This is a genomic window from Selenomonas sp. oral taxon 149 str. 67H29BP, from assembly GCF_000146365.1.
Taxonomy (GTDB): Bacteria; Bacillota; Negativicutes; order Selenomonadales; family Selenomonadaceae; genus Centipeda; species Centipeda felix.
Genome location: NZ_GL397087.1, coordinates 312428 through 369279 on the forward strand (window position 1 = coordinate 312428; position 56852 = coordinate 369279).

General features: G+C 57.7%; 60 protein-coding genes, 1 tRNA gene and 1 pseudogene (1 of these 62 cut by a window edge). 5 read left to right on the forward strand and 57 right to left on the reverse strand.

Annotated features, from left to right (window positions below; all coding sequences use genetic code 11):
* Positions 1–9: 9 nt before the first annotated feature.
* Positions 10–885 carry an Eco57I restriction-modification methylase domain-containing protein gene (locus HMPREF9166_RS01480; protein ID WP_050749685.1) on the reverse strand — a complete coding sequence of 292 codons (876 nt, stop codon included), beginning with the start codon at positions 883–885 and terminating at the stop codon, positions 10–12.
* On the opposite strand from HMPREF9166_RS01480, the gene HMPREF9166_RS12835 reads away from it, so the two are divergent.
* Positions 861–1316 (forward strand): hypothetical protein, encoded by a 456-nt coding sequence (locus HMPREF9166_RS12835; protein ID WP_254654999.1) that lies wholly within the window; start codon positions 861–863, stop codon positions 1314–1316. The two genes, HMPREF9166_RS01480 and HMPREF9166_RS12835, sit on opposite strands and share 25 nt — an antisense overlap.
* Positions 1317–1520: 204 nt before the next feature.
* Here the strand turns inward: HMPREF9166_RS12835 and HMPREF9166_RS01485 are convergent, their stop codons facing one another.
* From HMPREF9166_RS01485 to tgt, 7 genes are all read right to left on the reverse strand, one after another.
* The gene (locus HMPREF9166_RS01485; RefSeq protein ID WP_009442272.1) at positions 1521–3740 is read right to left on the reverse strand and encodes a bifunctional (p)ppGpp synthetase/guanosine-3',5'-bis(diphosphate) 3'-pyrophosphohydrolase; all 2220 of its coding nucleotides are present in this window, start codon (positions 3738–3740) and stop codon (positions 1521–1523) included.
* Positions 3730–5718 carry a single-stranded-DNA-specific exonuclease RecJ gene (gene recJ / locus HMPREF9166_RS01490; protein WP_175279220.1) on the reverse strand — a complete coding sequence of 663 codons (1989 nt, stop codon included), beginning with the start codon at positions 5716–5718 and terminating at the stop codon, positions 3730–3732. The genes HMPREF9166_RS01485 and recJ overlap by 11 nt, the downstream gene beginning before the upstream one ends.
* Positions 5719–5791: 73 nt before the next feature.
* On the reverse strand, positions 5792–6709 hold the full coding sequence (secF, locus tag HMPREF9166_RS01495) for a protein translocase subunit SecF (protein WP_009442274.1): 918 nt from the start codon (positions 6707–6709) through the stop codon (positions 5792–5794).
* Positions 6702–7931, reverse strand: a complete 1230-nt coding sequence (gene secD / locus HMPREF9166_RS01500; RefSeq protein ID WP_009442275.1) for a protein translocase subunit SecD — start codon at positions 7929–7931, stop codon at positions 6702–6704. The genes secF and secD overlap by 8 nt, the downstream gene beginning before the upstream one ends.
* 33 nt (positions 7932–7964) lie before the next feature.
* Positions 7965–8561: a 5-formyltetrahydrofolate cyclo-ligase gene (locus HMPREF9166_RS01505; protein ID WP_006691248.1), complete on the reverse strand. Its 597-nt coding sequence runs from the start codon at positions 8559–8561 to the stop codon at positions 7965–7967.
* 10 nt (positions 8562–8571) lie between these two features.
* Entirely contained in the window at positions 8572–8853 is a 282-nt protein-coding gene (gene yajC, locus HMPREF9166_RS01510; RefSeq protein ID WP_006691249.1) for a preprotein translocase subunit YajC, read from the reverse strand.
* Positions 8854–8866: 13 nt separating this feature from the next.
* Complete coding sequence (tgt, locus tag HMPREF9166_RS01515; RefSeq protein WP_009442276.1) at positions 8867–9991, reverse strand: tRNA guanosine(34) transglycosylase Tgt; 1125 nt, start codon at positions 9989–9991, stop codon at positions 8867–8869.
* A 238-nt stretch (positions 9992–10229) separates the two neighbouring features.
* On the opposite strand from tgt, the gene trkA reads away from it, so the two are divergent.
* The 3 genes from trkA to HMPREF9166_RS01530 are packed head-to-tail and all read left to right on the forward strand — an operon-like array spanning position 10230 to position 14473.
* On the forward strand, positions 10230–11579 hold the full coding sequence (trkA, locus tag HMPREF9166_RS01520) for a Trk system potassium transporter TrkA (protein WP_009442277.1): 1350 nt from the start codon (positions 10230–10232) through the stop codon (positions 11577–11579).
* On the forward strand, positions 11579–13018 hold the full coding sequence (locus tag HMPREF9166_RS01525; protein ID WP_009442278.1) for a TrkH family potassium uptake protein: 1440 nt from the start codon (positions 11579–11581) through the stop codon (positions 13016–13018). Before trkA ends, HMPREF9166_RS01525 begins: the two co-directional genes overlap by 1 nt.
* Positions 13019–13024: 6 nt before the next feature.
* Positions 13025–14473, forward strand: a complete 1449-nt coding sequence (locus HMPREF9166_RS01530; protein ID WP_009442279.1) for a TrkH family potassium uptake protein — start codon at positions 13025–13027, stop codon at positions 14471–14473.
* A 41-nt stretch (positions 14474–14514) separates the two neighbouring features.
* Here the strand turns inward: HMPREF9166_RS01530 and HMPREF9166_RS01535 are convergent, their stop codons facing one another.
* The 18 genes from HMPREF9166_RS01535 to HMPREF9166_RS01620 form a co-directional block, all read right to left on the reverse strand.
* On the reverse strand, positions 14515–15048 hold the full coding sequence (locus HMPREF9166_RS01535; protein ID WP_009442280.1) for an NYN domain-containing protein: 534 nt from the start codon (positions 15046–15048) through the stop codon (positions 14515–14517).
* Position 15049: 1 nt separating this feature from the next.
* Positions 15050–15847: a 23S rRNA (guanosine(2251)-2'-O)-methyltransferase RlmB gene (gene rlmB / locus HMPREF9166_RS01540; RefSeq protein ID WP_039981511.1), complete on the reverse strand. Its 798-nt coding sequence runs from the start codon at positions 15845–15847 to the stop codon at positions 15050–15052.
* A gap of 20 nt (positions 15848–15867) precedes the next feature.
* On the reverse strand, positions 15868–16506 hold the full coding sequence (gene thyX, locus HMPREF9166_RS01545) for an FAD-dependent thymidylate synthase (RefSeq protein WP_009442282.1): 639 nt from the start codon (positions 16504–16506) through the stop codon (positions 15868–15870).
* Complete coding sequence (locus tag HMPREF9166_RS01550) at positions 16496–16996, reverse strand: Mini-ribonuclease 3 (RefSeq protein WP_009442284.1); 501 nt, start codon at positions 16994–16996, stop codon at positions 16496–16498. Before HMPREF9166_RS01550 ends, thyX begins: the two co-directional genes overlap by 11 nt.
* A 7-nt stretch (positions 16997–17003) precedes the next feature.
* On the reverse strand, positions 17004–18434 hold the full coding sequence (gene cysS / locus HMPREF9166_RS01555; protein ID WP_009442285.1) for a cysteine--tRNA ligase: 1431 nt from the start codon (positions 18432–18434) through the stop codon (positions 17004–17006).
* 9 nt (positions 18435–18443) lie between these two features.
* The gene (gene cysE / locus HMPREF9166_RS01560; RefSeq protein ID WP_039980823.1) at positions 18444–19166 is read right to left on the reverse strand and encodes a serine O-acetyltransferase; all 723 of its coding nucleotides are present in this window, start codon (positions 19164–19166) and stop codon (positions 18444–18446) included.
* 161 nt (positions 19167–19327) lie between these two features.
* Entirely contained in the window at positions 19328–19621 is a 294-nt protein-coding gene (locus HMPREF9166_RS01565) for a late competence development ComFB family protein (RefSeq protein WP_009442287.1), read from the reverse strand.
* A gap of 25 nt (positions 19622–19646) precedes the next feature.
* Positions 19647–22304 (reverse strand): hypothetical protein, encoded by a 2658-nt coding sequence (locus HMPREF9166_RS01570; protein ID WP_009442288.1) that lies wholly within the window; start codon positions 22302–22304, stop codon positions 19647–19649.
* A 121-nt stretch (positions 22305–22425) separates the two neighbouring features.
* Positions 22426–22500: transfer RNA gene (locus HMPREF9166_RS01575), tRNA-Arg, on the reverse strand.
* 32 nt (positions 22501–22532) lie between these two features.
* Complete coding sequence (locus HMPREF9166_RS01580) at positions 22533–23234, reverse strand: hypothetical protein (protein ID WP_009442289.1); 702 nt, start codon at positions 23232–23234, stop codon at positions 22533–22535.
* On the reverse strand, positions 23228–23944 hold the full coding sequence (locus tag HMPREF9166_RS01585; RefSeq protein WP_039980826.1) for a Crp/Fnr family transcriptional regulator: 717 nt from the start codon (positions 23942–23944) through the stop codon (positions 23228–23230). The genes HMPREF9166_RS01580 and HMPREF9166_RS01585 overlap by 7 nt, the downstream gene beginning before the upstream one ends.
* Before the next feature lie 37 nt (positions 23945–23981).
* Positions 23982–24836: an NAD(P)/FAD-dependent oxidoreductase gene (locus HMPREF9166_RS01590; RefSeq protein ID WP_009442291.1), complete on the reverse strand. Its 855-nt coding sequence runs from the start codon at positions 24834–24836 to the stop codon at positions 23982–23984.
* Positions 24837–24972: 136 nt separating this feature from the next.
* Entirely contained in the window at positions 24973–25926 is a 954-nt protein-coding gene (locus tag HMPREF9166_RS01595) for a ribose-phosphate pyrophosphokinase (RefSeq protein ID WP_009442292.1), read from the reverse strand.
* Between the two features lie 119 nt (positions 25927–26045).
* The gene (gene glmU / locus HMPREF9166_RS01600) at positions 26046–27410 is read right to left on the reverse strand and encodes a bifunctional UDP-N-acetylglucosamine diphosphorylase/glucosamine-1-phosphate N-acetyltransferase GlmU (protein ID WP_039980827.1); all 1365 of its coding nucleotides are present in this window, start codon (positions 27408–27410) and stop codon (positions 26046–26048) included.
* Positions 27411–27437: 27 nt separating this feature from the next.
* The gene (locus HMPREF9166_RS01605) at positions 27438–28175 is read right to left on the reverse strand and encodes a GntR family transcriptional regulator (protein ID WP_009442294.1); all 738 of its coding nucleotides are present in this window, start codon (positions 28173–28175) and stop codon (positions 27438–27440) included.
* Between the two features lie 30 nt (positions 28176–28205).
* Positions 28206–29063: a 4-(cytidine 5'-diphospho)-2-C-methyl-D-erythritol kinase gene (ispE, locus tag HMPREF9166_RS01610; RefSeq protein ID WP_039980828.1), complete on the reverse strand. Its 858-nt coding sequence runs from the start codon at positions 29061–29063 to the stop codon at positions 28206–28208.
* 105 nt (positions 29064–29168) lie between these two features.
* The gene (gene priA, locus HMPREF9166_RS01615; protein WP_009442296.1) at positions 29169–31583 is read right to left on the reverse strand and encodes a primosomal protein N'; all 2415 of its coding nucleotides are present in this window, start codon (positions 31581–31583) and stop codon (positions 29169–29171) included.
* 78 nt (positions 31584–31661) lie between these two features.
* Positions 31662–32015 carry a hypothetical protein gene (locus tag HMPREF9166_RS01620; RefSeq protein ID WP_039980830.1) on the reverse strand — a complete coding sequence of 118 codons (354 nt, stop codon included), beginning with the start codon at positions 32013–32015 and terminating at the stop codon, positions 31662–31664.
* A 205-nt stretch (positions 32016–32220) separates the two neighbouring features.
* Between HMPREF9166_RS01620 and HMPREF9166_RS01625 the strand changes: the two genes are divergently transcribed.
* Positions 32221–32565 (forward strand): cupin domain-containing protein, encoded by a 345-nt coding sequence (locus HMPREF9166_RS01625; protein ID WP_039980832.1) that lies wholly within the window; start codon positions 32221–32223, stop codon positions 32563–32565.
* Here HMPREF9166_RS01625 and HMPREF9166_RS12840 read toward each other — a convergent pair.
* From HMPREF9166_RS12840 to HMPREF9166_RS01765, 31 genes and pseudogenes are all read right to left on the reverse strand, one after another.
* Positions 32562–32711, reverse strand: a complete 150-nt coding sequence (locus tag HMPREF9166_RS12840) for a secretion protein HlyD (protein WP_071586067.1) — start codon at positions 32709–32711, stop codon at positions 32562–32564. The genes HMPREF9166_RS01625 and HMPREF9166_RS12840 overlap by 4 nt on opposite strands.
* 65 nt (positions 32712–32776) lie before the next feature.
* The gene (locus HMPREF9166_RS01630; RefSeq protein ID WP_009442300.1) at positions 32777–33541 is read right to left on the reverse strand and encodes a response regulator; all 765 of its coding nucleotides are present in this window, start codon (positions 33539–33541) and stop codon (positions 32777–32779) included.
* Entirely contained in the window at positions 33513–35243 is a 1731-nt protein-coding gene (locus tag HMPREF9166_RS01635) for a sensor histidine kinase (RefSeq protein WP_039980834.1), read from the reverse strand. The genes HMPREF9166_RS01630 and HMPREF9166_RS01635 overlap by 29 nt, the downstream gene beginning before the upstream one ends.
* A gap of 31 nt (positions 35244–35274) precedes the next feature.
* A pseudogene (locus HMPREF9166_RS13270) lies at positions 35275–35403 on the reverse strand (secretion protein HlyD); the annotation flags it as partial.
* 124 nt (positions 35404–35527) lie between these two features.
* Complete coding sequence (locus HMPREF9166_RS01640) at positions 35528–36568, reverse strand: ABC transporter substrate-binding protein (RefSeq protein WP_009442302.1); 1041 nt, start codon at positions 36566–36568, stop codon at positions 35528–35530.
* A gap of 68 nt (positions 36569–36636) precedes the next feature.
* Positions 36637–38292: an iron ABC transporter permease gene (locus HMPREF9166_RS01645; protein ID WP_009442303.1), complete on the reverse strand. Its 1656-nt coding sequence runs from the start codon at positions 38290–38292 to the stop codon at positions 36637–36639.
* Entirely contained in the window at positions 38285–39403 is a 1119-nt protein-coding gene (locus tag HMPREF9166_RS01650) for an ABC transporter ATP-binding protein (protein WP_009442304.1), read from the reverse strand. Before HMPREF9166_RS01650 ends, HMPREF9166_RS01645 begins: the two co-directional genes overlap by 8 nt.
* 174 nt (positions 39404–39577) lie before the next feature.
* Positions 39578–39847, reverse strand: coding sequence for a hypothetical protein (locus tag HMPREF9166_RS11825; protein ID WP_009442305.1), 270 nt, complete (start codon positions 39845–39847; stop codon positions 39578–39580).
* A gap of 21 nt (positions 39848–39868) precedes the next feature.
* Positions 39869–41107, reverse strand: coding sequence for a methionine gamma-lyase family protein (locus HMPREF9166_RS01655; protein ID WP_009442306.1), 1239 nt, complete (start codon positions 41105–41107; stop codon positions 39869–39871).
* 18 nt (positions 41108–41125) lie between these two features.
* The gene (locus HMPREF9166_RS01660; protein WP_009442307.1) at positions 41126–41827 is read right to left on the reverse strand and encodes a hypothetical protein; all 702 of its coding nucleotides are present in this window, start codon (positions 41825–41827) and stop codon (positions 41126–41128) included.
* Between the two features lie 12 nt (positions 41828–41839).
* Positions 41840–42415: an orotate phosphoribosyltransferase gene (pyrE, locus tag HMPREF9166_RS01665; RefSeq protein WP_039980835.1), complete on the reverse strand. Its 576-nt coding sequence runs from the start codon at positions 42413–42415 to the stop codon at positions 41840–41842.
* The gene (gene pyrF / locus HMPREF9166_RS01670; protein ID WP_039981513.1) at positions 42415–43128 is read right to left on the reverse strand and encodes an orotidine-5'-phosphate decarboxylase; all 714 of its coding nucleotides are present in this window, start codon (positions 43126–43128) and stop codon (positions 42415–42417) included. The genes pyrE and pyrF overlap by 1 nt, the downstream gene beginning before the upstream one ends.
* Before the next feature lie 4 nt (positions 43129–43132).
* Positions 43133–44056: a phenylacetate--CoA ligase gene (locus HMPREF9166_RS01675; protein ID WP_009442310.1), complete on the reverse strand. Its 924-nt coding sequence runs from the start codon at positions 44054–44056 to the stop codon at positions 43133–43135.
* Positions 44053–44841 carry a protein-glutamate O-methyltransferase CheR gene (locus tag HMPREF9166_RS01680; protein ID WP_009442311.1) on the reverse strand — a complete coding sequence of 263 codons (789 nt, stop codon included), beginning with the start codon at positions 44839–44841 and terminating at the stop codon, positions 44053–44055. The genes HMPREF9166_RS01675 and HMPREF9166_RS01680 overlap by 4 nt, the downstream gene beginning before the upstream one ends.
* 43 nt (positions 44842–44884) lie before the next feature.
* The gene (locus tag HMPREF9166_RS01685) at positions 44885–45331 is read right to left on the reverse strand and encodes an Hsp20/alpha crystallin family protein (RefSeq protein WP_039980837.1); all 447 of its coding nucleotides are present in this window, start codon (positions 45329–45331) and stop codon (positions 44885–44887) included.
* 246 nt (positions 45332–45577) lie between these two features.
* Complete coding sequence (gene rpsA, locus HMPREF9166_RS01690; RefSeq protein ID WP_050749687.1) at positions 45578–46693, reverse strand: 30S ribosomal protein S1; 1116 nt, start codon at positions 46691–46693, stop codon at positions 45578–45580.
* Positions 46690–47523, reverse strand: coding sequence for a 4-hydroxy-3-methylbut-2-enyl diphosphate reductase (gene ispH, locus HMPREF9166_RS01695; RefSeq protein ID WP_009442315.1), 834 nt, complete (start codon positions 47521–47523; stop codon positions 46690–46692). Before ispH ends, rpsA begins: the two co-directional genes overlap by 4 nt.
* 133 nt (positions 47524–47656) lie before the next feature.
* Positions 47657–48172, reverse strand: a complete 516-nt coding sequence (locus HMPREF9166_RS01700) for a DUF4367 domain-containing protein (RefSeq protein WP_009442316.1) — start codon at positions 48170–48172, stop codon at positions 47657–47659.
* Positions 48172–49893, reverse strand: coding sequence for a DNA repair protein RecN (gene recN / locus HMPREF9166_RS01705; protein ID WP_039980839.1), 1722 nt, complete (start codon positions 49891–49893; stop codon positions 48172–48174). Before recN ends, HMPREF9166_RS01700 begins: the two co-directional genes overlap by 1 nt.
* Before the next feature lie 15 nt (positions 49894–49908).
* Entirely contained in the window at positions 49909–50361 is a 453-nt protein-coding gene (argR, locus tag HMPREF9166_RS01710; protein WP_009442318.1) for an arginine repressor, read from the reverse strand.
* A gap of 11 nt (positions 50362–50372) precedes the next feature.
* Positions 50373–51227 (reverse strand): NAD(+)/NADH kinase, encoded by an 855-nt coding sequence (locus HMPREF9166_RS01715; RefSeq protein WP_009442319.1) that lies wholly within the window; start codon positions 51225–51227, stop codon positions 50373–50375.
* Between the two features lie 15 nt (positions 51228–51242).
* The gene (locus HMPREF9166_RS01720) at positions 51243–52049 is read right to left on the reverse strand and encodes a TlyA family RNA methyltransferase (RefSeq protein ID WP_009442320.1); all 807 of its coding nucleotides are present in this window, start codon (positions 52047–52049) and stop codon (positions 51243–51245) included.
* Between the two features lie 9 nt (positions 52050–52058).
* Complete coding sequence (locus HMPREF9166_RS01725; RefSeq protein ID WP_009442321.1) at positions 52059–52934, reverse strand: polyprenyl synthetase family protein; 876 nt, start codon at positions 52932–52934, stop codon at positions 52059–52061.
* 1 nt (position 52935) lies between these two features.
* On the reverse strand, positions 52936–53172 hold the full coding sequence (gene xseB, locus HMPREF9166_RS01730; protein WP_006689503.1) for an exodeoxyribonuclease VII small subunit: 237 nt from the start codon (positions 53170–53172) through the stop codon (positions 52936–52938).
* Entirely contained in the window at positions 53162–54370 is a 1209-nt protein-coding gene (xseA, locus tag HMPREF9166_RS01735) for an exodeoxyribonuclease VII large subunit (RefSeq protein WP_009442322.1), read from the reverse strand. The genes xseB and xseA overlap by 11 nt, the downstream gene beginning before the upstream one ends.
* Positions 54371–54441: 71 nt before the next feature.
* The gene (nusB, locus tag HMPREF9166_RS01740; RefSeq protein ID WP_009442323.1) at positions 54442–54855 is read right to left on the reverse strand and encodes a transcription antitermination factor NusB; all 414 of its coding nucleotides are present in this window, start codon (positions 54853–54855) and stop codon (positions 54442–54444) included.
* The gene (locus HMPREF9166_RS01745) at positions 54852–55094 is read right to left on the reverse strand and encodes a DUF2273 domain-containing protein (RefSeq protein WP_009442324.1); all 243 of its coding nucleotides are present in this window, start codon (positions 55092–55094) and stop codon (positions 54852–54854) included. The genes nusB and HMPREF9166_RS01745 overlap by 4 nt, the downstream gene beginning before the upstream one ends.
* 12 nt (positions 55095–55106) lie before the next feature.
* Complete coding sequence (gene amaP, locus HMPREF9166_RS01750) at positions 55107–55682, reverse strand: alkaline shock response membrane anchor protein AmaP (protein ID WP_009442325.1); 576 nt, start codon at positions 55680–55682, stop codon at positions 55107–55109.
* Between the two features lie 22 nt (positions 55683–55704).
* Entirely contained in the window at positions 55705–56106 is a 402-nt protein-coding gene (locus tag HMPREF9166_RS01755; protein WP_170950760.1) for an Asp23/Gls24 family envelope stress response protein, read from the reverse strand.
* A 32-nt stretch (positions 56107–56138) separates the two neighbouring features.
* Positions 56139–56696 carry an elongation factor P gene (gene efp / locus HMPREF9166_RS01760; RefSeq protein ID WP_009442326.1) on the reverse strand — a complete coding sequence of 186 codons (558 nt, stop codon included), beginning with the start codon at positions 56694–56696 and terminating at the stop codon, positions 56139–56141.
* 48 nt (positions 56697–56744) lie between these two features.
* A protein-coding gene (locus tag HMPREF9166_RS01765; RefSeq protein ID WP_009442327.1) for a Xaa-Pro peptidase family protein crosses the window boundary here: on the reverse strand, positions 56745–56852 show its end. Its footprint extends 969 nt past the window's final position; the window shows 108 of its 1077 coding nt (coding positions 970–1077); its start codon lies beyond the right edge, outside the window; the stop codon is at positions 56745–56747.

The window sequence follows — 56852 nt, forward strand, 5'->3', positions numbered from 1 at the left end:
GGTCCGATTTCATTTTACAATGAACCCATATTTCTTTTTCTCATCTCGATAAGTGATTACAATACCGCCTTTGATTGGTGTGGACAAATTTGGGAAAACTTTGTCACTGTCTTCCTCATATTCCAACACTTTGAAATGTGGATCTTGCAACATCTTTTCGTTCCACGCCTTCGGCGTCGACCCTGCATTAAACAGAAACCTTGCAGGATGTATAAGTTCAACTTTATCAGCAACTTTATATGCTTCATAAAGAAATAAATGATAAATCGGAGGAGCATAATTACGCAAATCTCCATTAGATTCATCCTGATACGGCGGATTTCCAATCACAAAATCAAACTTCATTGTTCTTCCCCCCGTATTCACCCTACGATACTCCAGTCCGCTCTTCCGCCGCCAGTCATAGATGCGCACAGGCGGCATCTCTCCCGTATGCGCGGGGAACAGTCGGAGTTCCTCGATCTCCTCGGGCAGATCAAAGAGCATCAGCTCCATCGGCTCACTCTCCTCGGCATAGGGAATCGACCCACGTATCCCGTCCATCTGCCAGAGATTCCACACTATCGTGCGGATGATGGCGCGGTACTCCTGTGCTGTCGGCTTTCGCCGCCAGCGTGCACGCAGATACTTCTCGAACGTCATGAGGAGATTGTCCCCTTGGAACTCGTAGCCATACGTCGCCTGATAGGCGCGCACTGTCCACCGCATCCATTCCGTTTCATCCGCGGTATTCTCGCACACGATGCGCAGTTTACGGTCAAGAACGCCCTGCCGCTCCGCGAGTGGTACGCCCTCCATCGTCGCGACATCATAGCGGTGCACGAGATAGGGTACCTCGCCGCAGGTGATCTCAAGCCGCCGTGCATCGCGACATAGTGCTGCCACTTTCTTCGGCGCGGGAAACTGACGCGCGCGGACGGTACACCGTCTGCCATGAATGGATCCGCTCCACCGAAGTACGCGGCATCCACATCACCGATCATCTGCCGACAGACGGCAAGCGGGGTAAACACCTCAGCATGACGGCGCGTGCGCTCCGACTGCTGTTCCATCTCCTTGCGCGCCCGCGTCTTGATCACATCCGAGTGCTCTCCCGTAATCAGGGCAGATCGGATCTCCTGTGTCCGCTCGTACGGAAAACCGAGGGAACGGTAGGCGTCCGTCGCCCAAATGATATTCCGTTTGGTCGTCTTATCCGCGAGAAACGGGGCAAGGAGGCCCTTCGCGTGCAGCCGCAGAATCTCATCCTGTATTCCGACGAGCAAGATACACCTCTTTTTCCCATTCTCTCTCGTATGATCTGCTATTCGATATGATACTTCTCATAGAGCCGATGTCGCGCCTCACGATCCATCTGGTGGCTGTTTAATTGCAGGATCCATGATCGCTAGCTCCTTTCTTTCGTTCATTTCCTTTTATTTTATCAGACATCACGTATTTCTTCCAGTAGGCACATTGTTTTCTCAACAAAGAGCACCCCCATATATCGAATGCTCTTCCGACATACGGGGGTGCTTCCGTTACCCCTCTCCGCTGCCTGCACCTAGGGTGCGTGTGACGCGGTAGACGTCCTTGAGCTGGCGGACACGCGTCATGACTCGCTCGATCTGGTCGATGTTGCTGACGCTGAGTCCGAGCTGGACGGTGGAGGTTTTATTGCGGCGGTTCGGTGTGGCGTTGATGGTCTGGATGTTGATCTTCATCTCAGACGGCACGGCGAGGATCTCCGAGAGCATCCCGTTGCGGTCGTTGCAGATGATCTCGATGCCGACGGTGTACTCCTTGTCCAGACCGATGTCCCAGCTCACCTCGATCATGCGCGTAAACTCGGTGTCGTTGAGGACGTTCGGGCAGTCGGAGCGGTGCACGGAGACGCCCCGTCCGCGCGTGATGTAGCCCGTGATTGGGTCGCCCGGGACAGGGTTGCAGCAGCGCGCGAGGCGCACGAGGTAGCCGCCCTCCCCTTCGACGAGGACGCCATGACTTGCCTTTTTCCGCTTGCCACGGCGTGGCGCCTTGAGCTCCGAGAGCATCTGCGAGACCTCTGGCGGTGTGCTGTCCTTGATTGCCTGCTGATAGAGCTCAATCAGCTTCGTCATCGCTCCGCGCAGGCTGACACCGCCGTAGCCGAGTGCGGCGAGCAGATCGTCCTCGCTCTGCACATTGAGCTTTTCCGCGACCTTGGCAAGTCGCCCATCCGTCATGAGATCCTTTGCCGCATAGCCAAGACGCTTTGCCTCATCGCGAATGAGGGTCATGCCGCGCTCGATGTTTGCCTCGCGGTTCTCCCGTTTGAACCATGCGCGTATCTTCCCGCGCGTCGCCGAGGAGGCAACGGTGTTCAGCCAGTCGGGGCTCGGTCCGCTGCTCGCCTTGTTCGTGACGATGGAGACGATGTCGCCGTTCTTCAGCTTGTATTCGAGCGGCACGATCTTCCCGTTGACCTTGGCGCCGACGCAGTGATGCCCGATCTCCGTGTGGATGTGATAGGCAAAGTCGATGGGGTTCGAGCCTTTCGGCAGATCAATGACATCACCGCGCGGCGTAAAGACAAAGACCTCGTCGGAGAACACGTCGAGCTTCAGCGCCTCAAAGAATTCCTTCGGATCGTCGTATTCCTTCTGGAGGCTGACCATCTGACGCAGCCACGACATCTTTTGATCGTTCTCATCGCCCGCGCCGACGCTCCGCCCCGCCTCCTTGTACTTCCAGTGCGCCGCAATACCGAACTCGGAGATCTGGTGCATCGCCTTGGTGCGGATCTGGATCTCGAGCGGATCCCCCTCCGTCATGACGGTCGTATGCAGGGACTGATAGCCGTTGGACTTCGGCATGGCAATATAGTCCTTGAACCGCCCCGGGATCGGCTTCCACATCGCGTGGATGACGCCGAGCACACCGTAGCAGTCCTTGACCGTCGAGACGAGGACGCGCACCGCTGAGAGGTCGTAGATCTCATTGATGCTCTTGTTATCCCGCTTCATCTTGCGATAGATGCTGTAAAAATGCTTCGCGCGGCCCTTGATCTCTGCCTCGATTCCCGCCGTCTCAAGCTGGGCACGGATTTTTTGAACGGCATCCTGAATAAATTCCTGCCGCTCACGCCGCTTCTGCTTAACCTCTTCCACGAGCGTATAGTATGCCTCGGGTTCCAAATACCGCAGGCAAAGATCCTCGAGCTCCGCCTTGATGCCGGAGATGCCGAGACGATTCGCGAGCGGCGCATAGACTTCGAGTGTCTCCCGCGCGATGCGCTGGCGTTTGTCCTCGCGCATATACTTCAGCGTGCGCATGTTGTGCAGACGGTCGGCAAGCTTAATCATGATGACGCGGATGTCCTTCGCCATGGCGAGAAACATCTTGCGGTAGTTCTCGAGTTTGACATCCTCCTTGGACATGGACTCAATGCGCCCGAGTTTCGTCACGCCGTCAATGAGCGTCATGACGTTTTTTCCGAATACCGCCTCGATCTCCTCGAGGGTGGTCTGTGTGTCCTCCACCACGTCGTGCAGAAATGCGGCGCATATCGTCTCATCGTCAAGATGGAGCGTTGTAAGGATATAGGCGACGTGCATGGGATGGACGATATATGGCTCACCCGAGACACGTTCCTGTCCCCGATGAGCGTTTGCCGCAAATTCGTAGGCGCGTATAATTTTGTTGATATCCGCGTTTGGCTGATATGCGGCAATTTCCTCCAGGATCATATCGAGTGTCACAGGTTTCAGTTCATCCGACATTTTTTGTCGCCTCCTTTCTCTCCTGATGCTGACGATAGGTCGGCGCATCCATCAGCTCCATTGTACCCCGCGGCGGAACAAAATTCCACCCCTCAGACGATACATTCAGCACGCCGAGCTCCAAAAAGATCTGCAGGGCGCAGTCCATCGTGTAATGTGAGATATGTTCCATCGTATATGAAAAGCGGTGAGTAAGCACAGGTGCACTCCCTCGTATCGTCCCATCCTCCGCCGCAAGAGAACGCAGGAAGGCATAGATCCTGCGAAGCAGTTCCCGCTCCGGAAAGATGCGTTCGTGTGCGGCGGGCGTGACCGTATCCACCATGCACTGCACGGAGCGTTCGCCCTGCCACTCGTTGATGCCCGGCGTATAGGCGAGGTCGCTGTCCTCCTCCGTCAGCACTGTCGCGAGATCGCCCGCATTCCAGTAAAGTGCCGTGATGTGATGCTCCCGCGTGCCGATGTCCATGCGCAGATGCTTTCCCTCCGCACCGATAGACGATGCCTTCTGCGGACGGACGTTCCGCACGCCGAAGATCGGGCGCGGATTTCCCATCCCATACGGCTCCAGCAGAGCCAGTTCCTCCACTGTCTCGACGGTCCAGTCCGCAGGAGCGGCAAGAGCAGAAACGGCGACCTTCGGGATAAAGTCCTGCGCGGTCAGTCTGGTGCGCACCACCTCCGAAAAGGCACGGCGAAAGTCCGAGAGACGTTCACAGGAAAGTGTCAGTCCTGCCGCCATAGCATGTCCGCCGAACTGGATGAGGGTGTCACGACAGGCGGAAAGTGACTCATAGAGATGCAGTCCCGCGATGCTGCGGCATGAGCCCTTATAGACATCGTCCAGACGCGTGAGGACAATGCTCGGTCGATAATATTTTTCGACCAGGCGAGATGCCACGATGCCGATTACGCCTGCGTTCCATTCCTCTCCTGCCACGACAATGGCAGGAACATCGGGAGTGAAATCCGCCAGCTGCCGCTCCGCCTCCGCCAAGATGTCCTGCTCCAGATCACGCCGCTCCGTATTGAGTGCATTCAGCTCTCCTGCCATGCGGGAGGCACACGCCGTATCCTCGGTCAGAAGGAGCTCTGCCCCATGACGTGCTGTCTCAAGACGGCCTGCCGCATTGAGACGCGGGGCAAGCTGGAATCCGACCTGTCCCGTGTTGATGCTCTTGTCCGCAAGCCCCGCGACCTCGATGAGGGCGCGGATGCCAACACAGGGGTGCTCTGCCATCTGCCGCAGTCCCATCTGCACAATTTTTCGGTTCTCGCCGACGAGCGGCACAAGATCGGCGACCGTGCCGAGTGCCGCGATGTCCAGATACTCTGCAAAGGACTCCTTTCTCTCCATCTGCCAAAGTGCCTGAACGAGCTTAAACGCGACACCAACACCTGCGAGATTCTTCTCCGGATAGGCGCAGTCTGCACGATGCGGGTTCATCACGGCATAGGCAGGCGGGAGCATCTGCCCCGGCAGATGATGATCCGTGATGACGATGTCCATGCCGCCCGCCGCCTCTGCCACAGTATCCACCGAGGCAATGCCGCAGTCCACCGTCACAAGAAGGCGGCAACCCTCCCCCGCGATCTGCTGCAGGGCATCGGCGTTCAGCCCATAGCCCTCCGTGAAACGGTTCGGGATATAGTAGGAGACATTGCCGCCAAGCGTGCGGATACTCCGCATCAGGAGGGCGGTTGCCGTCATGCCGTCCACGTCGTAGTCCCCGTAGATCACGATCGGCTCGTCACGGCGGACGGCACACAGGACGCGCTCTGCCCCGCGCTCCATATCCGCCATGAGAAAGGGATCATGAAACGGCGTATCCGCGGGGTGGAGAAAAGCTCGCGCTTCCTCTGCCGTGCGGATGCCGCGCTGCCAGAGGAGCTGTCCGATGATGGACGTGACGCCGATCTCTGCGGCGAGCGCGTCCCCCTCGTCTGTATGCTGTGCGACGATCCATTCTTTCAGCACGTTTTTCTCCTCCTCTTCCCACCTCATCAAAAGAGCCTGCTCAGCGACCCAAGCAGGCTCTTTCCCTATGAAATCACTCCGCCGCTGCAGGTTTTACCGCGGGGCGGCGATGCTCCGTCCGATTGCGCAGCTCAATCCAGAGCTGGCTCGCAATGAAGATGGAGGAATAGCAGCCGACCGCAAAACCGATGAGCAGTGCAAAGGCAAAGTCCTTCGTCGTCTCGCCGCCGAACCAATACAGGGCGAACGTCGTGAACAGCACCGTGAACACCGTATAGAGCGAGCGGGTCAGCGTCTGATAGATGGAACGGTTGACCAGCTCGTTCACATCCCCGCCGCGGCGGAAATGCAGTTTCAGATTCTCACGGATACGGTCAAAGATAACGATGGTATCGTTGATGGAGTATCCGACAATCGTCAGCAGAGCGGCGATAAACGAAGAGTCAATCTGCCGCTGCGTGAACGAAAAGACTGCCATGACGATGATGATGTCATGGATGAGCGCGAGCACGGCCGACACACCAAAACGCCACTCAAAGCGATACGCGACATAGAGGATGATGAGTGCCCATGAGATCACGAGTGCAAGCACGGCATTCGTGATCAGCTCGCCGCCGATGGTCGCACCGACCTTTTCCTCGCGCAGCACCGTATAGGGACCGACATCCTGCGTGAGTGATGCCATGACCTCTTTGCGCTGGTTCTCCTCGAGGTCGATCGTGCGGATCATCACGTTCTCAGAGGCATCAATTCCCGCCTCTGCACCTGCAAACTGGATCGTGCTGCCGTCCAGATCGTACTTTGCGAGGCTGCTGCGCACCCCCTGCAAGGTCACAGGCTGCTCAAAGCGCAGATCCATGATCGTGCCGCCCGTGAAGTCGATGCCGAAGTTGAAGCCGCGCACGCACATACAGATAATCCCCGGGATAATGACGAGCAGCGAGATCAGAAACCATATTTTGCGATGTCCTGCGATATCGAACTTAGGCATTCTTCTCAGCCCCCTTCTTTCCTCCGAGCATGAAGCCCGTCGCACCATAGAGGCGCGGATTCTCTGACAGTTTCGAGTTGATCATCAGCTTGAGCATGAACTGCGTCAGCGTGATCGCCGTGAACATGGAGAGAATTGTGCCGACGCCGAGCGTGATGGCAAAGCCGCGTATCGTCCCCGTTCCGAGGAAGAAGAGTACGCCCGCTGCGATCAGCGTCGTGACATTCGAGTCAAAGATCGTTGTAAATGCACGCTTGAACCCCGCGTCCATGGCAAGGCGCAGGGACTTCCCATTGATCTGATACTCCTCTTTGAAGTGCTCAAAGATGAGCACGTTCGCATCCACCGCCATGCCGATGGAGAGGATGATGCCCGCAACGCCCGGGAGAGTCAGGGTTGCATCCATCAGGTAGAGGATACCGAGCAGCATGATCGTATATGCCATCAGTGCCACGTCGGCAATGAACCCCGAGAAATGATAGAAGAAAACCATGAAGAAGACGACCGCACCAAGACCAACCGCAAAGGCGAACTGAGACTTGTCCTTCGAGTCCTGTCCGAGAGTCGGACCGACCGTGCGTGTCTCGATGATCTCGACCTTCACGGGCAGTGCGCCGCTGCGCAGGACGACGGCGAGGTTCTGTGCCTCCTCGAGCGTCTTCTGTCCCGTGATCTCCGCACGCCCGCCGAGGATCGGCTCGCGTACGTTCGGCGCGGTGAGCACCTCTCCGTCAAGCAGGATCGCAATCGTACGCCCGACGTTCTTCATCGTCAGGTCGGCGAATTTCTGTGCGCCCTCATCCGAGAACTCGAGGTTGACGACGTTCTGCCCCGTCTGCGGATTCGTCGATGCCTGTGCATCTTTCAGATCGGTACCGGTCAGGACGGTATTTCCTTCCTCATCACGGAACTCGAGCATCGCCGTCTTTCCGATGGTCTTGATTGCCGCATCAGGATCCTTGACGCCCGGCAGCTCGATGATGACGCGCCGCTCACCCTCGCGCTGGATGATCGGCTCGGTGAGGCCAAGTGCATTGACGCGCTTCTCCATGATCGCCACCACGCGGTTCATCGCATCGTCGTTGACCTGTGCCTGCTCCGTATCGACCGCCTCCAGGACGACGTGTGTACCGCCCTGCAGGTCAAGCCCCTGTCGTATGGAGCTCGCAAGCGGCCGAACGCACACAAAAAAAGCTGCGATGATGACGGCGACCGTAATCACCAGCTTTAACAGACTATGTTGTCTCAACAGCCTTTACCCCTCTTTCACTCTGCCGTTTCGGCAGTCCATGCTGCGCCGCTCGGTTAGAATCCGATCGACGCGTGCATCCCACGCCGCCATTGGAACGGCAGGAACGATCTGAAAATCAAATGCCAGAACGAGACGTTCCGCATGCACCGCACGCGGCAGGAAGCGGTCATAATATCCGCCGCCCAGTCCCAGCCGTCCGCCGTCTGCATCAAACGCCGCACCGGGGACGATGACGACATCGATCTCCTCGGGCGGAATCTGCGCCCCACGTGCAGGATCAGGTGTCGGTATATCAAATGCACCATCGATCAGAGCATCCATGGCAGCCAGTTCCCGTGCCTCCATTGTGCCGCGCCCCGTGATCTCGGGCAAAGCGATGCGTTTCCCCGCAGAGATCAGCTTCTCCATCAGCGGAAAGAGATCAATCTCCTCCGGCATGGATGCATAGAGCATGACTGTTCCTGCCCGCTTCAGTTCCGGCAGGACCTGCGCCGTAATGATGCCGCCCGCGTGCGTCCGCTGCTCCGGTGAAACTGCACGGCGGCGGCTCAGCATCTCCCGCCGCAGGGCCTTTTTCTCAGCACGTATATCCTCTGCCATCACAGCGGATTTACTCCTGTCCCTCACTCACGCCGCTGATCGCAGAGCGCTCAAAGACGATGCTGACGTTCTCGGCAGCACTGAGGGTAACGGTTTTCTCATCAATCGCAGTAATCCTGCCATGCATCCCGCCGAGCGTAATGACCGCATCGCCGACCTTCAGACGGCTGAGCATTTCCTCACGCTTCTTCTGTGCCTGCTTCTGCGGGCGGTAGAGGAGAAAGTAAAAGAAGAGCACCAGTATAACAATCGGGCCCCACGAACTCAGCTGTGCCATCATTTCTGCATCCATAAAGACAACTCCTTCACTTATTTCTATGATAGTGACTCATAAAGTCCTGATAAAACGATAAAAACATCCCATCCAAAATTGACGCACGTATCCGCCGCATGAACTCCTGCAGGAAGTAGAGGTTGTGCAGGGAGAGCAGCCGCAGTCCAAAGATCTCCTGCGCCCGTACGAGATGACGGATGTACGCACGCGTGTACCCATTGCGGCAGGCATAGCAGCCGCAGCCGTCCTCCATGACGGTATGGTCATGCGCATACGCCGCGTTCTTCATCACGAGCCGCCCCGTCCATGTCATTGCCATGCCGTTGCGCGCCACGCGCGTCGGGAATACGCAGTCAAACATGTCGATGCCGTGCCGTACCCCCGTGAGGAGGTAGTCGGGGGTCCCGACACCCATGAGGTAGCGCGGTTTCTCCTCGGGCAGAAGCTCTGTCGTATAGGAGAGGATCTCCTCCATCAGTGCATGCGGTTCGCCGACGCTCAGCCCGCCGATGGCATAGCCCGGCAGATCGAGCTCCGTTGCAGCGGCGGCGTGCCATGCGCGCAGGTCGCGGTACATCCCGCCCTGCACGATGCCGAAAAGCCCCTGCTCCTCTGCGCCCGCCATCGCATCGCGACAGCGGATGAGCCAGCGCTGTGTGCGCTCCGTCGAGGCCTTCGCATAGTCATGGTCGGCAGGATACGGAATGCACTCGTCAAACGCCATGACGATATCCGAGCCGAGCGCGCGCTGCACCTCCATCGATACCTCGGGCGAGAGGAATTTCTTCGCCCCGTCAATATGCGAGCGGAACGTCGCCCCCTCCTCGGTGATCTTGCGCAGGTCGCCAAGGCTGAACACCTGAAATCCTCCGCTGTCCGTGAGGATCGCACCGTCCCAGTGCATGAAGCGATGCAGTCCGCCCGCCTCCCGCACGAGCTCCATTCCGGGACGCAGGAAGAGATGATAGGTATTGCTGAGGATGATCCCCGCGCCGAGATCACGCAGCTCATCGGGTGAAACGCCCTTGACGGACGCCTGCGTCCCCACCGGCATGAAGATCGGTGTTGGAAAGCTCCCATGGGGGGTGTGAATGACACCGGCACGCGCACCCGTCGCAGGATCTTTCCGAATCAACTCATAGGTAATCGCCGCCAATCATCCACCTCCACGCCTGCCAAATTCTCTCTATTGGCGCAAACTCTTCCAACTCACAACATTACTATATTATGTATCACGCCCGACATTGTCAAGCCGATTCGCGACAATTCAATGAGCAAATCCAAATTTTACATTCCATAACATTTATCAGAGAGCCGAAATCGGTTAAAATATGGCATCATGCCATGCAGTGTGGTATACTTGCCATGATTTATCGTGTGCAGGAGGTAGGAATGTGCGAATTGTAGTAGCAGGCGCGGGACAGCTCGGATACAGCATTGCCTCGCTGCTCTCGGAGGAGGGCATGGACGTCGTCGTGGTGGACGGCGTGTCAAAGCAGCTGGAGGCGGCGAAGACGACGCTCGATGTGCTCACGGTCGAGGCAAATATCGCGAGCCCCATAACGATGAACGATCCCGACATCAATAGTGCGGACATTCTCATCGCGGTGACGGAGAGCGATGAGGTGAACATCGTCGCCTGTGTCCTCGCGAAGAAACACGGCATTCGTCATACGATTGCCCGCATCCGCGATATGAAGGTCACGGTGGAGGCAGGCAAGTATCTCAAGGAAAATTTTGACATTGATCTCGTGCTGAACCCCGAGCTCATCACGGCGAATGAAATCAACCGCATCCTCATGACCCCTGCCGCACTCAACGTGGAGGATTTTGCACAGGGCAAGGTGCAGCTCTTCGAGACGCGCATCCGCCGTCATGCGCCGATCGCCCGCATTCCGCTCAAGGACTTAACCCTGCCGCAGGGTGTCTTGGCAGGGCTGATCTTTCGTGACCATCGAATGATTATCCCCCATGGCGATGATATGTTTCTCCCAGGTGACAATGCCTACTTCATCGGCCTGCAGGAGCGGATCGAGGAGTTCAGCCAGAGCCTCGTGCCCAGCGACACGAAGAAGCTCGCACGCGTCGCCATCATCGGTGCGGGCCGAACGGGACGTGCGCTCGCGCTCATGCTCGAGCGTCAAGGGGTACAGGTAAAGGTGATCGACCGCAGCCGCGAGCGCTGCGAGCTGCTCGCAGGAATGATGTCAACAGGCCTTGCAATCTGCGGCGACGGTACGGATATGGATCTCCTGATGCAGGAGGGAATCGCCGAGGCGGATGCCATCGTCTGCCTGACGGAGGACGACAAGCTGAATCTGATGCTTGCCCTCCTCGCACGCCATCTCTCAAACAGCAGCATCAAGTCATTGGTGCGCGTCAACCGCAATGAGTATATCGATCTCATGGAGAAGGTCGGCGTGACCATCGCGCTCTCGGCGCGTCTGCTCTCCGCAAGCGAGGTGCTCGCCTTTGCGCGAGGCGGCGATGTGGCGCGTGTCACCCTGCTCGAGGGCGCACGTGCAGAGGCGCTCGAGGTGATCGTCCGCCCCGGTGCTCCCGTCGCAGGAAAAAAACTGATGGATGCACGGCTCCCGCGCGAATGTCTCGTCTGTGCCTATGTGCGCGGAGAGAAAGCGGCAATCCCGAACGGCACGACGGAGCTGCAGCCGGGAGACCGTGTCATTCTCTTCGTCCTGAAGAGTTTTGCCAATAAGGCTCTCACCTACTTTGGAGACGACTGATGCGTTTTGATCTCTTTTGGGTGCTCATGGGGCGCACGGCGTACGTCTTCGCTCCGCTCTATCTTATTCCCTTTGCCTATGGGATAATCGTCGGCGATGCCTCGACCGGTTTTTTTCTCGTTCTCAGTGTACTGACCTTTATCCTCGGCATGGTGTTCGGCAATATGGGGCGCAGTCACATGCGCCAGTTATCCGTGCAGGAAGGGACGCTCTTTCTGCTCGTCGTGTGGTTTTTCCTCGCGCTGCTCGGCATGCTGCCCTTTCATCTGGCGGGGCTGCATCTCTCGCCGATCAATACCTTCTTTGAATGTATCTCAGCACTTACGACGACGGGTCTGACGGCACTGCCCGAGAATCTGCCGCCCGCACTCCTCCTCTGGCGCGGACTCATGAGCTGGTTCGGCGGACTGCTCTTTGTCGTCATTCTTGTGACGGTGCAGCCCGTTGTCAGCGGCTGCTTCGGCGTGGATTTTTCGGTGCGGCAGGAGCGGCTCTTCAGCCCTCTCTGGAACCGCATGACGCGCCCCATGCACGAGATGACGCTGCTCTACATTGCCATCACAATTGCTGCGGCTCTCCTCTATCTTGCGGCGGGCGACACGGTCTTCTCAGCACTGCTGCTCGCCCTCTATACGATTGCCTCGGGGGCAGGGCCGATGGCGGGCGACCTCCCGCCAACACCATCTCTGATGCTCGCCGGCGGTCTCAGCGCTCTGCTCTCAGCACTGCCGCTCCTCACGATCCGACAGCTCCTGCGCCGACGCAGCGAGGTGGACGTACTGCGCCACACGGAGCTGCACGCCTTTTGCCTGCTCTTTCTCGCCGCTGGATTGGCGCTCACCATTCCAGCTCTTCTGTGCAGCACATCCTCCCCCATCGATGCCATTGCCCACGGATTTTTCTACGCCATTTCCTTTCTCTCCACGAATGGGCTGCTGCTCGCGGGAGCGATCCCCGTCCACGGCGGTGCTGTGCTGCTCCTGACGCTCCTCGCCATCATCGGCGGCTGCATGGGCTCGGCAGCAGGCGGTTTCCGCATTTCGCGCCTGCTCGTACTGCTCGCACTCTCATGGACGGAACTGCGGCGCACCCTGCACCCGCGCATTGTATTCGCCGTGCGGCAGGGGGGAATGCCGATCCCCATCCACTCGGTCGGACGGGTGCTCGTCCTCTCTTTTTTCTTCGCTGCAGTCTTTTCAGTCAGCAGTCTCCTCATCTCTCTGGCGAACCTTGCCCCCATCGAGACGATTGCCCTGACGGTCTCCTGTCTCACAACGACGGGCGGTGTCGCGGGGCTGGTACACATGGACACAGCAGCGGCGCTCCCGGCATGGACAAAGATCGTCTGTGTCTTTCTCATGATCCTTGGACGCATCGAGATTTTTGCCTTTTTCCTTTTCATCGGTGCGCTGTTCAAGGACACCGGGCATAACTGGTAGGACGCTATGAATATCTATACGGTCAACTATATTCTGTCACGCCTTTCCTTTGCGATGGCGGCGGCACTCGCGATCCCCCTCGTCCTCGCCATCGTCGGCAAGGAGGCAAGCCGCGAGGCGTTCATGCTGTCCGTCTTCGTCAGCATTTTTTTCGGCATTGCCTTTCGCCGCTACGGGGAACGCTCCGATGATCTGACCCCGCGCGAGGGGATCGCCATTACAGCGTTCGGCTGGTTCACGGGGACTTTTCTCGGGATGCTTCCCTACCTCCTCGGCCACTACCTCGGTTTTCTCGACGCACTCTTTGAGAGTATCTCGGGCTTTACCGGTACGGGCGCGACGGTCTTTGTCACACTCAATGGGGTGCCGTACAGCATCCTCTTCTGGCGGATGATGACGGCGTGGATCGGCGGCCTCGGCATCATCGTGATCTTTATCGCGCTGCTCCCGCAGTCCGGGGCAAGCACGATCTATATGTACAGTGCCGAGGGCAGCGGTCCGACGCTCGACCGCGTCATGCCGCGCCTGCACGAGATGACCGTCGCACTCTTTAAAATTTATCTGATCTTCACCATCATAACAACGGCTGTTTTCATGCTGTGCGGTGTCGATTTCAGTATTGCTCTTGCCCACGCAATGTCCACCATCGGAACCTGTGGATTCTCCACCTACGACGACAGCACGATGCACTTTCACAATCTCCCATTCGAGCTGTGGACGGCGCTCTTCATGTTCCTCGCAGGCGGCAGCTTCTCACTCTACTACCGTGCCTATGTCAAGGGACCTGCGGTCATTCTGCACAACACGGAGTTTCGCACCTATCTTGGCATCGTTCTCGCGGCGACGCTCCTCATCGCGCTCAACCTCATCCTCTCGATGGGGATGGACGGCAGTATGGCGGCACGCGTCGCAATCTTTCAGGTGACCTCGCTGTCGACGACGGGATTCGTGTCGGCGGACTTTGAGACGTGGCCGACCTTCTCCAAGATGGTACTGCTCCTCCTCATGGTGATCGGCGGCTGCGCAGGCTCGACAGCAAGCGGCATCAAGGTGGTACGCCTCATCCTCCTCGTGCGCAACGCACGTGCCGTCGTCCTCCAAAAGCTGAATCCGAACCGCGTGGTGGATATCACGCTCACGGGCGCACATGTCGACGGCGCAATGCTGCTGCGCGTCGGGACATTTTTCTTTCTCTACCTCGCCGTCATCTTTGTCACGGCGTTCCTGCTCGCCATGGACGGTCTTCTCCCGTTCGATGCTGTCGCCGTCGCCATCACGACCATCGGCAACATCGGCCCCGCATTTGGGATCGTGAGCGCGACCTCCACCTACGCACCGCTCTCCGATTTCTCAAAGGCGATACTCTGCCTCACGATGCTCCTCGGCCGCCTTGAGATCTTCACCCTGCTCATTCTCCTGCAGCCGTCGTTCTGGCGCAGGACGCATCGGTGGTAAAAAATGGGGACTGTCCAGCGAAACATCTTCGCCGACAGCCCCTATTTTTTACGCCGCAGTTCTTCGAGCCGCGCCAGTGTCGCGCGGTCGATCCGTTCGTGCACCTCGATGCGCCCGAGCGGTTTCGTGTGCGTGCTGATGTACTCCGCACGCATCAATTTTTTTGCCTTTTTTACCGAACGGCGCAGCTCGGGCGAGGTAATGCGATACGCGCCTGCCCCGAGGATAAGGCTCTGCTCTGCTCCGTCCGACGTGACGACGTGTACCTCACGTCCCATGCGCACCGCTGTATAGGCGAGCCTCTCGATGCAGCTGTCCGCCGTCTCCCCCGTCGCTGTATAGATGACACGCATACGACTGCTGATCTCCAGCGCATGCTCCTCTTCGTCCGTAGCAAATGCGTCAAAGACAACGGTCATCTCGTAGTTCTCAAACGCACCGTACTCCGTCAAAATACGGATGAGGACATCACGCGCCTCGTCGAGGTTGCTGCGCAGGCGAATGAGCTCCGGCCACGCGTTGATGACGTTGTAGCCGTCGATGAGGTAGTACGCGGGTTCCCGCTGCGCTGTCATGTCACACCGCAGCCTTTGCCCTGCGCTGCCGCTGTGCCTCGTACATGAGGATCGCCCCCGCAACGGAGGCATTGAGGGAGTTGATCTTCCCCACCATGGGCAGGCGTACGGTAAAGTCACAGAGATCACGCGTGAGGCGGCTCATGCCGCGTCCCTCGCTGCCGATGACGAGGACGAGAGCGCCTGTGAGATTGGCATGGTCATAGGTCTCCTCGCCGCTCATATCCGCCCCCGCAATCCAAAAGCCCTGCTCTTTCAGCGCACGCATGGTCTGTGCGATGTTGCCGATGCGCGCAACGGGCACGTATTCGAGTGCCCCCGCCGAAACGCGCGCGACGGTTTCCGTCAGGGGGACACTGTGGCGGCGCGGGAGAAGAATCCCGTGGACGCCGGCCGCATCTGCTGTGCGGAGCAATGCGCCGAGATTCTGCGGATCCTCGATGCCGTCGAGGAGCAGGAGGAGCGGATCCTCCCCGCGCGCCCGCGCGCCCGCGATGATCTCCTCCACCGCAGCGTAGGCGACGGGTGCAACATAGGCGACTGCCCCTTGATGCCGCACATCCTGCGACACGAGGGCATCGAGCTTGCTGCGGCCGACCGTGTCCACCGTGATGCCATGCTCGCGTGCGAGATCCCGCAGTTCGTTGACGCCACCACCGCGCACATTGTCGGCGAGCAGAATGCGGTTGATGCCGCGCCCCGCCTTGATCGCCTCGATGATGGCATGCCGTCCCGCCAAGATGGGCGGGGCCTTTTCCTCCTGCGGCACAGCATTGCGCTGTGCATGCTTTTCTTTCATCGGATTCACCTTCTGCACCATCAGCTGCGCGGGATAAACGCTTCAAGCCACGGCTCCTCTGCGACGATGAGATCGCGCATCCGCAGCATCATCTCTTTGATTTCCCACTGCGCCCCGGGGGTTGTGACGCGCTTTTCATAGACATCCATAAAGGAGCGCAGATTGAGTGTCGTGACGAAATTCGTGCACGCTCCGCCCGGCAGAACAAAGCGCGCATCCTGCTTCGCGACACCGAGCGCGAGAAGCTCGTCGTATGTCTTTTGGATCTCCTGCATACAAGCCATATAGCGTGCATACGCCTCTGCGTTTTCCGCCACGGTCTGCGGGACGACATGCTCAAAGAGCCCGTCCGTCTGCTTTTCGGACTGCTCCGAGACATAGCGCTGACTCTGCACGCTCAGTGAAACGCCGATGCGATGACGGCTGTATTGGGCGAGGAGCGTGCGCGACACATCCTTAACGGCAAACGTCATGGAGCAGTGCTCGACGACAGAAAGATGTTTGCTCGTCATAATGCGCGTGAGGAGACGCAGCATCTCCTCCTCCGTCTTTTCCTCCGTGAGCAGTTCGATGGGCGAGTCTGCGCTGTAGCAGGTGCGCGCCGCTGTCCAGCAAGTTTTAAGGTAATTCGGCGTCTTCGAGATCAGTTTAATTTCCATGCTTTTTTTCCCCCTGCATCTCCTCCATCATTGCCTTGGCAATGATCTGAAATGCCGCTTCTGTAATCTCCTCGAGACGCTCTGTCTCATGGCGAATGTAGAGGCTGCCGAGAAGCGCCTCAAAGCCCGTACTCGCATGGTAATCCGCGACTGATGCACTGCGCGGCGCATGGCTCTTCGTATTCCGTGCACGGCGGTAGATCGTTTGCTCCTCCTCGGTCAGCATAGGGGCGATGCCGCGATAGGCGCGTGCCTGCCAGACCGCCGAGACGATCTGAGCACTGAATGCGTGCAGCCCCTGCACCTGCGTCTGTTCGTACGAGAGGAGACGCATGCGTACATAGAGGTGAAAATATGCGTCGCCAATGTAGGCAAGCACGAGCGGATGCACCTGGGCGGCATCCACATGGTCATAGCGCACGGCGGGATTCCCGTCGCCATCCGGCAGGAACATCGTGCGAACGAGCTGCTGAAAGCGTTCAAACTTCATGCGCTTGTTACGCCCGCTTCCAGCGCACACCAGTCGGCGTGTCCTCGATGAGAACGCCCGCCTCCTTCAGCCCGTCGCGAATCTTATCCGCAAGTGCCCAGTTCTTCTGTGCACGCGCTTCCTGCCGCAGGGAGATAACAAAGTCCATGATAGCATTAGTCAGGCCATCGTCTGCGGGAGCCGCCTCATCCTGCTCAAAGATGCCGATGATCCCGGCCATTTTGCGATATGCCTCGGCTGCCATGCGGAAATGTGCCATGTCAAACGCTGCGCCGCGCTCGATCTCCTGATGATAGCGATTGATCTCCTTCGCGAGCCCAAACATCTGACTGATCGCAAGTGCCGTGTTGAAATCGTCGTCCATCGCTGCATCAAAGTCGCGCAGAAATGTCTCCGCCTGCGCGGCAAGATCCGCCGCCGTGTCCGCTGTTCCCTCCCGTTTCAGGAGCTCGTCGATCACGTCATTCGCGCCTTTCAGACGCGCAAGAGCCGCCTGTGCCTCCTTCAGCCGCTCATCGCTGAAATCGAGCGGGCTGCGGTAATGGGTCTGGAGGATGAAGAAACGGATCACCTCGCCCGGATATTCCTTCAGAATGTCCTTGACCGTAAAGAAGTTATTCTTCGACTTCGACATTTTCTCGTTGTCGATGGTGATAAAGCCATTGTGCAGCCAGTAACGTGCAAATTTTATGTCAGCGTCGATGCATGGATCTGCCTGTGCAATTTCATTCTCGTGATGCGGGAAGATCAGATCGCTGCCGCCGCCGTGGAAGTCAAACGCCTCACCGAGATACTTCACAGACATTGCCGAGCACTCGATGTGCCAGCCGGGGCGTCCCTTCCCCCATGGGCTGTCCCACGAGGGTTCGCCCGGCTTTGCCGCCTTCCACAGAGCAAAGTCCATCGGATGATGCTTCGTCTCGTTGACCTCGACGCGCGCACCTGCCTCCATGTCGTCAAGACTGCGTCCGCTGAGGCATCCGTACGGAGCAAATGCCTCGACGCTGTAGTAGACGTCGCCCGCCTCCGTAACGTAGGCATAGCCGCGCTCGATCAGCGTCTCGATCATGCGGATGATGTCGTCCATCGTCTCGGAGACGCGCGGGAATACATCGGCACGATGCACATTCAGCGCATCCATCGCCGTGAAGTAGGCGGCGATATAGCGGTCAGAGATCTCCTTCCACGTCACGCCCTCGCGATTCGCCGCATGGATGATCTTATCATCCACGTCGGTGAAGTTCTGGATGTAGCGTACGCGATAGCCCTTGTGCGCGAGATAGCGGCGTATGACATCCCACGTCACAAAGGGACGTGCATTTCCGATGTGCGGGTCATTATAGGGAGTTACACCGCAGCAGTAAATGCTGACCTCGCCCTCACGCAGCGGGTGAAACTCTTCTTTTTTTCGGGTCATTGTATTGTAAACAGTAATCATCGTATCTCCTTATTCACGCTTTTCAAGGACATCCAGCCGCGCCTTCAGTGCGGCGATCTCCTGACGCATCTGTTCGATCATCTCCGCCTCCGGATCGGGCAGCATGTCATGATCGAGGTCAACATCCAGCTCACTCGCGATCTCCTCGGCACTCTCCTCACAGTCTATGGAGTAGGCGCGTGCCCTCAGCAGCTCTGCCTCTGTACGGACACGCTGTCCCTTCATCACGACAATGCGCCCCGGGATGCCAACCACTGTGGCATGTGCGGGAACGGGTCGCAGGACAACAGAGCCCGCACCGATCTTGGCGTGGTCGCCCACCGTGAACGAGCCAAGCACCTTGGCACCCGATGCCACGACGACGTTGTTGCCGAGCGTCGGATGGCGCTTTCCCTTTTCTTTGCCCGTTCCACCGAGGGTCACCCCCTGGTAGAGCGTGACATTCCGCCCGATCTCCGCCGTCTCCCCGATGACAATGCCTGTCCCGTGGTCGATAAAGAGCCCCTCGCCGATGCTCGCTCCCGGGTGGATCTCAATCCCCGTCAGAAAACGCCCGAAGTTCGAGATCAGGCGCGGAATCAGCACCCAGCCGCGCACAAAGAGTGCGTGGGCGATACGGTGCAGCCAGATGGCATGCAGCCCGCCGTAGCAGAGCACCACCTCGATCACGCTCTGCGCCGCCGGGTCACGCTCAAAAACGACGCGAATATCGCGCCTGATCTGTGCGAACATGAAAGAATCCTCTCTGTGATAAAACACAAAAAACAACACGGGTAACATCGAAGTTTGTGCCGTGCTTTTTTATTTTATCAAAAAAAGAGCTGCCGCGCAACCGCAAGAAAACACCCGCAGAGCCACGCCCCACGAGTGTTTTCTTGCAGCTGTCGGCACGCTCAGAGCCCCTCCTCATCACGGCCATGATGCGGCTGTCCATCGACGATCTGCATTGCGCGCACCGTCTCTGTGAGCACCTCCACCTCGTATTGGAGCTCCATGCCCTCAGCGCGGTTCAGGACGTCGCCCTTATGCGTCGACACATAGCGCGGGGGCAGATTGTTGAGGGCAATCATCATCATATCCGTCCTGCACCGATCGCACATACAGATGTCGGGGTACTGCGGCGCAAGACGCTTCAGCATGTGATCGACGGCATCCTCCATGTAGTTCTTAAATGGCAGATGATTCATCGCATCATTCCTCCCCACCGTGGGTTCAGCCCAGACGAATGGTATAGATGGTTCCCTTGTAGTTCTTCGCCATGAGCGCCTTTTCCGCAGCAACCGTGTACTCAATCGTATTCGGCGACTTCTTGCGGATATAGACACCGACATCGTCGTCGTCACTCACATCGCTGTCGTCGACCATGCACCGCACCATGCGCACCTCAGCCGCCTTCATGTGCCCCTTGAGCGCACGCGGTTCCTGCGTGTAGTACAGCTCGAACTCATCCTCATCCGCATACGTAAAGTAGGTCCATACACCGTAGTCGACGCGTGCATCGATGTCCACATGGAAGCAGCCATGCTCGTTCAGGCTGCCGAGAAAATACGGGAACAGCAGCTCGTCATGCGCATCGACATTCTTGTTGATGATCTTGACATCCTTCCCGCCCTTACGGCAGCGGAGCAGACCAAAGGCCACGCCCGTCTTTCCCGTGCGCAGGCGGTCAAAACCATCGAGGAGCTTTTTGCCCATCTCCTTCTCCTCATGCTCCATACCGAGCGGGAGGTAGAGGATGAAGGGTGCGTCCTTGCGCTGCATCGTAGACTTTGTATGCTCTTGCTTCTTTCCGTCCGTTTTCTCGCCTGCCGTTTTCGCTGCGGGCGATATGGCGCCGATCTGACGATCAATGTACTCATCGAACAGCTTCCGTACGATGGGTGCCTTACAGGAGTTGCCCGCGAGGAAGATGTGTACCTGCCGTACATCACGTCCCTTGAAGGCTGCCGCCATCGCCTGGAAGAAGTTATCTACGCCGCGCCGTATGCGGTTCTCAAGTGTGCGCTCGAGCTTTTTCACGTCGATGTGCAGGCGGACATCCGCACGGTTTCCTGCATTCCCCGTTTTTTCCGAGGAGAACAGTGTCATCTCCGTATCGAACGCATCCCCAGCCGCGAACTCCTCATAGCCTGCGCCATGTTCCCAGAAGGGACGCAGCCGCTCGGCGAGGATCTTGTTGTTGAGATGCGACGCCGCATCGCGCGTCTCGCGCACGAGTGCCTCCGCCCCCGCAAATGTCTCACTCTCGGGCGGGAGCGCAAATGTGATCTTATGCTGGCGCATCTCGGGCAGATTGTCCTTGAATACCTCGTAGGCAAGCAGCTCGAGGATGTTCTCTCCGCCGAGATACATATCGCTGCCGAAACCAAACTGCTCGATGATGAACTTGCGCCGCCCATTCTCCGGTACGGACTCCACGCCGAAGTCAAAGTCCGTCGTGCCGCCGCCGAAGTCAAACACGCCGTAGGCGACCTCCTCGCCCGCACGCTTCGGCTCAAGCCCGTATGCTTCAAGGGCACTGATCGCGTACGCAGCGGGCTCATTTGCCCCATCGTACACGCGGAAACGGCGCATCATATCCGCATCGTCGAGAAGAGCCTTCGGCAGCGTCTTTCTGAGTCCGCGCTCAAAGCTCTGGCGGATGTGCTCGCGTACGCTCTTCTCATAGCCCACGGGGAAGGAGAGGATATAGTCGAGATAGATGCTGCGATGCATATTGTTGATATAGAGTCCGAGATAGTAGGCGTAGATCTCGATGGGGTCGAAGCCGCCCGCATCGAGCGGCTGCGTCTCCGCATACGGCTTTACCTCCTGAATGTAGCCGTGCCGATCCTTCAGGATCGGGGAGTTCGCCGTGTCCCTTGTCCAGCGTTTCAGCTCGCTGAACACGGAGTAGTAGACAGCGATCCCCTCCGTCGACTGACGCTCAAAGATCGCATCCGCCGCCTGATGCGACGCGGTCACCTGCGCCCACTCCGTATAGGGGCGTCCCTCGCGTGCACGGTAGAGCTGCTTGAACTTTTCAATATCGATCAGCTCAATCGCCGTCGGATTCTCATAGTCCTGAATCGTCGGCTCATTGGAGTAGTCGCCCTTGCCGATGCGCAGGAGACGTGCCTCGCGGTCACGGCAGACGACGACCGTACTGCGCGTACCGAAGTCGATCGCGCAGGTTCCGTTCATGATCACGTCCATCTGGGGCGGACGTGCCACGAGGAAATCCGTCGGTGGCAGACGCAGACAGACGCTGTCCTCACGCCCCTCATCCGTCAGTTCCTCGTAGAGATCCCAATGCCCCAGGCTCATATCCGTCAGGATGCGCTCCGCATAGGGCTGGATATTGGCGCGGACATGGTCCGTATACAGGAGAGATTTCTTGAACGGCTCGATGGAAAAATCGAGGGCAACCGAGCCCGTATTGATCGCCGTCTCAATAACGCTCTGGATGTCAAAGGTCGTGCCGAAGATCGTCTCCTTGAACCGCCCTGCCACCACATCCTCGGCAAAACGCTCATGGTCAAAGATGAGCTGATCCTCCTCGATGCGGATGTAGGCACGGATCTTCGGATACTCCGCCACCAGACGGCGCAGACGCTCCTCCTGCTCGTGCGAGACATCCTCGGCGTTGAACTCATCCGAAATCCATTTCAGAAAGCTCTGTGCGCCGCTCGTCTCCATCCCAAGGGAGAACATATACTTCTTATTGACAATGGAGGCTGTCTCATCTTTGAGCGCAGCAATATCGCTGCCGATTTGCTTTCCAAAACGAAGCGTACTCTCGTAAAAGAATTGCCGAAATGCGTTCTTTTTCAGATGTAAGCTGCGCATGAGCACCGGACGCGCCGTCGCCTGCACCTCTTTTCGCGTCATTCATTCATCTCCTAACGAAAAACAAAATTCCTTTATATAAATATTCTTCGTATTTCAGAAAAATCCTTTTCTTCTCTGCATGAAAAAACCCCGCGATATTTCGCGGGGTGATGGATCATCATGGTGCGCTCGGCGGGAGTCGAACCCACGCTTTCAGCTCCGGAGGCTAACGTCCTATCCACTGGACTACGAGCGCAAAGTACATGGTGCATTATAACGCAAAAGTATCTATTTGTCGATATTTTTTTCTTGCTCCGCGCGTGCGCCATCCTCCTCATCGGCACGATGTGCTGCCGAGATGGGTGCAAAATAGTCGCGAACCGCAATGATATCGTCCTCGATGAAGAGTGCTACAGGCGATTCGCGCAGCATGACGAGCTCCAAAAGGCGTGCCTGCGCCGCAGCATCCTTCTCCTTCATCGCGGCGGACTCGGCGGCTGCACGCGTCAGCGTCACTGCCTTCTGCTGCGCCGCCGCATAGTCATCGGTCTTGCTGAGAATGGACGCGAGATGGTCGTAGACATCATCTGACAGTTCCAGCGGAGGTGCATTTTTCTCGATGCGGCTGCGCTGTTCCTGCATGTCCTGTTCGAGTGACGAAAGCCGCTCGCGCGTCACCGACAGGCGTACATTCCCCGCCTTGGCATCGGAGAGGATCTGATGATAGCGCGTCCAGCCGCGGTCGAGCTCTGCGACCTGCTTCTGATACGCCGCCCACCACGGCATGAAGTAGTCCTGATCCCGCGCAATCGCGGCGCGCTGCTCCTGCGTCAGCGGAGCAGGAGCACGCTCCGGCAGCTGCATGTGGACAACGATAGCACAGAGTACTGCAGCAAGCGCGACAAAGACAATAAAGATCCGATGCGGCAGATAGCGAAACAGCAATATGAGCAGCAGCAGGACAAGGACGACAAGAGCATAGATCAGCATCGCTTACGATCCCCCACGCCTTCATCAGCACGGCGACGGAGTGCCGCACGGTCAAGAATGTGAATACAGCCACGCGAGGCACGTACCATGCCCTCCTGCGCAAACTCACCAATCAGACGGCTGACGACCTCACGTGCCGTACCGAGCGCCTGTGCCGTCTGTTCATGGGTCAGGCGAATCTCACTGCCCGCCGTGCGTTCGGTCTCTGCCAGCAGGAATTTTGCCAAACGCTGGTCGGCGGGAGTAAAGAGCATCTGCTGAAACCGCCACAGCATCTCTGAGAGACGGTGAACGGCACCCTCATACGCCAGCAGCCGCGCGTGGATGTTCTCCTCGAGAATTTTATGGCAGACGCCCATCTCCGAGCTGAATAGCTCCGTATCTTCCGCCGCCGTAATCGTGACCTCGCAGGAAACACTGCCGAGAAATGCTGCGCTCGAAAGGAGGGCGACTTCGCCGACGCGCATGAAGCAGAGGGTCAGCTCGCGCCCCTCATCCGTGACGACGTAGACGCGCAGTGTGCCGGATACGATGTGCAGTGTTCCGAGATGCCCAAGCGCACCGCGATGAATGATCTCCCCTTTGGTGCAGCGGCGATAGTGCGTATGAGCAGCTAGGAGAGCACGCTGCTCTGTCGTCAGCGGCTTCCACAGATCAAATGTATCGATATAATCCTGAAAAGGACGTGCCTTTGACACATGTTCCGACATAATCATCCCCCCTTTTCGTTTCATTTCCTTTCCACGGCTATGCCGTTTTTACAGCGGACAGTCCCGCCTGTGCCCCCTCGTACACAGCCTTGGCGATCTGCAGCAGACCGCCCGTGCAGTCCCCTGCTGCATAGACGTGAGGGACATTGGTCGCCATGTGTGCATCGACGGCGATCCTGCTGCCGTCAAGCCGAACGCCCAGTTTTTTTGCTAGCGCTGTACTCCCCGCCACACCGACGGCAAGAAAGATTCCGTCCACGTCTAGCGGCGTCTCATCGGCAAAAACAACGCGCTCCACGCGGCGCTCCCCCTCGACATGAAGCAGACGGCGCGTATCGACGGAGACGGCAGGAGGAAAGGAAACCTCTGGTGCGGCGCCATTCGTCAGGAGTGTCACGCGTGCAGCATGCGGGAGAAGGATCTGCGCCTCATGCTGCGCGTATGCCCCTGCCCCGATGACGGCGACATGTCGTCCGCGATAAAAGAACGCATCGCAGACCGCACAACTGCTGACACCGTGTCCCTCGAACGCGCGGATACCCGCGACGGGTAGTCCCGCACGCTGTGCTCCGGCGGCCAGAATCAAGGCGTCTGCTTCATAGCTGCGCTGCCGTCCGACGACGATATAGCCGTTGCCTTCCGGGGGCAGGGCAAAGCCCAACACCTCATCGCGTTCAAATACAACGCCCAGACGACGGGCACCCTCACTGCCGCGACGCAGAAGCTCCGCCCCGGAGATAGGCTCCTCGAAACCATAGTAGTTCTCGATCCGATCGGCAGCGGAGAGTGCCCCGCCGTCCTTGGCGACTACCGTCACATCGGCACCGCCGCGCCGCGCATAGAGCGCAGCCGAGACACCGGCGGGACCGGTGCCGACAATCACAACATGCATACCTCTCTCCTATATAGGAAGCACGAATAAGTCCAACATTGCCATCCTGACGCATTATTTTATCAGCAATTTCTACAGATGCGAAAAAGGGACGTCTCAGGGGACGCCCCTTCCTCCCTCCATCGGTATCGTCGGCTCAATGATGGTTGAAGAGCAGACTTACTGAACGATGACTTTGAATGCGCACAATCACATCGGCGAGCGACTGTGCGAGTGAGAGTACGACGAGTTTTTCCGACTGCTTCTCCGGTGCGAGCGGAATCGAGTCCGTAATGACCAGCTGATCGATCACGGACGCGTTGATCCGCTCCATGGCTGGATCGGTCAGGATCGCATGGGAACATGCCGCCAGTACGCGCTTCGCACCGCGCGCGGCAAGCGCCTTTGCCCCCTCACAGAGCGACCCGGCTGTGTCGACAATATCGTCGATCAGGAGTGCCGTCTTGCCCTCAACATCACCGATGAGGTTCATGACCTCGGCACAGCCAGGGCACGGACGCCGCTTCTCGATGATGGCAATCGGCGCACGGAGGAAGTCCGCCATGATACGCGCACGCGTCACACCGCCCAGATCCGGCGAGACGACAACGAGATCCTCGATGTTCTGCTCACGGAAGTAATTTGCTAGTACCGGTGCTGCGGCGAGGTGATCCACAGGAATATCAAAGAATCCCTGAATCTGTCCTGCGTGCAGATCGACGGTGACAACGCGCGTCACCCCTGCCGTCGTCATCAGATCGGCAATCAGCTTTGCCGAGATTGGCTCGCGGCCGCGCGTCTTGCGATCCTGTCGCGCATAGGCATAGTAGGGGACGACCGCCGTAATGCTGTGTGCCGACGCCCGCTTGCACGCATCCGTCAAGATCAGCAATTCCATGAGGTTGTCGTTCACAGGATAGCTGGTCGGCTGAATGATGAAAATATCCTTCCCGCGGATACTCTCCTCAATCATCACCTGGATCTCACCGTTGTTGAACTGTCCGACGAATGCCTCACAGAGCGGGATGCCAATGCGGTCTGCGATCGCTTGCGCCAGCTGTGGATTGGCATTTCCCGTCAGGATGCATACATTATCGGCCGGAAAACTCATCTCTCTGTTCCTCCCAAATACCGAGCGTGCGGTTATTAGTGAATACACAATTCATACTTAGTATAGCACGCACACCAGCATTTGGGAAGCCTAACAGGGGCTTTTTCATTTTTCTGTTATTAGCTACGCTTGTCGTGCCAGCCCTCAATCTCCTTCTGGCGCGCACGGGCGATGGAAAGTGTATCGGGCGGGACGTCGTGTGTGATGGTCGATCCCGCAGCGACGTAGGCATTCGTTCCGACCGTCACAGGAGCAACGAGGTTGGAGTTACACCCGACGAAAGCATGATCTCCGACCACCGTGCGGTACTTTTTCTTCCCATCGTAGTTCACCGTGATCGTGCCGCAGCCCATGTTGACGTGCGCGCCCATATCACAGTCGCCGATGTAGGAAAGATGCGGCAGCTTCGTTCCCACGCCGATGTCGGAGTTTTTGACTTCGACGAAATTCCCGAGCTTAACGTCCGCAGAAATATGACTGTCGGGGCGGATGTGATTGAACTGCCCAAGATCCACATTATCGTCGATCTGTGCATCGTGCACATAGGCGTAGTGTGCCTTGACGCCATTGCCGACCACGGTGTTCTGAAAGCGCACATGAGGACCGATGCAGCAGTCCTCACCGATCACCGTATCGCCCTCAAGGAAGGTAAAGGGATAGATTACCGTGTCCATGCCGACACGAACATCGGCATCCACGAAGGTCGTATGCGGGTCGATAATCGTTACCCCGTCCGCCATCAATTCCTCTGTCTTGCGCCTCCGCAGGATGCGCTCAGCGATGGCGAGCTGACTGCGCGAGTTGATGCCAAGTGTGCTCTCGTAGTCGTCTGCCGTAACCGCCCAGATCTTCTCCCCCGCATCGCGCAGAATGCTGAGCACATCGGGCAGATAGTACTCACCCTGTGCGTTGTCATTCGTCACCTTGGCCAGCGCCGAAAAAAGCGCCTGTGCGTCAAAGCAGTAGATCCCGGCATTGACCTCGTGAATCTGACGCTCCTCCTCCGTCGCATCCTTGTGCTCGACAATCTTCAGAACCTCGCCATTGTCACGGCGCACGACACGCCCGTAGCCCTTGGCGTTCGGCATGATGGCTGTGAGCACACTCGCCTTTGCCCCCGCCTGGACATGTTCCTCGTGGAATCGTGCCAAGAGCTCTGCCGTAAGGAGTGGGGTATCGCCACAAAGCACCATGATCGTCCCGTGCTCCTCGCCGAGGAGCGGCTTTGTCTGCAGAACGGCATGCCCTGTCCCGAGCTGTTCTTTCTGCTCAACGTACTCCACGCTGTCCCCGATCGCCCTGCGCACTGTTTCGCCGCCAAATCCCGTGACGACAATATTGCGGCGTGCGCCCGCCGCATCTGCTGCATCTATGACATGCTGCAGCATCGGTTTTCCTGCTGCGCGGTGCAGCACCTTCGGCAGCTTCGATTTCATGCGCGTTCCCTTGCCTGCTGCCAGTATCACCGTTATAAAATCCAACATGACACGCCTCCCTTTTTCCATCGCTGCCTATTCGGCATCGCTGCCATTCCGTTTGGAGCGCCGCTTGAGCAAGGGCGTCCCCGTCTTCTTTTCCTGTTCCTCAATCGCACAGAGCAGCGTCTGCTCCGAGTTCTCCATGTGCTTCGCCGCCATTTTGCGCGCACGGCGGGCATCGCCCGAACCGATGGCATCGACAAGAGAGCGGTGCTCCTCCAGTGTCGCCTTGAGACGCCCGGGATACGACATGGAAATCGTGCGAAACCGCGTCAGCTGCTCGCGCAGATTGCCGATAATCGCGAGCAGGCGCTCGTTGCGCGCTGCCTGATAGAGCAGCTCATGAAACTCGATGTCCGTCTGCACGATACGCTCCATATCATGCTCCTCGATCGCGCGTCCGATGGCGACCAGGAGGCGTTCCAGCCGCTCCTGCTCCTCCTCCGTGATGCGCTCTGCCGCCAGCTCACAGGCCAGTACCTCAAGTGCGGCACGGATCTCGAAGATCTCGTTGATGTCACGGATGGAGACGCTCGCCACGTAGGCACCGCGCCGCGGAACGGTGACGACGTAGCCCTCCTGCTCCAGCTTGCGAATCGCCTCGCGCACGGGGGTACGGCTGACGAGCAGCTCATCGGCAAGATCGTTCTCCTTCAGCCACTCCCCCGGCTTCAAGACGCCACCGCGAATCGCCTCGCGCAGCACCTCACAGACGATCTCGCGCAGGGGCTGATAACTGTTGACCACAACCGGCGATAATTTTCCTTGCATAGCTATATCCCTCTGCCTACTGCTGACCCCTCACATCTGCCCCATCGTATGCGTCAGATGTACGTCAGCATCTGTCTCCTGCCGCATCATTTCTGCCGCACGCGCTGCATCATCTGCATCAGTAAATATGCCGAATACCGTGGGGCCGCTGCCCGACATCATCGCACAGACCGCCCCTGCCGCACGCAGGCGCGCGCGATAGTCGCCGACGACGGGATGTGCCGCCTCCGTTATGGGCTCGAGCACGTTTGCTGCCATACGCAGGCACGCCGCTATATCCCCTGCATGGAGCGCACGCAGGAATGCCGCACGATCTGGATGCTGCGTCGGCGGATTTGCATCATAGGATCGGTACGCCCACGGGGTTGAGACCGCCACAGGCGGCTTTGCGAGGACGACCGGCAGATCGAATGCAGCGGGCAGATGCTCAAGCACCTCGCCGCGTCCCGTGGCAAGTGCCGTCCCTCCCATCAGGGAGAACGGTACGTCCGAGCCGATCTGCGCTCCAAGACGGCAAAGTTCTGCATCGGATTGTCCGAGCGCATAGAGCTCGTTCACGCCGCGCAGCGCAGCCGCCGCGTCTGCACTCCCGCCGGCAAGGCCCGCTGCAATGGGAATTCGCTTGTCGATGCGGATGTGAACGCCGCCGCGCACGCCGCACTCCCGCATGAGAAGCGCCGCTGCGCGATAGGCGAGATTTCGCTCATCCGCCTCGAGTCCCGGCAGGTCAACCGTCAGCGTGATCCCCGACTCCTGCTTGGTGAGCGTCAGCGTATCGGCGAGTGCGAGGGACTGCATCACCGTCGCGATTTCATGGTAGCCGTCCTCACGCTGCCCGAGAATGTCGAGCAGCAGGTTGATCTTCGCATACCCATTTACCGCCACCATCGGCAGACCTTCTTCCATTGTGCAGAGGATTTGCACCACATAACGTCACAAACTCCTTCTTCTCTCAGATTAGCAGGATTTTGAATTATATTCAATAGTTTCCAATTAAAAAATAGTAATTGGATCGATATCTATGGCAACATCATCGCGCAGATGCATCCCCTGTTCCCGCAGGAAGTCCTGCACATCGACCAAGTCGGCTACCTTGATGAGTACGACAAAACGATACTCCCCACGTTCCTGTGCGATGAGTGCCGGGGACGGCCCAACCAGCATATATCCCTGTCGCCCATGAAACTCGTTCTGAAACACATCCGCGAACGCAGCTGCTGCATCCCATGCGCGCTGCCGATCCATCTGGTGAAAGAGGAGCTTGACGAGACGGCTCAGCGGCGGATAGAACAGCTCCCGCCGCAGCACGATCTCCTGTGCGTAAAACGTCTCGTAATCCTGCCGCAGAGCAGATTGCACCGCATAGTGCTCCGGATTGTACGTCTGGACGATGACCTCGCCGCGCGCACCATGGCGCCCTGCGCGTCCCGCCGTCTGCGTGATGAGCATGAAACATCGTTCTGCCGCACGAAAATCCGGAAGATTGAGGCTCGCATCCGCACTGATGATGCCGACCGTCTGAACGCCGGGCAGGTCGTGCCCCTTTGCCACCATCTGTGTGCCGAGGAGGATGTCGTAGTCGCGTCGACGAAAATGCGCAAGGATCTCCTCATGGGCGTGTTTGCGTCCCGTCGTATCACGGTCCATGCGGATCACACGAGCCTGTGGGAGCAGCTGTGCCAACTCTGCCTCGAGCTTTTCCGTGCCCGCCCCGAAATATTTGATGCAGCGGCTGCCGCATTTGGGGCAGACCGTAGGTACATCGGCACGCAGATCACAGTGATGGCAGACGAGAGTACCGTTGGCATGGTAGACCATCGGCTGCCCGCACGCATGGCAGGAGAGCACGAAGCCACAAGCGCGGCAAAGGACAAACGTCGAATAGCCGCGCCGATTCAGCATGATGATCGCCTGCTCACCGCGCGCCAGCGTCTCCGTCAGGAGATCACGCAGATCGTTGGAGAGGATCGTGCGCCGCCCATGACGCAGCTCTTCACGCATATCGACAGCACGCACGTGCGGCAGTGGCTGCGCACCGATGCGCTCCGGCATGCGGAGGAGCGTCAGTTCCCCGGAGAGCGCCCGTGCATACGTCTCAAGCGAGGGCGTTGCGCTCCCCATGATGAGGATCGCCCCATGCCGACGTGCCAGGATCTCTGCGACAACGCGTGCGTGATAGCGTGGGGACTCATCCTGCTTATAGGACATATCCTGTTCCTCATCGAGGATGATGCAGCCGACGTTCCCCGCCGGCGTAAAGAGCGCGGACCGTGCGCCGATGATGACCCCCGCTTCGCCGCGCCGCACGCGGAAGATGGCATCGTTGCGCTCGGCAAGTGAAAGGCGGCTGTGCAGGACGACAATATCTCCGGCAAAGCTCTCTTGAAACGCCGTGATGAGCTGACCCGTGAGCGCGATCTCCGGCACGAGTACGATGACCTGCCGCCCTGCGCGCCGAACGGCTCGAGCTGTCTCCATGTAGACACGCGTCTTGCCGCTCCCTGTCACCCCATGAAGGAGATAGCCGTGAAACGTCTCCGCGGCAGCGCCTGCCTGCAGTGCGGCGACGGCATGCTGCTGCGCCTCCGTCAGCGTCTCCCCGCACGTCTCACGCGCCCCTGCCGCATAGCTGTCACGCACCTGACGGCGCAGGTGCTCCATGAGGATATGCGCATCGGTCAGATGTCGGATGGTCGCGGTCGTAATCCCTGCCTGCTTCAGTTCTGCGAGCGTGTGCTCGCGCTTCATGCGAAAGAGCTCCAATGCGCGCCGCTGCGCCGGTCTCCGCGTGAATGCACGGAGCAGTTCCTCCGTAATCTCGCCCGCCGTATAGTACTTCTCATACTTTGCCTTGTCACGCCGATCGGCACGGTATTCCTTGCGTATGAGGCCATAGCGCAGGAGCTTTTCCAATGCCCCATCCACATCGCACGCCGGCAGAGCCGTCCGCAGCTGTGCCCCGCGCTGCTCGCCATACTCGCAGAGGCAGTCGTAAACGGCGCGTGCTGCCGCATCCATGAGGATGGGATGCGTTTCATCCACATCCTCTGCCGGCACATAGGCGGAAAAAATACGCAGCCCACTCTTGCCCGGCATAAAGAGCCGCATCATCTCTGCCGCAGAGCAGAGATAAAATGCCGCCAGCTCCTGTGCCGCAGCAAGCAGCTGCGGCGTAAACCACGCCTCCTCATCCACAGGCTCGAGAATCGCGCGCAGACGATGTGCGCCATCACGTGCCGCATCGTAGGAGCGTACGGCGACGACGAATCCCTCAACACGCACCTTGCCAAACGGGACGAAGACACGCCATCCTACATCGATCTGCGGCAGCGCATCCGGCACGACATAGGTAAACGCCGTGGCAATACTCTTGACGGGAATGTTGACATAGACATCGGCAACCGTCATGCCTTCCCCTTTTCCGCAAAAAAGAAGCCGTCACACGAACACATCCGTGCAGCAGCTCCTTTCCTCCCGTTCGTCTGATTATCCAATGACCGCCTGATTGGCGAGAATCGCCTTGCCTGCCTGACAGGCAGGGCATATACAGGTATCCTCGCCCTGCTCCTTTGCCTTCTTCGCAGCAGCTGCCAGTTCCTGCGCTTTCTTTTCACCAAAGACCTTGACGCCTTCCGGTGAATCCATAAAACCGATGACCTGATCAATCGTCAGCACATCGCCCTTCAATTCCTCGACCAGCGTGTGGAAGGAAGCGTGCTCCTCTGCAGTTCCCGCTGCGCGGAGAAAATACTCTGCCTTCTCCTTCAGTCCCGCATAGACCGACGGTGCTTCTGCCAATTTCTTTACTTGAGCAATCACCTCTTCACGACTGAGTGCCATAACAACATCTCCCTTCGAAGTCATTGATACGATAACATAATCTATTTGTTATTATAGGGCATGACACAGTGTTTGACAACAGAAAACAGCCAAATAAACATAACTATTATAAATCTTTATTTGAGAATAAATATTATTTTTTCTGCACATCTTTGACTTTTTGACAAACCAGATGTTATACTATCAGCATAAAGGAGGGATTACCATGTCAATCTTAAACAATATCGAGCACGCACAGGTGCTGTCACTCAAGGACCAGGTTGCCTATGCAGACGGACAGGTCGTCAGCAAGACGCTCGTCCAAAATAAAGGTCTCGGCATCACACTCTTTGCCTTCGCCAAGGGCGAGGGCATCAGCACGCACGAATCCAAGGGAGACGCGTTCGTCACAGCGCTCGACGGTGCGGGCATCATCACCATCGACGGTGAGAAATACGAACTCCACGCCGGTGAGAGCATCGTCATGCCCGCCAACCACCCGCATTCCGTCTATGCGACAAAAGATGTGCCGTTTAAGATGCTTCTCGTCGTCGCATTCCCCGAGGCTTAGGGAAACACTGATAAATTCAGCACCGCCGTCTTAGCACATCTTTTTCGCCCTGTCTGTGTCGACAAATCCTCCACATAGCCTCTGCTATGCGTCCGGTTTGTCTCCTTGACAGGACAAAAAATCTGTACCAATCCGACGGACTTCATTTTATCAGCGATTCCCTAGAGAATCACTGATTCGCGAAAATAGAGCTGCGTTCCATAACACAGTTCTATTTTTTTTGCCGCTCCTGCATGAAGGCACGCGGCGACGTGTGCATATACTTTTTGAACACACTGCAAAAATTCTTATAGTCGCCAAATCCATTCGCCTCGGCGACCTCGTAGACGCGATATTTTCCTGATGCCAGCTGACTTACTGCCTTATGCAGACGCTCCCGCGTCAGCGCCTCGAGGAATGTCTGACCCGTCGTCTCTTTGAACTTGCGGCTGAGATAGCTCGCACTCACACCAGCTTCCTCCGCCAGCTGTTCAATGCTGAGTTTTTCATGATAATCGCTGCGAATCCGCTCCATCGCATGGCGGACGTAGGGGTTCAGCCCCTCATCCGAAAAATATCGTGCCCAATCGAGCCCCTCCGACAGTGGAGCAGGCTCTATTTTTTCTTTGCCGTGCTCTGCAAGGCGATGCAGAAGCGCTGCTAGTTCTTCCTCGTTGACCGGTTTCAGCAAATAATCTGCGGCATGGAGTTCAATCGCCTTTTTGGCATAATCGAACTCCGCATAGCTCGTGAGAAAGATGAGCTGCGGCAGAATCCCCTCATCGCGTGCGTGCTCTGCCATCGTAATCCCATCCATGCGCGGCATACGGATGTCCGTCAGGAGGATGTCGGGATGCGTTGTGCGCAGCAGCTCCAGCCCAGCCGCACCGTCAGCGGCATCACCGACGACAACGCAGTCCATCGCCGCCCAGTCAATGGTACATACCAGTCCCTTGCGAATGATCTCCTCATCCTCGACAATCAGCACACGCTGCATTTTCCTCACCTCCGCTGCGTCGAATCGGCAGCACCATCTCCACGCGCGTACCGCCCGATGGTGGGCACGAAATCTTCACACCGTATTCCACGCCATAGAGCAGGCGAATCCGACGGTCGATATTATAAAGCCCCGTATGCACGGAGCGGTTCTCCCCCTCCGCCATCATCGTCCGCAGACGATGCAGCGTTTCTGCATCCATCCCCAGCCCTCTGTCCTCAATGACAATATGCAGCTGCTCTGCCTCCATGGTCATCCGCGACACGATCTCTATGTTCCCCTCTGCATCCGCACCATAGTGGATGGCATTTTCCACAACGGGCTGAAGGAACAGCTTCGGGACGAGACAAGTCTCTGCCCCTTCCTCCATCTCCTCGCGATAGGAAACCCGCGCCCCAAAACGCAGCCGCTGAATCTCAATATAGCGTTCCAGATGACAGAGATCCTCGGCGAGCGTCACCTGCCGCACACGATTGTCAATGCTGTAGCGCAGGAGTGTCGAAAGAGCAGAAATCATACGCACGGCATCGTCGGGGGCGAGCTTCGTCATGAACTTGATATTCTCGAGCGTGTTAAAGAGAAAGTGCGGATTGAACTGTGACTCAAGCTGGCGGAGTTCCGAGATAACCCCCGCGCGCGCCTCCTCCTCGTTCTCACGCATCAGGCGGACGAGACTCTCCGCCATGCGGTTATAGGCGGCGGCAATCTCCTCAAACTCATTATCTGAGCGGATCACAAGTCTCCTCTGCAGATCGCCGTGGCGCACCGCGCGAAACGCATCCACGATTTCGCTGACCGCCTGTGTCTTATCGCACGTCTCACGCCGCACACTGACGACAATCAGCGGCAGCATGAGCAAAAAGACGCCGAGAAGAATCGCCGCCCCCGTTGCAAATTGAGCGATTCGACTGCCGAGCGGAAAAAGCGCATAGATGGTAAATCCCCCGTCCAACACCTCAGATGCCGCATAATAGTGCTGCCCATCCACGCTGACCAGCCCCGTCCTACCGTCCAATGCGGGCACGATTTTTTGAAACGCACTGTCCCGCAGTGTGGGCATTGTGACAAATGGTGCACGTTCCGCGCGGTCGGTAATGACGATGTGTAACTTCTCCCCCGTCTGCAAATGCTGTCCCAGTTCCCGCGCGGGCAGGACAAAGACGGCATAGCCTTCGATTGTCGATGTAGCGTCCCCCGTGCTAGGAGCATAGCGAACTGCCTGCCCGACAACATAGTCCCAATCCTGCGCGCCGTTTGGGACAAACTCCGCTACGCTCCCCTCCTGTCGCTCCATGCGCGAGAGTACGCCCCAGTGCATTGACGGAGGCAGAAGATATGGCGGAACCTCTTGCTCTGTGGAAAAGAGAACGTGCCGCTCCACGTCTAGGAGGAAGAAATGCGGCTGTGAACCATAGCGGTTGAGCTGTGCGTAGATGCGCTCCATCGCGGCACTTCGCCCATTTCCGTCCGCATGGAATCCATCGAGTCCACCCGCTGCGATCGCTGCGGCACGCTCCTCATAGTCCTGCGTCAGCTCCGTAAAGATTGCCCCTGTTGCCCGTGCCTCCTCCTCCGTGTGGGCGGCAACATTCCGTTGCCAGTATAACGCTGCCAGCAACAGACAGATCATCGTGATGAGCACGACGGGTACAATGGCATACAGAAGGAGTGCACTACGCACCTCATCTTGAAATTTCCGCACGCACTCCCTCCTCATACGGCATACGAACTAATTAAGGAAGCACTGATAAATTCAGCACCGCCGTCTTAGTACATCTTTTTCGCCCTGTCTGTGTCGACAAATCCTCCACATAGCCTCTGCTATGCGTCCGGTTTGTCTCCTTGACAGGACAAAAAAATCTGCACCAATCCGACGGACTTCATTTTATCAGCGATTCCTTAACATCCGACTCTATTATACCAAATTTGGGCAAAAACAAAAATACCGAGGTGTTGCGCCTCGGTATCTTTATCCTCACACAGCGTTTACTGGACGCTCGTAAAGATGTCCTTGAACTTGTCCAGCCACGACTTCTTATTCTTCTCGACAACCTGCTCATTATCATCGATGATCTTGATCTGATCCTTCGGCAGGAGGCCGACAGGCGGATCCACATCGTCACGCACGGAGCGGCGATGGAGCTGCGAGGCGATAATGCTCTGTGCCTCTTTGCTCGTAATGAAGTCGATGAACTTCTTCGCATTCTCCATGTGCTTTGCATTCTTGATGATATAGATGCCGTCTGGCTTTGAGATAACGCCTTCCTTCATGTAGACGAGCTTGACGGGAGCGCCGTCGGCGACGTATTTCGCGCCGCCCTCTTCAAAGGTCAGACCGACAGCGTACTCACCGTCAGCAACGCCCTTGTAGACGGCAGACGAACCGGAGAGGAGCTTGCCGTCCAGATTGCGGCAGAGCTTCTCCACATAGTCCCAGCCCTTGTCCGGATCACCGTTCCCCATCGCATAGAGCATATTGATGAGATGCTCATAGGAGGACGAGGATTTCGACGGATCGGCAAACGCGATCTTGCCCTTGAGCGCAGGGTTCAGCAGATCCTCATAGCCCTCAACCTTCACATCGCCGATGAGGTTCGTATTAATCATGATAACGCTCGGAATATCCGTAAAGCGCGTCATCGGTCCCTCGGTGTTCTTGAACGCGGGCTGAATGTGATCCTCGTTCACCGAGGTATAGTTCTCAAAAAGCGCCGCCTTCGGCTTCATCGTATTGAGTGAGCCGCCCCAGAAAATATCCCCGAGAGGATTTGCCTTCTCGGACTCGACGCGCTTTAAGAGCTCGCCCGTACCGGCGGCGATGACCTCCACCTTTACACCGCTCTCTTTCTCAAACTCCTCGACAAGAGGGTTGATGAAGGCAAGCGGATGCGGGCAGTAGATGACGAGACTGTTGTCGTCCGCCTTTGCCGCCTGCTTCTCACCACCGCTCCCGCCGCCACAGCCGCTGAGCGCGGTGCCGAGGACGAGGGATGCCGCAACGGCGGCAATCACCTTTTTGAATCGCATGAGATGACCTCCTTTGACAAAACTGCCAAACCTATAACATCATCGGGAACGTGCCCGAAAAAAACGCATTAGAGGGTAACGTCGCGGCTGCCCGACACGCGGAAGAAGATCAGCATCGCGGCGATCGTCGTGAGCGTCAGGATCGTCGAGAGTGCCGCTGCCGTACCGTAGCTGGCGCGAATGACCTCCGTGTAGATGGCGACCGACATGGTCTTGGTCGCGCCCGTGAAGAGGATGACCGAGGAGCTGAGCTCATTGATCGCCGTAATCCACGAGAGGATCGCGCCGCTCATGACACCCGGGAGCATCATCACCGCCGTCACCTTAAAGAAGGTTTTCAGCGGGGACGCACCAAGACTGATAGACGCCTCCTCGATGCTCGGACTGATCTGATAGAGAATCGCCGAACTTGAGCGCAGGGTATACGGGAGGCGACGGATCACGAGAGAGATGATGATGATGAGTGCCGTCCCCGAGAGGAGCAGCGGTTCTTCATTGAACGCGAGGAGCAGCGTGATACCAAGAACAGAGCCCGGGATGATGTACGGGAACATCGTCAGCGTATCGATGATGTCCGTGAGCAGGCTCTTGCGCCGCGTTGTCAGATAAGCGACCGTCATACCGAGGAAGACGATGATGAGGATGGCCGCCGTACTGTAAAGATAGGTGTTCGAGATCGCCGTCCCCAGACTGCTGAAGATCGTCGTATAGCTCTCAAGTGAGTAGCCGCCCGTAAAGACCGCACCATTTGTCTCCAGGAATGAGGTGTAGACCACAACGAGCTGCGGGATGAGCGACAGTGCGACGAGCAGATAGATGGCGGCGTGCATCAGTACATTCCGTGCACCGTGCAGCTCTTTCACCACAATCGGGCGCAGGGAGCTCATCGTAAACGACTTGCGGCTCACCACATACTTTTGCAGCAGGAAGATCGTCGAGGTGATGACGACCATGATCGCCGCCATCGCTGCCGCGAAATTCGCCTGATCGCCGACCTCGTTGATGAACTCCGAGTAGATCATGACGGGCATGACGTTGAACCCCTCACCGATCAGCATCGGCGTACCGAAGTCCGCCATCGCATTCATGAACACCATGAGTGCCCCTGCGAGAATGGTCGGTGTGATGAGCGGTACAATGACCGTCGCCACTTTGCGGATACCGCTGCAGCCAAGACTCTCTGCCGCCTCCACCAAGGCCGCATCGATACTCTTCATCGCACCGGCGGCATAGAGGTAGATGAATGGATAGAGCTTCAACGTCAGCACGAGCAGAATGCCTGAAAAGCCGTAAATCGACGGGAACTCATAGTGGAACGTCGTCTGCAGCCACTGCGTCAGAATGCCGCTGCGCCCGCCGATGAGAATCCATGAGTACGCGCCGATGAAGGGCGGCGAGAGCAGCGAGATGATGATGCAGATCTCGAGTGCCGTCTTGCCGCGCACACGGAAGAGTGTCATACAGTACGCGAGTGCCGTTCCGATTACGATGGCAAGCACCGTCACACAGGCCGTCACGCTGAAACTGTTGATCATCGACTGATAGTAATATTTTCGCTCGAAGAAATGTGTGAAGTGCTCAAGCGTGAACTCCCCCGTTACGGCATCCTGAAACGCCGAGATGAAGAGGGAAAAGAGCGGATAGATGAGGAAGAGTCCGAACACGGCAATCGACAGAGCCGTGATGCCCGTCCAGAAGTCGAGGCGCACGCCATGCTTACTCATAGTGCACCACATCCTTCAAAATATTGCGTGAGCCGTCTGCCGTGAAGACATTGACACGCTTTGCATTGGGGCGCAGACAGACCGTATCCCCAACCTCCAGCTGCTGCTCAGCATGGCCGAGATCCTGTGAGAACTCGATGGATGCCTGATGCGGCAGGATCATCTCATCGGCGAAGCCGAGGCTGTAGTTGATGTACTTGCCGAGGAACACCTTTGTGCGCACCTCACACGAAAGTCCTTCGGACTGAATGGACAGTTCCTCGGGGCGCACGGAGACGACGACCTCCATTCCGTCCTCTGCCGCATCCTCGATCCCCTCCATGGGCATCTCCCAGCCATTGCGGAAGACGACGCTCGTCTTCTCTCCCGCCCGCTTCACCGTGGCGCGGAAGAGATTGGAGTGCCCGATGAAGGTCGAGACAAAGATGTTCCACGGGCGCTCGTAGATGGTCTGCGGACGCGCCGTCTGCTGGATCTCGCCCTTGTTCATGACAGCAATGCGGTCGGAGATCGAGAGTGCCTCCTCCTGATCATGGGTGACATAGACCGTCGTGATGCCAACCTGTTTCTGTACCGCGCGGATCGCGGAACGCATCTCCACGCGCAGCTTTGCATCGAGATTGGAAAGCGGTTCATCCATGAGCAGTACGCTCGGATGGATGACGATGGCACGGGCAAGTGCAACGCGCTGCTGCTGACCGCCCGAGAGACGTTCAGGAAGGCGATCCTGATAGTCCGTGATCTGTACCACGTCGAGGATTTTATCGACGCGCTCCTTCATCTCCGCCTTTGGCACCTTACGCAGCTTCAGCCCATATTCTACATTCTCCCGCACGGTGAGATGCGGGAAGATCGCATAGCTCTGGAACACCATGCCGATGTTGCGCTGATGCGCGGGAATGTCATTGATGCGCTTCTCGTTGAAGCAGATGTCGCCACCCTCGATGCTGTTGAATCCTGCGATCATGCGCAGGAGCGTCGTCTTGCCGCAGCCTGAGGGACCAAGCAGGGTAAAAAACTCTCCATTTCGGATATGCTCCGTGATCCCCGGGATAATGGTGAGATCACCGTATTTCTTGACGGCATTCTCGATCTCTATCGCTACGCTCATTTTCACTCCTCCAATCGGAAATACGCACGATCACACTATTATTTATTTAATTGTATGTATTATACAAATATTTACGATAGAATAATATCCTTAAAACTGCAAAAATATCCGGAAAACTGAACATACAAAAACAGCCCATCCTCGCGAATGAGCTGCAGCGCATTGAGAACTATACTACCGTCCTCGATGGAACGATCCCCCGCCGCGGTACGTATTGACAACGCAGGTGAATACTTGTCCGCACGTCGGACACTGAATCACATGATCGATGATGTCGTCCACCCAACATCCATCTTTTTTCTCTTCTCCGAGAGGACAGGTTCCCTCCACGAGGATAAAGCCCTCGTCGGCGACCAATCGCTTCATCTGCTCAATCGTTCGCTCATACTGGCGCGGAGAGGAGAAATGAGGCACTTCCTCGACCTCTGAGCAATGTCCGCACACATTCATTCCTCCCAGTGAAATCTACTGCGTCAGGATAGCTTCTGCTGCCGCCATCACGCCGAGCGCTGCGTGCTCGAACGTCAGCCCGCCCTGCAGATAGATGCAATATGGCGCGCGCATGGGGCCATCGGCACTCAGTTCGATCGACGCCCCCTGCACGAATGTCCCTGCCGCCATGATGATCTGATCGGTATAGCCCGGCATATCCCACGGCTCCGGTGCGGCAAATGCATCGACCGGGGACATCGCCTGAATGGCACGTGCAAACGCCTTCATCCGCGCAGCATCCCCGAGCTCAATCGCCTGGATGATGTCGCCGCGCACCTCGTCAAAGCGTGGAAACGTACGGCAGCCAAGCCCCTCAAAGATACCAGCGGCAAAGACCGCTCCCTTGAGTGCCTGTGCCACAACATGTGGGGCAAGAAACAACCCCTGAAAGAGGAGGCGATTCGAGATGAGACTCGCACCGAGTTCATCGCCCATCCCCGGTGCAGTGAGGCGGTAGGACGCCATCTCGACGAGGTCACCGCGCCCTGCGATATAGCCGCCCGTCGGGGCAAGTCCGCCGCCGGGATTCTTGATGAGAGACCCCGCCATGATGTCCACATCCGCGATTGCCGTCGGCTCCTCCGTCTCCACAAACTCGCCATAGCAGTTATCCACAAAGACAATGCAGTTGGGATTCGCCGCCTTGATGCGCGCGCTGACGGCACGGATATCTGCGATACTGAGCGGCTGACGCTCACTGTAGCCGCGCGAACGCTGGACGAGTGCCACCTTCGTCTCGGGCGTCACGATGCGTGCGATACCGGCCAGATCCACGCGCCCATCACGCATGGGCAGTTCATCGTAGGAGACGCCGAACTCCTTCAGCGATCCACAGCTTTCATGTGCCCACCCGATCACCGTCTGCATCGTATCGTAGGGTGTGCCCGTGACGGAGACGAGGCGGTCGCCGGGACGGAGAATCCCGAACAACACCGTCGCGAGAGCGTGCGTCCCCGAGACGAACTGCGTCCGCACGAGAGCACGCTCCGCACCAAAGACGCGTGCATAGAGCTCATCCAGTTTCTCGCGCCCGAGATCGCTGTACGCATAGCCCGCACTCACGTTAAAATGCGCATCGGAGACACGGCATTCCCGCATCGCATCGAGCACCTTCTTCGTGTTCTCTTCCGCGACTGCATCCATGCGCTCAAACGCACGACGCGCGCGTGCCAGTACATCCGCCCGCAGACTGCTCAGTTCATCTCTCTGCACAAGGTCCTCCCATTTCCATCATCCGCGATTTTCCTCCTGCTCCCTCGCCCATTGCTCTGCTGCAAGATGCAGATAGCGCACGAGATGCAGCTCCAGCCGCTGCTCCAGCTCTTCCAGATCGGACGCATCAAAGTCATAGCTCACATAGGGCATCCCTGCCACATGGTACTCACCAAAGAACTCATTGCGATAGCAGTTATAATAGACGCCGACGTCGTTCCCCTTGGCAAAGTCCACATAGTCGATGATGAGGAATGAACCGTTCGTCAGCTGTGCCGGAGCCGCAGGTCGGACGAAGAGCGAAAATCCCTCCATCTCCTCGGCAAGAGCTGCTCCATACGCCCACGTACGGATCGCATCACACACGGGAGCAAGCTCCTGCGTCGCCAACGCCTCCGCATGCAGCTCCGCCGTCACACGCGGCAAATTCCGTGTGAGCTCCCGCCCGAACGTCTCCAAATCCCCACAGACAAAGGAGGGCAGGGCAAAACTCACCACCCCGACCGCAACGCGCACCTTGTAAGTCTTTGTGCCGTCGTCATAGAAGCCCACGATCGCACGGTGCTCTGCAGGCGCGTCATAGCGAAAGAAATCATACTGCCCCTCATGCTCCTGCCGCATCTTGGAGAGTGTAAACCCATCCAATTCCTTCGGCAGTGTATCGAGCACCGTCCATGCCGCAAGCGCTTCGTCTACTTCCTTAGTAAACTCCTCCGCCATCGTACGCGTCCGTTACTTCCCCGTACGACCGCGCTTCGTCATGGGGATTCCCTTGGCGCAGAGCGGGCAATGCTCGGGCGTATAGGTCTCCACATCCATCGTGAGGAGGGCGGTCGCAGGCACATCACCGAATGTCGCCTTGCCGCCGCTGCGATCAACGAGCATCGAGACCGCCACGGGGACAGCACCCGCCGCCTTCACCACGTCGATCACCTCTTTAATCGAGCCGCCCGTCGTCACGATGTCCTCGACAATCAGCACACGCTCGCCCTCACGCAGGGAGAAACCGCGGCGGAATGTCATCTTGCCGTCCACGCGCTCCGTGAAGATTGCACGGGTTCCGAGTGCCTTCCCCGTCTCATGCGCAAGCAGGATGCCGCCCGTCACGGGGCCAACGACCGTCTCAATCCGCGCATCCTTGAACTTCTCCGCCATCGCCTCACAGAGCTGCTGCGTGTACTGCGGATGCTGCAGCACGTTAAACTTCTCCACATAGTGCGGGCTATGCAGCCCCGATGTCAGCAGAAAATGCCCGTCCATAATCGCGCCTGTCTGAACCAGCAGTGCGCGCACCTCATCCTGCGTCATCATATCTCCTCCAACTCCTTCAAAACAGCCTCTGCGGCCGCACGCGGATCCTCCGACGCATAGATGGCACGCCCCACCACGATCTGCGACGAGCCGGCGCGAAGTGCTGCCGCCGGAGTCATTACCCTGCGCTGATCGTCATGCGCCGCACCGGCGGGACGAATTCCCGGTGTCACGATCCAAAAATCGCGGCCGCAGGCGCGTCGAATCGCCTCCGCCTCCACGGGGGAGGCAACGACACCATCCAGTCCCGCCTCCTGCGCCAGCGATGCACGGCGCAGCACTGCATCCGCGACGGTTCCCGTATGACCGAGCCCCGTCCAGTCCTCCGCATCCATGCTCGTGAGCACCGTCACACCGATCAGCTTCGGACAGGGGACGCCCTCCTCCTCTGCCGCGCGGTGCAGTGCCTCTGCGGCTGTCCGCATCATGCGCAGCCCCCCCGCCGTATGGACATTCAGAATGTCGGGACGCAGACGCAGCAGAGAGCAGAGCCCGCCTGCTACAGTATTCGGTATATCGTGCAGCTTTAGATCGAGAAATACCTTCTTTCCCTCTCCTTTCAACCATGTGACAACGTCACCGCCGAGCGCATAGAAGAGCTCCATGCCAACTTTGTAGTAGGAAACACTGTCCCCCAACTGTCCGACCAGTCTCTCTACAGCCTCGCGTGTATGGACATCCAGTGCAGCAATCAGTCGTTCATCTGCCATCATATCACTCCTCCACCATCCGCACCTGCTCATATCCCCTACGATCCTGCTCTCGTAAGAGGCGCACGTGCAGTCCCGTACGACAACGCAGGACAGGTTCGGCCTCAGCCGTCAGTGAGGAGAGGACAAGCTCCCCACACGCCCCATCCGCAGCAGAGCCCTGGCCTGCTGCATCAATGACCTCAGCAAAAAGCAGACGTCCATCGAGATGAATGCCCGTACCATCATCGTCGCTGCATCCAATCAGCACCCCCATCGAGGCACGTGTAAAGATGTGCGTATGACGCGCTCCCATGCGTGCCACCATCCGCTGCGTACGCTCCTGCGGACATGGGTGTGCACCGATGGAGATCAGCCGATAGAGTGCCATCCTATCCAATGTCTCTTCGAGCAGAGGAATATCCTGCTCCCATGCGATCACCGTATCGGGGACAACGGCATCCATGAGCCGCACAGCATCTGCCGCCGAGGCACAGGGGAGAACCGTCGCGCCGAGACCGTCGAGCGCATATTGGAGATCGAGTGTGCGGCTGTCCGCAGCATTCCCGACGAGCAGCACCGTACTCGCACGGTGCACGCCGCAGGTACGGAGCATATCTGTCGCTGCCTGCACCTGCCGCACCACATCGCCCTGCGTATAGCAGTGCACCTGCCCGCCAACACCAGTGGGATCCCGCAGCACACTCACGCGCATAAGTCCCGATAAGGGCAGCGTAAGCATGAAAAAAGGGGCGTTCGCCCCCTCCTCTGCCACGGCATCCAAGAACGGGAGCCGCACCATATCTGCGAAATCCTTCACGTCAGCATGGGACACACCGGCACGTGCGAACGCGCCACGGTATGCCACTGACTTTTCCTCTGCCCACTTGACCTCACGCAGGAGCAGCGCGCGCCGCTGTTCCTGCGTGAGCTGCGGTGCACCGCTCATGACTCGAGCGGCCGCTGATAGAAGAACGGCTGAAAGCTCGTATAGCCCATCTTGCGGAAGTTGAGAATCGACTCCGTCGCACCGACAAAGAGAATGCCGCCCGGTTTCAGCGCCTCAAAGAAGTGGCGATAGAGCTGCTCCTTTGCCTCATCCGTGAAATAGATGACCACATTGCGGCAGAGAATGAGATCGAAGCCCGTCTCGAACTTATCCTGCAGGAGATTGTGACGCTTAAACTCGATCATACTTTTGATCTCCTGCTTGACGGAATAGTGGTCACCGTCCTCATCAAAGTATTTACGGCGGCGCTCTGGTGACATACACTTGATTTCATCCGCCGTATAAACGCCGCGCTTCGCCTTCGCCAGGATCTCGATATCGAGATCAGACGCAAGGATACGGTGACGCGTCCCGGGCGTCATCTCCTTCATAATGATGGCAAGCGAGTACGGCTCTGCGCCGATGGAGCAGCCAGCGCTCCAAATATTGAGCTTCGACGAGCGTTTTAGGAGGTCAGGGATGACATCCGTCTCGAGTTTGCCGAATTTCTCCGGCGTGCGGAAGAACTCCGACACGTTGATCGTCAGATACTCGATAAACGCAGCAAAATCGTCCTTGTTCCCGCACACATGGTCAAAGTACTCGCTGCATTCCTTGTAGCCGGCGCGCGTGATCAGATTGTTGATACGGCGCTTCATCTGCGGTTCTTTGTAGAGATCCAGATCAATCTCCGTCTTTGCCTTGAGCTTCTGCTTGAAAAGCTCCCAATCGCGATCCTCCGACATAACGTCCTCCCGTTCTACCTCTCTCGATCTGCTCCCGTCCAAATTATTGTATCGTAAAGACGCGGCGCGACTGCTTCTCCGCCAGCTTCGGCAGGATCACATGAAGAATGCCCGCCTCATAGGAAACGGATGCATCCGCATCGTTTACATCGTCGATGAGGAAAGAGCGCTCAAAAGCCCCCGTCCTGCGCTCGTGGCAGAGATAGCGCGTCTCCGGAACATCGGCCGCACTGCGCTCCGCCTTGATCTTCAGCCGGCCGTCCTCACTGTACGACACCTCGATTGCATCCTTGGAGAAGCCCGGCAGCTCGGCAAAGATCTCGTACTGCGTCTCCGTATCAATCACATCGACACGAAACGGAAAGAGCACGCCGCCGACCTTGTCCAACGGATTGAAGGAATGTTCCATCACCGTATCCAACGCCTTGCTCAGCATCTCCTGCCCCTTCTCGGCATTCTCCTTCAAATTAAATGGCAATGGACGAAACATAACAGCCACCTCCGACCCTATAACGTACCAATCTACCGTATCATTATAGCAATAACCCGCCTTTTTTTCAATATGGCACATACGCATAAGAAAAGGGTTGTTCAACGAAAAACAGGAGCTTCGTCAAACAACCCTATAGAGGTTCCTCTTCCTCGTAAAACACTGATGCCATGTTATAAGAAACGTAGGTATACAAAAAAGGAGTGACATAACATCACTCCTTCAAGTCTCTATCGAGTTATACGATCAGTCCGTCACCGTCTCGTCGCCCTCGGATGCACTCTCCGCCGCATACTTCTTGATGTCAGCACTGTCTGCATCACGCTTTGCCTTCGTGATGGAGAGGGAGATGCGCTTGCGCTTCGTGTCGATGCGGAGCACCTTGACCACAACGACGTCGCCCGTGTGGACTGCCTCGTCCGCACGCTCAATGCGCTTTTCGGCGAGCTCACCCATCGGGATCAGTCCATCAAAGCCCGGCTCAATTTCCATAAATGCACCGAAGTCAGTCAGCTTAATGATCTTGCCTTCGATGAAGTCGCCCTCTGCGTACTTCTCTGCCTTTTCGACCCACGGATCCGGAAGGGTATCCTTGACCGAGAGGGAAATGCGCTTCGCATCGCGATCCACGCTCTTTACGTAGACGTCGAGCTCCTGCCCAACCTCGAGCACCTCTGACGGATGCTTGACGCGATGCCACGCGAGATCAGAGATATGTGCCAGACCATCCACACCGCCGATGTCGATGAAGGCTCCGTAGTCCACGAGACGCTTGACCGTACCGCGTACGATCTGCTCCGGCTCGATGGCAGAGAACACAGCCTCTTCCTTCTCCGCGCGGTCACGCTCGAGCAGCTTACGGCGCGAAAGGACGAGACGGCGCTTCTGCACGTCGATCTCGATGATCTCCGCCTCAACCGTCTGGTCAACGTAGACCGAAAGATCCTTCACGAAGTGAAGCTCCATCTGGGAGGCAGGAATGAAGCCGCGCAGTCCCATGACGTAGGCGACAAGTCCACCCTTGACCTCTTTGGCGACCTTCGCCTCGACGGTCTCGCCCTTCTCCTTGATGACCTCGATGTCCTTCCATGCGGCCATCTTGTCAGCTTCGACCTTCGAGAGGCTGCCGCCGTTATCGCCGCCGAGAGACTTGATGTAGACATCAATCTCATCGCCGACCTTCACGACATCGCGTGCATCGTCCGGCGCAGGAACGGCAAGATCCCTCTTGGAGACAGGAATTTCCTGCTTGTAGCCAATATCCACATACGCCTCATCACGGGATACCTGGACAACAACCCCTTTGACCACGGTGCGCTCTTGGATATCGGGCATATCTTCCTGTTCCAAAAGTTCCTTCATGCTCTGCTCTGACACTGTTTAAAAACCTCCTTGATAATCCAGTCCGGTGTAGAAGCACCGGCTGTAATACCAATTTTATTAATATGATTCAACCAATCAGACTGCAGTTCATCTGCTGTCTCAATGTGATAGGTTCGACATTTTTCGCTGCACAGCTGCGCGAGTCGCATCGTATTTGCGCTGTTCTTCCCCCCGACGACAATCATTGCATCCACGTGCTCTGCCAGATCCATCGCCGCCGACTGACGCATATCCGTCGCCGTGCAGATCGTCCGCAGGATCTTGATGTCGCGCGACTTTTCCAGAAGGACAGACGCGATGCGCCGAAAGCGATCACTCGAAAACGTTGTCTGACAGACGACGCCGAGCTTCCCAAAGGTTGGCAGCGCCGCTGCCTCCTCCTCGCTCTCAATAATGTGTGCCCGCTGTGCTGTCCACTCGAAGATACTCTTGACCTCCGGGTGATTTTTTTCACCGATGATGACAACGGTATAGCCCTCCTCCGAGAGCTGCTTTGCCGAAAGCTGCGCCTTCTTGACGTGCGGACAGGTTGCATCCACAAGATTCAGACCGCGCTGCTCCGCCTGTGCATACACCGACGGACCCACGCCATGCGAACGGATGATGACCGTCGTCCCATCCTGCATCTCGTCCAGTGTGCTGACCGTGCCGACGCCCTCCTCTTTCAGGCGTTCCACCATCTGCGGATTATGGATGATCGGACCGAGTGTACTGGATGTCCCATCGGGGGAAGCGTTCTCTCTGGCAATCTCAATGGCGCGTTTGACGCCATAACAAAAGCCGAGATGTTCCGCTAAAATAACCTCCATAGACCTCTCCAACACATACCGAAATACACGGCGACTCTTACCCCACTCACACAATCTGTTGAACAGTATAACACGGCTATCGCGGGCGTGCAAATAAATTTTTTCAATTCGCGCAAAAACTTTGGCGCGGGGTTTAGTTCCACGCGATCGTGGTGACGATTGCCTCCACGGCCTCAACGGAAACCGGCTCCTCAAAGGAGAGGGAGAAGGTATACCCGCCGCGCGACCAAAGGGCAAGATGCACCAGCCGCCCCGACCCCTTGACGCGGATGTACTGCCGTCCGGTCTGAACGACCTGGTTCACTTCGTACGCCGTGCTGTCACCGCTGATATCTGCATTCCCCGCCGCCATGCGGAAGAGGATCTCCTTGCCGTCGCTGTTGCGATAAAAGATTTCGGCGAGGCTTTTGTCGATTACGATAACATTCTTCTGTGCATAGCCCACAGGAAGGAGTGTCGGTGTGTAGACCGGCAGTCCTGCCACCGCCCATGCGTCACGGACGCTCGGATACTCCACGAGCGGCGACGGCATTCCGACCATCGGCTCTGCACTGACGGCCGTCGGCATTGCCTCTGCCGCTGTGGCAAACGCTGCACACGAAGCAATCAAACCAGCCATCATCAGACGTTTTACATCATTGTACTTCATCAAGATATCGTTCCTATTTCCGACTGCTTCAACTCATTCTTCTTCGTCGCTGCGCCCGCGAGCATGGTACGGGCATTCGCAAGTGCCGCCCATGTGACATCGTCCCCCGATGCCATGCGTGCGATCTCGCGGACGCGCTCCTTCTCACTGAGCGGCTCGACGCGCGTCACTGTCGCTCCGTCGACGACGGATTTTGCGATATAGAGATGCACATCCGCCATGCAGGCGATCTGCGGCAAATGCGTGATGCAGAGCACCTGCTTATACTGCGCGACGAACGCAATCCGCTCTGCGACCATCTGCGCAGTGCGCCCGCCGATCCCCGTGTCGATTTCATCAAACACCATGCTTGTCCCATCGGTATCCCGTGCCGCAACGATGGACTTGATGGCGAGTGCAATGCGCGAGAGTTCACCGCCCGAGGCGATTTTCTCCAGAGGCTTTTCCGCCTCGCCGACATTTGCGGAAAACAGCATCGTGAGACGATCTGCACCATGGGTTGTATACTGCTCCTCCGGCGTGACAACAATGTGAAAACGTGCCCGCTTCATGCCAAGCCCCTGCAGCTCCCGTTCGATCTTCGCGGAGAGCGCCGCACCGACCTTCTGCCGTTGTTTCGTCAGCTCCGCGGCGCATTGTTCCATGCGCTGCCGGAGCCTTGCAATCGCCGCATTCAGTTCCTCTATGTCCATATCATAGCGTTCAGCGGAGGAGATCTCTGTTCGCAGTGCTTCGAGGCGCGCTAGGACAGCAGAGATGCTTCCGCCGTATTTTTTCTTAAGGCGCTCGATCACATCCATGCGCAGCTGGATCTTGTCCAGCGAGGCGGGATCCGCGTCGATGCCCTCTAGGTAGTCCCGCACCTCATAGGATGCCTCCTGCAGGGAGATATACGCTTCCTCGATCATTGCCTGCGCCCCCGCAAGGCTCTCATCGTAGCGTGCAATCTCCTCCAGTGCGTGCGTGATGCGCGATAGTGCCGTCAGGACGGCAGCCCCCTCCTCCGTATCCTCACTGAGGAGATTGCTCGCCTCGGCAGCGTGCTCCACCAAGCGTTCCGCATGGGAGAGACGTCGAATCTCGGTCTCGAGTTCCTCATCCTCTCCCTCTGTGAGTTCCGCCTCTGCGATTTCCTGCTCCTGCCAGCGGAGCATATCCAGACGCTCGGCGATCTCCGCATTTTCCTCCGTACGCATCTCACGCTCTTTCGTCCGCGCCTTCCAGGCCCGATAGACATCCTGATAGGCACATAGGCGCTCCGCGAGATCGGCATCATCGCCTTCAAGGAGGCTGCGCTGCGCTTCCTCGCGCAGGAGTGCCAAGTTCTCGTTCTGTCCATGGATATCCACGAGATGCGGCGCAAGTTTTTTGAGAAAGGTCAGCGTCACATGGGCACCGTTGACAAGAATGGAGCTTTTCCCCGCACGTGATACCTTGCGTACGATGATCAGCTCATCATCGTATTCGATCTCCTGTTCGGCGAGCAATGCGGACACGACAGAGTTTTCCTCGATGGAAAAAACAGCCTCCACACGCAGAAAATCACAGCCGCTGCGTATGACGTCGGCAAGGACACGCTGACCGAGGATTGTCCCCAGTGCACCAATCAGAATGGACTTGCCCGCACCGGTTTCACCCGTGAGGATGTTCAGCCCCGTGCCGAACTCGACGGTCACCTCTTCCAAAAGGGCAAAATTCTGAATCCGTAGGCTGTGCAGCACCACACATCCCTCCTTTTAGTGCATGAGTTTTTGAATACGTGCAACGATATCCGCCGCTGCCTCCTTCGGGCGGATGAGCACGAAAATATGGTCGTCGCCTGCAATCGTTCCGATGACTTCCGACCATGCCGACGCGTCGAGCGCGGATGCCACCGTTCCCGCTGCCCCTGGCGCAGTGCGCACGACGACGATGTTCTCACTGAAATCGCAGCTCTGCATATTGTCTTTGAAGACACGACGCATGCGTGCCTCGGAAAAACGCTGTCCCTCTTGCGGCGCGACAGCATAGCGATAGCGTCCGCCGCCTGCCGGTACCTTGATGAGCAGGAGTTCCTTGATGTCCCGCGAGATCGTCGCCTGCGTGACGTGCACATGGCGCGCACAGAGCGCTGCCGCAAGTGCCTCCTGTGTCTCGATGATTTCTTCACGGATGATCTGTTTGATGAGGTCGTGACGACGACGTTTCATTCCGCTCTCTCCTAGCAGTTTCTCCAGAGTTTTGTCCGCAGCGTCTGATAGTAGTCTTTGTCCTCAAATTTGATGATGCCCGCCCGCACGTCGGAACAGCGTACCGTCACGGTATCGTCAGGACGGATCGGCGTGGTCTCCTGCCCATCGATGGTGACGATGATGCTCTGGCGCGTATCGAGCAGATGGATGTGCACCACGTCCTCCTCGCGTATGACTAGCGGGCGGATGTTTAGCGTATGTGCGCAGATGGGCGTGAGCAGAATGCCGCGCACCATCGGGTTCATGATTGGCCCGCCCGCCGAAAGGGAGTAGGCCGTTGAGCCCGTCGGCGAGGCAACGATAAATCCGTCCGCCTTGCATGCAACCAGCGGTGTACTGTTCACCGTCAGCCCCAGCGTGATAACGCGCGCCACATCGCCCTTGGTCACCACAATGTCGTTGATCGCATAGCCGAGAAAATGCTCTTCTCCGCATGGATGCGTCACATAGCCCGCGAGCAGCGGCCGTTGCTCCACGCGGTAATCTCCCGCACAGAGCTGTTTCAGACGCCGTTCCAGCTCATTGAGCTCAATATCCGCCATAAAGCCGAGTGTCCCCAAATTGATGCCACAGACCGGCACGGGGTTCTCCGCGTAGCGTCGGCAGATGCCGAGCAGTGTACCGTCTCCGCCGAGACTCAGGGCAAAGTCGGCGGGCAGACGCTCGATGTCGTCTGCACCGCACTCCTCCATGCCGAACTCCGCTGCGCGCGCACGCGGCAGGATGATACGCGCGCCCCGTGCCGTAAGAAAGCTGCGGATGCGCAGGACAATATCCCGCATCTCCGGACGCTCGACATAGGGAAAAACTGCAACCGTCAACATAATCCGCTCCGCATCTCATCCATCCAGTGTACGATGTGCCTCTGCCACCACAGCGGCGATCTCCTCATCCGCGATAGCCGTACGTCCGCCCTGCATCCCCAGATAGAGGAGATACTCGATATTCCCCTTTGGTCCCTTGACCGGAGAAAAGGTCAGTCCGCGCGGAACAAAGCCCAGCCCCTCTGCGGTGGCAAGGACGCGTGCAATCACTTCCTCGTGCACTGCAGGGTCACGCACAACACCGTTCTTTCCGACGCGATCCTTTCCCGCCTCGAATTGCGGCTTGATGAGGGCGAGCACCTCTCCCTCCGGTGAGAGGAGCGTCCGCACAACGGGGAGCACCTTATCCAGCGAGATGAATGCCACATCGATCGAGGCAAAGTCCGGCGCATGATCCAGCATATCCGGCGTTACCTTGCGGATGTTCGTACGCTCCATGTTAATGACGCGTGCATCCGTGCGCAGTTTCCAGTCGAGCTGTCCATATCCCACATCAATCGCATAGACCTTGACCGCGCCATTCTGCAGCATACAGTCCGTAAATCCGCCCGTGGACGCACCAATGTCTGCCGCTGTCCGCCCCGCAAGGCAAATGCCGAACGCAGTGATCCCCTTTGCGAGCTTCAGTCCGCCGCGGCTGACATACGGAAGATCTTCTCCCACGACGCGCAGTACTGCATCAGCGGGAACGGTTGCGCCTGCTTTATCCACACGCTGCTCGTTGACAAGCACCTGTCCTGCCATAATGAGGCGCTTCGCGCGCTCACGGCTCGGTGCAAGCCCTTGTACGGTGAGCAGCACATCCAAACGCTCTTTCTTCAACGGCGCCCCCTACTGCTTCCGATACACGAGATAGGACACCAGTTCACGCAGAAAATCTGCCTCCGCGCCGAAATCACGGAGCGCCGCACACGCATCCTTCACCGTCTGTGCTGCAAGTTCCTGCGCCTCATCGAGCGAGGTCAGGGAGACATAGGTCGACTTGTGGTTTTTCTCATCGCTTCCAACGGGCTTACCGATGTCCTCTGCTGTCCCGACGACATCGAGAATGTCGTCCGTGATCTGAAAGGCAAGCCCGAACTGCTCCGCATACGTTGTAAGTGATGCAAGCTGTGCCTCGGACGCACCGCCAAGGATTGCGCCGCTGCGCAGCGCTGCACGAAAGAGTGCCCCCGTTTTGCCCATGTGGACACGGCGCATCTCCTCCATCGAGATGCGATGTTCCTCTGCACGCAGGTCGAGCACCTGACCGCCCACCATGCCCTCAGCACCGGCAGCACGACTGATCTCATCCACCACGCGCAGAAGTGTATCGGCGGATACATCCTGCTGGCGCAGGATGACCGTAAACGCGAGCGTTAGAAGTCCGTCACCTGCAAGGATGGCAATGCCGTCGCCAAAGACCTTGTGATTGGTCAATTTGCCGCGCCGATAGTCGTCGTTGTCCATCGCCGGGAGATCGTCGTGAATGAGGGAATACGTGTGAATCATCTCAAGTGCACACGCCACAGACAGGAACTTGGCGCCATCCCCTCCTACCGCATCCGCTGCCGCCATGAGGAGCACAGGTCGCAGACGTTTCCCGCCTGCCATCAGACTGTACGCCATCGCCTGCCGCAGCGTATCATCGAGCACATCCGTCCGATCCAGCTCCGCCTGCAGCGCACGCTCCACCATCTCCTGCCGCGCCCGCCAACGTTCCTTCATCTCAGCCTCCGATCTTCAGCGGTTCTTGTGCAACGCCGTCCGCCGTCTCCCGCACGAGGAGATCCATCGTCTCCTCCGCGCGCCGCAGCGACGTGGCGCAGAACTCCGAGAGCTTAATTCCTTCGGAGTACTTTGCCATGAGATCAGCAAGGGCCAAATCACCCGCCTCGATCTCAGCAACAATCTGCTCCAACGCCCCCAGTGCTTCCTCAAACGCCATCTCTTTTTTACGCGCCATTCTGCTGCTCCTTTGCCTGTTCTACGACGGCAGATATCTTGCCGTCCGCAAATGTAATGTTCACGCGGTCACCCGCCGTGACGTCCTTCACGCGGCTCACGGCACGCCCGTCCTTCTCCACAATGCTGAACCCACGATAGAGAACCCGTACGGGGTTGAGCAGCTCCAGTCGCTTCAGCACGAGCTCAAGACGATGCCGTGCTGCGACGCTCTGCTCCTTTGCCGCACGATGGAGCTCTGCCGTGGCACGGTCACTGCGCTGCATCAGCGGGGCGATCAACATGCGCGGATTGGTGCACCAAGGCCGCTGAACGAGCGTGCTCAGGCGCGCGACGGCGTGATCGATCTGTCGCTTCCGCCCCGCGTCAAGACGTGCACGCAGCCCCATGAGGAATCGCTCCATTTCCGCCGCATCAGGAACGGCAAACTCCGCTGCCTGCGAGGGTGTCGCCGCACGCCGGTCGCTGACGAAATCCACAAGCGTCGTATCCGTCTCATGCCCCACGGCCGAAATCACGGGAATACGCGACCGATAGACGGCGCGGACGACGACCTCCTCATTAAACGCCCAGAGATCCTCTGCACTCCCGCCGCCGCGGCCAACGATCAGGACATCCACCGGATATTTCTCATTGAAAAACGCCACGGCATCCGCAATCTGCTCCGCCGCTCCTGCGCCCTGCACCAGAACGGGATGAAGGATGAGCTGCACACCCGGCCAGCGTCGCTTGGAGACATTGTGGATATCGCGCAGCACCGCTCCTGCCGACGACGTGACAATCCCAATGCGTCGCGGAAAGCGCGGCAGCGGCTGTTTATGTCCTTCATCAAAAAGCCCCTCGGCGGCGAGGCGATCGCGCATCTGCTCAAAGGCGAGGGCGAGCGCCCCCGCGCCCTCGGGTGTCAAGAAGCTGACATAGAGCTGATATGCTCCGTCACGCTCATAGACGGAGATATTGCCGCCCGCGATCACCTGCATCCCGTTCTCGGGTGCAAAGCGCAGATTTCGCGCATAGCCGTTGAACATGACGCACTTCATACTTGAGCCTGCATCTTTTAGGGTAAAGTAGGCATGTCCCAACGGATAGCGTTTATAGTTGGACACCTCGCCGCGTATCAAAAGATCCGACAGAATCGGCTCATGCTCAAACATCCCCTTGATATAGCGCGTTACATCACTGACACTGTGAACGGTCATAACCACCTCTCCCCCATGACGATAAAAAAAGAACCATTGCACCGACTGTGCAACGGATTCTTTTTCATCAGTTATCCCATTGATTTCTGCAACGCAGCAAGGATACCGTTTACATAGCGGCCCGCATCGTCCGACCCATATTTTTTTGCCAGCTCCACTGCTTCGTTAATGGCAATCGGAGGGTCAATGCGTTCCTCCTGATAGCACATCTCATAGTACGCCATGCGGATGAGATTGCGATCCACGGGCGCCATGCGATGGAGCTTCCACTCCTTCGCCATGCGCTCAATCGCCGCATCGATCTCCGGCTGAACGGAGCACGTACCCTGCACGAGCCCGTTTGCATAGGCAAGATCCTTCTCCGTCAACCCGTCCACAGCGTCGCTGGCAAGATCCCCTGCCGCGACAGTCGGCGGACGATCCTGATCGAACTCCCGCTGAAAAAGTGTCAAAAGCGCCGCCTCACGCGCGTGTCTGCGGCTCATGACATCCTCCGAAAGAGATTCCGCAGTTCCGACAGATCAATGATCTCTGACCAATGTCGATGCTCTGACTGCAATCCAATATACATGCCGATACCGGCACAGAGAATCACAAAGACAATATTCCAAAAACCAAACAGCAGGACACAGACGCCGAACAGGGTTCCGAGCACCAGTCCGCCTGTCCGTCCGCGATGGTACATCCACTGTTCCTGCAGGAGCTGCAGCAGATATTCTTTCATGCGCACCTCCCACTACGCCACAGAGCGTTTTGCCGCACCGGACGCGCCGATCTCCGTCACACTGATCTTGACCGGCACCTCGGCTACACCGAGGACTTCATGAATATGCTGCTGCACACTCTGCGTCAGCTGCTCCGTCACCTGTCCCAATGCTGCGTGATCCGCAATGCTGATCTTCAGCTCAATATGCATGGGCGGATCTGCGCTGTCCTTCCGCTGCTCATGCACCACAATGACTGCCGCTGCCTCACGCACTTCCTGCATAGCCAGCGTGGTACGCTCGACGATGCCCTGCACGGCAGGGAGTGCCACCTGAACGGAACCGGCCGGTGTCTCGATCACCATAAACTCCCCGTCCGTACGTGTAGAAGATGAGAAACGCGAAAACACCGCAAAGAAGAACTTTAGGCTAAACAGAAAATACACCGCACAGCCTATAAGGAGTTCCTGACGGGACAGTGCATAGCGCAGTTCATTCAGCCAGATACTCTCCGGCAGGATACGCAGTACTGCCGCTGCGACGGCAACGGCGAGTGCCATGCCGAGAATCGCATACGGCAGGAGAAGCAGACGGTTAAGAATCCCCATGGTTCATAGCCCCCGACTGCACTTAGTGTACACGCGACTCCTCGACCTTCGGCTCCTCCTCAGGGAATCCGACGCCCTGCACATGCACGTTCACCTCGACCACAGACAGCCCCGTCATCGTCTCGATGGCGCGCTTGACATTCTCCTGCGCCGCAAGGGCAACTTCAGGAATGCGGATGCCATACTTGACGATGATGTAGAGATCAACCGCAGCCTCTTTCTCACCGACTTCGACCTTGACCCCCTTAGAGAAATTCTTACGCCCCAGGATCTCAGCGATGCCGCCGGCGATACCGCCGCTCATGCCCGCAATTCCATCGACTTCCGTCGTGGCAAGCCCCGCGATAATGCTGACGACCTCATCGGCAACGCGAATCGTCCCAAGGCCTGTTTCCTTCTTTACAACATCCTTCTCATTGTCCATGTTCATACCCTCCAAATTTAATATGATTATACTCAGGCGCGCTCGATGTAGTTGCCCGTGCGCGTATCAATGCGCAGAACATCTCCCTCGTTGATGAAGAGGGGCACACGCACCTCATAACCGGTCTCAACCTTTGCCATCTTCGTCGCGCCCGTCGCCGTATTTCCCTTGACACTCGGCTCGCACTCGACAACCTTCAGATTGACGGAGTTCGGCAGCTGGATGCCAATGATGCGCCCCTTGAACTGCTGCACCGCCACCTCCATGTTCTCCATGAGGTAGTTCAGCGCATCGCCCAGCTGTTCGCGCGTCAGCTCCGTCTGCTCATAGGTCTCCGTGTTCATGAACGTATAGACGCCGTCCGCCTCATAGAGGTACTGCATGGTATGCGTCTCGAGATGCGCCGCAGGCATCTTCTCGTTCGGATTGAACGTGCGCTCCACCACAGCACCGGTCTCGACGTTCTTGATCTTCGTACGGACGAACGCGGCACCCTTTCCCGGTTTCACGTGCTGAAAATCAACAATCTGCCAGACACCCCCATCGTACTCAATGGTCAGGCCTGTGCGGAAATCGGTGCTGTTAATCATATTGTTCGTTCCTCCATATCTGTTATACCTTTACACATTATAGCGGGTTTATATACATATTTCAATAAATTCTTTTGGCGCGTGCGTCAGCGGCTCCGCTCCGTCATGTGTGATGAGCACCGTGTCCTCGATGCGGATTCCGCCCCAGCCCGGAAT

Excerpts from the sequence above, each read along its gene's own strand:
- HMPREF9166_RS01485 (WP_009442272.1), bottom strand. The coding sequence starts at position 3,740 with ATGTCGGATGAACTGAAACCTGTGACACTCGATATGATCCTGGAGGAA.
- secF (WP_009442274.1), bottom strand. The coding sequence starts at position 6,709 with ATGCCTAAGTTCGATATCGCAGGACATCGCAAAATATGGTTTCTGATC.
- HMPREF9166_RS01505 (WP_006691248.1), bottom strand. The coding sequence starts at position 8,561 with ATGGCAGAGGATATACGTGCTGAGAAAAAGGCCCTGCGGCGGGAGATG.
- yajC (WP_006691249.1), bottom strand. The coding sequence starts at position 8,853 with ATGGATGCAGAAATGATGGCACAGCTGAGTTCGTGGGGCCCGATTGTT.
- HMPREF9166_RS01525 (WP_009442278.1), top strand. The coding sequence starts at position 11,579 with ATGCGTTTTGATCTCTTTTGGGTGCTCATGGGGCGCACGGCGTACGTC.
- HMPREF9166_RS01530 (WP_009442279.1), top strand. The coding sequence starts at position 13,025 with ATGAATATCTATACGGTCAACTATATTCTGTCACGCCTTTCCTTTGCG.
- HMPREF9166_RS01535 (WP_009442280.1), bottom strand. The coding sequence starts at position 15,048 with ATGACAGCGCAGCGGGAACCCGCGTACTACCTCATCGACGGCTACAAC.
- rlmB (WP_039981511.1), bottom strand. The coding sequence starts at position 15,847 with ATGAAAGAAAAGCATGCACAGCGCAATGCTGTGCCGCAGGAGGAAAAG.
- thyX (WP_009442282.1), bottom strand. The coding sequence starts at position 16,506 with ATGGAAATTAAACTGATCTCGAAGACGCCGAATTACCTTAAAACTTGC.
- HMPREF9166_RS01550 (WP_009442284.1), bottom strand. The coding sequence starts at position 16,996 with ATGAAGTTTGAACGCTTTCAGCAGCTCGTTCGCACGATGTTCCTGCCG.
- cysS (WP_009442285.1), bottom strand. The coding sequence starts at position 18,434 with ATGATTACTGTTTACAATACAATGACCCGAAAAAAAGAAGAGTTTCAC.
- cysE (WP_039980823.1), bottom strand. The coding sequence starts at position 19,166 with ATGTTCGCACAGATCAGGCGCGATATTCGCGTCGTTTTTGAGCGTGAC.
- HMPREF9166_RS01565 (WP_009442287.1), bottom strand. The coding sequence starts at position 19,621 with ATGAATCATCTGCCATTTAAGAACTACATGGAGGATGCCGTCGATCAC.
- HMPREF9166_RS01570 (WP_009442288.1), bottom strand. The coding sequence starts at position 22,304 with ATGACGCGAAAAGAGGTGCAGGCGACGGCGCGTCCGGTGCTCATGCGC.
- HMPREF9166_RS01580 (WP_009442289.1), bottom strand. The coding sequence starts at position 23,234 with ATGCTGATCTATGCTCTTGTCGTCCTTGTCCTGCTGCTGCTCATATTG.
- HMPREF9166_RS01585 (WP_039980826.1), bottom strand. The coding sequence starts at position 23,944 with ATGTCGGAACATGTGTCAAAGGCACGTCCTTTTCAGGATTATATCGAT.
- HMPREF9166_RS01590 (WP_009442291.1), bottom strand. The coding sequence starts at position 24,836 with ATGCATGTTGTGATTGTCGGCACCGGTCCCGCCGGTGTCTCGGCTGCG.
- HMPREF9166_RS01595 (WP_009442292.1), bottom strand. The coding sequence starts at position 25,926 with ATGAGTTTTCCGGCCGATAATGTATGCATCCTGACGGGAAATGCCAAT.
- glmU (WP_039980827.1), bottom strand. The coding sequence starts at position 27,410 with ATGTTGGATTTTATAACGGTGATACTGGCAGCAGGCAAGGGAACGCGC.
- HMPREF9166_RS01605 (WP_009442294.1), bottom strand. The coding sequence starts at position 28,175 with ATGCAAGGAAAATTATCGCCGGTTGTGGTCAACAGTTATCAGCCCCTG.
- ispE (WP_039980828.1), bottom strand. The coding sequence starts at position 29,063 with ATGGTGGCGGTAAATGGGTATGCGAAGATCAACCTGCTGCTCGACATT.
- priA (WP_009442296.1), bottom strand. The coding sequence starts at position 31,583 with ATGACGGTTGCCGATGTCTATGTCAACATTCCCGTCAAGAGTATTGCC.
- HMPREF9166_RS01620 (WP_039980830.1), bottom strand. The coding sequence starts at position 32,015 with ATGGCACTCAGTCGTGAAGAGGTGATTGCTCAAGTAAAGAAATTGGCA.
- HMPREF9166_RS01625 (WP_039980832.1), top strand. The coding sequence starts at position 32,221 with ATGTCAATCTTAAACAATATCGAGCACGCACAGGTGCTGTCACTCAAG.
- HMPREF9166_RS12840 (WP_071586067.1), bottom strand. The coding sequence starts at position 32,711 with ATGAAGTCCGTCGGATTGGTACAGATTTTTTGTCCTGTCAAGGAGACA.
- HMPREF9166_RS01630 (WP_009442300.1), bottom strand. The coding sequence starts at position 33,541 with ATGCAGCGTGTGCTGATTGTCGAGGATGAGGAGATCATTCGCAAGGGA.
- HMPREF9166_RS01640 (WP_009442302.1), bottom strand. The coding sequence starts at position 36,568 with ATGCGATTCAAAAAGGTGATTGCCGCCGTTGCGGCATCCCTCGTCCTC.
- HMPREF9166_RS01645 (WP_009442303.1), bottom strand. The coding sequence starts at position 38,292 with ATGAGTAAGCATGGCGTGCGCCTCGACTTCTGGACGGGCATCACGGCT.
- HMPREF9166_RS01650 (WP_009442304.1), bottom strand. The coding sequence starts at position 39,403 with ATGAGCGTAGCGATAGAGATCGAGAATGCCGTCAAGAAATACGGTGAT.
- HMPREF9166_RS01660 (WP_009442307.1), bottom strand. The coding sequence starts at position 41,827 with ATGGCGGAGGAGTTTACTAAGGAAGTAGACGAAGCGCTTGCGGCATGG.
- pyrE (WP_039980835.1), bottom strand. The coding sequence starts at position 42,415 with ATGACGCAGGATGAGGTGCGCGCACTGCTGGTTCAGACAGGCGCGATT.
- pyrF (WP_039981513.1), bottom strand. The coding sequence starts at position 43,128 with ATGGCAGATGAACGACTGATTGCTGCACTGGATGTCCATACACGCGAG.
- HMPREF9166_RS01675 (WP_009442310.1), bottom strand. The coding sequence starts at position 44,056 with ATGAGCGGTGCACCGCAGCTCACGCAGGAACAGCGGCGCGCGCTGCTC.
- HMPREF9166_RS01680 (WP_009442311.1), bottom strand. The coding sequence starts at position 44,841 with ATGTCGGAGGATCGCGATTGGGAGCTTTTCAAGCAGAAGCTCAAGGCA.
- HMPREF9166_RS01685 (WP_039980837.1), bottom strand. The coding sequence starts at position 45,331 with ATGTTTCGTCCATTGCCATTTAATTTGAAGGAGAATGCCGAGAAGGGG.
- rpsA (WP_050749687.1), bottom strand. The coding sequence starts at position 46,693 with ATGAAGGAACTTTTGGAACAGGAAGATATGCCCGATATCCAAGAGCGC.
- ispH (WP_009442315.1), bottom strand. The coding sequence starts at position 47,523 with ATGGAGGTTATTTTAGCGGAACATCTCGGCTTTTGTTATGGCGTCAAA.
- HMPREF9166_RS01700 (WP_009442316.1), bottom strand. The coding sequence starts at position 48,172 with ATGAAGTACAATGATGTAAAACGTCTGATGATGGCTGGTTTGATTGCT.
- argR (WP_009442318.1), bottom strand. The coding sequence starts at position 50,361 with ATGAAACGTCGTCGTCACGACCTCATCAAACAGATCATCCGTGAAGAA.
- HMPREF9166_RS01715 (WP_009442319.1), bottom strand. The coding sequence starts at position 51,227 with ATGTTGACGGTTGCAGTTTTTCCCTATGTCGAGCGTCCGGAGATGCGG.
- HMPREF9166_RS01725 (WP_009442321.1), bottom strand. The coding sequence starts at position 52,934 with ATGAAGGAACGTTGGCGGGCGCGGCAGGAGATGGTGGAGCGTGCGCTG.
- xseB (WP_006689503.1), bottom strand. The coding sequence starts at position 53,172 with ATGGCGCGTAAAAAAGAGATGGCGTTTGAGGAAGCACTGGGGGCGTTG.
- xseA (WP_009442322.1), bottom strand. The coding sequence starts at position 54,370 with ATGACCGTTCACAGTGTCAGTGATGTAACGCGCTATATCAAGGGGATG.
- nusB (WP_009442323.1), bottom strand. The coding sequence starts at position 54,855 with ATGAGCCGCAGACACGCGCGTGAGGCGGCGCTTTTGACACTTTTTCAG.
- HMPREF9166_RS01745 (WP_009442324.1), bottom strand. The coding sequence starts at position 55,094 with ATGAAAGAATATCTGCTGCAGCTCCTGCAGGAACAGTGGATGTACCAT.
- amaP (WP_009442325.1), bottom strand. The coding sequence starts at position 55,682 with ATGGGGATTCTTAACCGTCTGCTTCTCCTGCCGTATGCGATTCTCGGC.
- HMPREF9166_RS01755 (WP_170950760.1), bottom strand. The coding sequence starts at position 56,106 with ATGGACAATGAGAAGGATGTTGTAAAGAAGGAAACAGGCCTTGGGACG.
- efp (WP_009442326.1), bottom strand. The coding sequence starts at position 56,696 with ATGATTAACAGCACCGATTTCCGCACAGGCCTGACCATTGAGTACGAT.